At 43.2% G+C, this 55,452-nt stretch carries 71 protein-coding genes, 1 rRNA gene and 2 other annotated features (1 of these 74 only partly in view); of the genes, 5 read left to right on the top strand and 67 right to left on the bottom strand.

Annotated elements, in window-relative coordinates; genetic code table 11:
• From QY97_RS11015 to QY97_RS10985, 5 genes are all read left to right on the top strand, one after another.
• Window positions 1-504, top strand: partial view of a helicase HerA domain-containing protein gene (locus tag QY97_RS11015; protein WP_039234508.1) — the end only. 798 nt of this gene lie to the left of the window's left edge; the window shows 504 of its 1,302 coding nt (coding positions 799-1,302); its start codon lies beyond the left edge, outside the window; its stop codon occupies window positions 502-504.
• Between the two features lie 227 nt (window positions 505-731).
• Window positions 732-1,223 (top strand): hypothetical protein, encoded by a 492-nt coding sequence (locus QY97_RS11010; RefSeq protein ID WP_039234506.1) that lies wholly within the window; start codon window positions 732-734, stop codon window positions 1,221-1,223.
• 177 nt (window positions 1,224-1,400) lie between these two features.
• Window positions 1,401-1,889, top strand: a complete 489-nt coding sequence (locus tag QY97_RS11000) for a hypothetical protein (RefSeq protein WP_039234500.1) — start codon at window positions 1,401-1,403, stop codon at window positions 1,887-1,889.
• 7 nt (window positions 1,890-1,896) lie between these two features.
• Window positions 1,897-2,091 carry a hypothetical protein gene (locus QY97_RS10995; RefSeq protein ID WP_039234497.1) on the top strand — a complete coding sequence of 65 codons (195 nt, stop codon included), beginning with the start codon at window positions 1,897-1,899 and terminating at the stop codon, window positions 2,089-2,091.
• Between the two features lie 316 nt (window positions 2,092-2,407).
• A complete protein-coding gene (locus QY97_RS10985) occupies window positions 2,408-3,448 on the top strand; it encodes a site-specific integrase (RefSeq protein ID WP_039234490.1) in 1,041 nt (346 codons plus the stop codon).
• A gap of 69 nt (window positions 3,449-3,517) precedes the next feature.
• Here the strand turns inward: QY97_RS10985 and rpsI are convergent, their stop codons facing one another.
• From rpsI to rrf, 67 genes are all read right to left on the bottom strand, one after another.
• Window positions 3,518-3,910 (bottom strand): 30S ribosomal protein S9, encoded by a 393-nt coding sequence (rpsI, locus tag QY97_RS10980; RefSeq protein ID WP_039234487.1) that lies wholly within the window; start codon window positions 3,908-3,910, stop codon window positions 3,518-3,520.
• A gap of 22 nt (window positions 3,911-3,932) precedes the next feature.
• Window positions 3,933-4,367, bottom strand: a complete 435-nt coding sequence (rplM, locus tag QY97_RS10975; RefSeq protein WP_039234483.1) for a 50S ribosomal protein L13 — start codon at window positions 4,365-4,367, stop codon at window positions 3,933-3,935.
• Between the two features lie 165 nt (window positions 4,368-4,532).
• Window positions 4,533-5,282, bottom strand: coding sequence for a tRNA pseudouridine(38-40) synthase TruA (gene truA, locus QY97_RS10970; protein ID WP_039234481.1), 750 nt, complete (start codon window positions 5,280-5,282; stop codon window positions 4,533-4,535).
• Window positions 5,282-6,079 (bottom strand): energy-coupling factor transporter transmembrane component T family protein, encoded by a 798-nt coding sequence (locus QY97_RS10965; protein WP_039234478.1) that lies wholly within the window; start codon window positions 6,077-6,079, stop codon window positions 5,282-5,284. The genes truA and QY97_RS10965 overlap by 1 nt, the downstream gene beginning before the upstream one ends.
• Entirely contained in the window at window positions 6,076-6,945 is an 870-nt protein-coding gene (locus QY97_RS10960; protein WP_039234475.1) for an energy-coupling factor ABC transporter ATP-binding protein, read from the bottom strand. The genes QY97_RS10965 and QY97_RS10960 overlap by 4 nt, the downstream gene beginning before the upstream one ends.
• On the bottom strand, window positions 6,921-7,760 hold the full coding sequence (locus QY97_RS10955; RefSeq protein ID WP_039234472.1) for an energy-coupling factor ABC transporter ATP-binding protein: 840 nt from the start codon (window positions 7,758-7,760) through the stop codon (window positions 6,921-6,923). Before QY97_RS10955 ends, QY97_RS10960 begins: the two co-directional genes overlap by 25 nt.
• Window positions 7,761-8,049: 289 nt before the next feature.
• Entirely contained in the window at window positions 8,050-8,445 is a 396-nt protein-coding gene (rplQ, locus tag QY97_RS10950; protein WP_039234469.1) for a 50S ribosomal protein L17, read from the bottom strand.
• 40 nt (window positions 8,446-8,485) lie between these two features.
• Window positions 8,486-9,430, bottom strand: coding sequence for a DNA-directed RNA polymerase subunit alpha (locus QY97_RS10945; protein WP_039234466.1), 945 nt, complete (start codon window positions 9,428-9,430; stop codon window positions 8,486-8,488).
• 172 nt (window positions 9,431-9,602) lie between these two features.
• The gene (rpsK, locus tag QY97_RS10940) at window positions 9,603-9,992 is read right to left on the bottom strand and encodes a 30S ribosomal protein S11 (RefSeq protein ID WP_039234514.1); all 390 of its coding nucleotides are present in this window, start codon (window positions 9,990-9,992) and stop codon (window positions 9,603-9,605) included.
• A gap of 25 nt (window positions 9,993-10,017) precedes the next feature.
• On the bottom strand, window positions 10,018-10,383 hold the full coding sequence (rpsM, locus tag QY97_RS10935; protein WP_039234463.1) for a 30S ribosomal protein S13: 366 nt from the start codon (window positions 10,381-10,383) through the stop codon (window positions 10,018-10,020).
• 23 nt (window positions 10,384-10,406) lie between these two features.
• Window positions 10,407-10,520, bottom strand: a complete 114-nt coding sequence (gene rpmJ, locus QY97_RS10930; protein ID WP_000868344.1) for a 50S ribosomal protein L36 — start codon at window positions 10,518-10,520, stop codon at window positions 10,407-10,409.
• A gap of 35 nt (window positions 10,521-10,555) precedes the next feature.
• Window positions 10,556-10,774: a translation initiation factor IF-1 gene (infA, locus tag QY97_RS10925; protein ID WP_039234460.1), complete on the bottom strand. Its 219-nt coding sequence runs from the start codon at window positions 10,772-10,774 to the stop codon at window positions 10,556-10,558.
• Between the two features lie 101 nt (window positions 10,775-10,875).
• On the bottom strand, window positions 10,876-11,622 hold the full coding sequence (gene map / locus QY97_RS10920; RefSeq protein ID WP_039234457.1) for a type I methionyl aminopeptidase: 747 nt from the start codon (window positions 11,620-11,622) through the stop codon (window positions 10,876-10,878).
• A complete protein-coding gene (locus tag QY97_RS10915; RefSeq protein WP_039234454.1) occupies window positions 11,619-12,272 on the bottom strand; it encodes an adenylate kinase in 654 nt (217 codons plus the stop codon). Before QY97_RS10915 ends, map begins: the two co-directional genes overlap by 4 nt.
• A 45-nt stretch (window positions 12,273-12,317) precedes the next feature.
• Window positions 12,318-13,619, bottom strand: coding sequence for a preprotein translocase subunit SecY (gene secY, locus QY97_RS10910; protein ID WP_039234451.1), 1,302 nt, complete (start codon window positions 13,617-13,619; stop codon window positions 12,318-12,320).
• Window positions 13,619-14,059, bottom strand: coding sequence for a 50S ribosomal protein L15 (gene rplO / locus QY97_RS10905; RefSeq protein ID WP_039234448.1), 441 nt, complete (start codon window positions 14,057-14,059; stop codon window positions 13,619-13,621). Before rplO ends, secY begins: the two co-directional genes overlap by 1 nt.
• Window positions 14,060-14,090: 31 nt before the next feature.
• Complete coding sequence (rpmD, locus tag QY97_RS10900; protein WP_039234445.1) at window positions 14,091-14,273, bottom strand: 50S ribosomal protein L30; 183 nt, start codon at window positions 14,271-14,273, stop codon at window positions 14,091-14,093.
• A gap of 13 nt (window positions 14,274-14,286) precedes the next feature.
• Window positions 14,287-14,787 (bottom strand): 30S ribosomal protein S5, encoded by a 501-nt coding sequence (gene rpsE / locus QY97_RS10895; protein ID WP_040037426.1) that lies wholly within the window; start codon window positions 14,785-14,787, stop codon window positions 14,287-14,289.
• Window positions 14,788-14,808: 21 nt separating this feature from the next.
• Window positions 14,809-15,171: a 50S ribosomal protein L18 gene (gene rplR, locus QY97_RS10890; RefSeq protein WP_039234442.1), complete on the bottom strand. Its 363-nt coding sequence runs from the start codon at window positions 15,169-15,171 to the stop codon at window positions 14,809-14,811.
• Window positions 15,172-15,203: 32 nt separating this feature from the next.
• Window positions 15,204-15,740 carry a 50S ribosomal protein L6 gene (gene rplF, locus QY97_RS10885; protein WP_039234440.1) on the bottom strand — a complete coding sequence of 179 codons (537 nt, stop codon included), beginning with the start codon at window positions 15,738-15,740 and terminating at the stop codon, window positions 15,204-15,206.
• Window positions 15,741-15,772: 32 nt separating this feature from the next.
• Window positions 15,773-16,171 (bottom strand): 30S ribosomal protein S8, encoded by a 399-nt coding sequence (gene rpsH, locus QY97_RS10880; RefSeq protein WP_039234438.1) that lies wholly within the window; start codon window positions 16,169-16,171, stop codon window positions 15,773-15,775.
• 29 nt (window positions 16,172-16,200) lie between these two features.
• A complete protein-coding gene (rpsN, locus tag QY97_RS10875) occupies window positions 16,201-16,386 on the bottom strand; it encodes a 30S ribosomal protein S14 (protein ID WP_001085700.1) in 186 nt (61 codons plus the stop codon).
• Window positions 16,387-16,410: 24 nt separating this feature from the next.
• Window positions 16,411-16,950, bottom strand: coding sequence for a 50S ribosomal protein L5 (gene rplE, locus QY97_RS10870; RefSeq protein ID WP_039234432.1), 540 nt, complete (start codon window positions 16,948-16,950; stop codon window positions 16,411-16,413).
• Window positions 16,951-16,980: 30 nt separating this feature from the next.
• Window positions 16,981-17,292 carry a 50S ribosomal protein L24 gene (rplX, locus tag QY97_RS10865; RefSeq protein ID WP_039234429.1) on the bottom strand — a complete coding sequence of 104 codons (312 nt, stop codon included), beginning with the start codon at window positions 17,290-17,292 and terminating at the stop codon, window positions 16,981-16,983.
• Window positions 17,293-17,337: 45 nt separating this feature from the next.
• A complete protein-coding gene (gene rplN, locus QY97_RS10860; RefSeq protein WP_039234427.1) occupies window positions 17,338-17,706 on the bottom strand; it encodes a 50S ribosomal protein L14 in 369 nt (122 codons plus the stop codon).
• Between the two features lie 47 nt (window positions 17,707-17,753).
• Window positions 17,754-18,020 (bottom strand): 30S ribosomal protein S17, encoded by a 267-nt coding sequence (rpsQ, locus tag QY97_RS10855; protein WP_039234424.1) that lies wholly within the window; start codon window positions 18,018-18,020, stop codon window positions 17,754-17,756.
• Between the two features lie 19 nt (window positions 18,021-18,039).
• Window positions 18,040-18,243: a 50S ribosomal protein L29 gene (rpmC, locus tag QY97_RS10850; RefSeq protein ID WP_039234421.1), complete on the bottom strand. Its 204-nt coding sequence runs from the start codon at window positions 18,241-18,243 to the stop codon at window positions 18,040-18,042.
• A complete protein-coding gene (gene rplP, locus QY97_RS10845) occupies window positions 18,233-18,667 on the bottom strand; it encodes a 50S ribosomal protein L16 (protein ID WP_039234418.1) in 435 nt (144 codons plus the stop codon). The genes rpmC and rplP overlap by 11 nt, the downstream gene beginning before the upstream one ends.
• Before the next feature lies 1 nt (window position 18,668).
• The gene (gene rpsC / locus QY97_RS10840; RefSeq protein WP_039234415.1) at window positions 18,669-19,325 is read right to left on the bottom strand and encodes a 30S ribosomal protein S3; all 657 of its coding nucleotides are present in this window, start codon (window positions 19,323-19,325) and stop codon (window positions 18,669-18,671) included.
• A gap of 3 nt (window positions 19,326-19,328) precedes the next feature.
• Window positions 19,329-19,670, bottom strand: a complete 342-nt coding sequence (gene rplV / locus QY97_RS10835; protein WP_039234412.1) for a 50S ribosomal protein L22 — start codon at window positions 19,668-19,670, stop codon at window positions 19,329-19,331.
• Window positions 19,671-19,689: 19 nt separating this feature from the next.
• On the bottom strand, window positions 19,690-19,968 hold the full coding sequence (rpsS, locus tag QY97_RS10830; RefSeq protein ID WP_039234409.1) for a 30S ribosomal protein S19: 279 nt from the start codon (window positions 19,966-19,968) through the stop codon (window positions 19,690-19,692).
• Window positions 19,969-20,028: 60 nt separating this feature from the next.
• Window positions 20,029-20,859: a 50S ribosomal protein L2 gene (gene rplB, locus QY97_RS10825; protein ID WP_039234407.1), complete on the bottom strand. Its 831-nt coding sequence runs from the start codon at window positions 20,857-20,859 to the stop codon at window positions 20,029-20,031.
• Window positions 20,860-20,890: 31 nt separating this feature from the next.
• The gene (gene rplW, locus QY97_RS10820) at window positions 20,891-21,175 is read right to left on the bottom strand and encodes a 50S ribosomal protein L23 (RefSeq protein WP_039234404.1); all 285 of its coding nucleotides are present in this window, start codon (window positions 21,173-21,175) and stop codon (window positions 20,891-20,893) included.
• Window positions 21,175-21,798 (bottom strand): 50S ribosomal protein L4, encoded by a 624-nt coding sequence (gene rplD / locus QY97_RS10815; RefSeq protein WP_039234401.1) that lies wholly within the window; start codon window positions 21,796-21,798, stop codon window positions 21,175-21,177. Before rplD ends, rplW begins: the two co-directional genes overlap by 1 nt.
• 30 nt (window positions 21,799-21,828) lie before the next feature.
• Window positions 21,829-22,455, bottom strand: a complete 627-nt coding sequence (rplC, locus tag QY97_RS10810) for a 50S ribosomal protein L3 (RefSeq protein ID WP_039234398.1) — start codon at window positions 22,453-22,455, stop codon at window positions 21,829-21,831.
• A gap of 37 nt (window positions 22,456-22,492) precedes the next feature.
• Entirely contained in the window at window positions 22,493-22,801 is a 309-nt protein-coding gene (gene rpsJ / locus QY97_RS10805) for a 30S ribosomal protein S10 (RefSeq protein WP_019394071.1), read from the bottom strand.
• A 331-nt stretch (window positions 22,802-23,132) separates the two neighbouring features.
• Complete coding sequence (gene tuf / locus QY97_RS10800; RefSeq protein WP_039234395.1) at window positions 23,133-24,320, bottom strand: elongation factor Tu; 1,188 nt, start codon at window positions 24,318-24,320, stop codon at window positions 23,133-23,135.
• Window positions 24,321-24,447: 127 nt separating this feature from the next.
• Complete coding sequence (gene fusA / locus QY97_RS10795; RefSeq protein ID WP_039234393.1) at window positions 24,448-26,526, bottom strand: elongation factor G; 2,079 nt, start codon at window positions 26,524-26,526, stop codon at window positions 24,448-24,450.
• A gap of 48 nt (window positions 26,527-26,574) precedes the next feature.
• Entirely contained in the window at window positions 26,575-27,045 is a 471-nt protein-coding gene (gene rpsG / locus QY97_RS10790) for a 30S ribosomal protein S7 (protein ID WP_039234392.1), read from the bottom strand.
• Between the two features lie 58 nt (window positions 27,046-27,103).
• Complete coding sequence (gene rpsL, locus QY97_RS10785; protein WP_039234389.1) at window positions 27,104-27,523, bottom strand: 30S ribosomal protein S12; 420 nt, start codon at window positions 27,521-27,523, stop codon at window positions 27,104-27,106.
• A gap of 92 nt (window positions 27,524-27,615) precedes the next feature.
• Window positions 27,616-27,867, bottom strand: a complete 252-nt coding sequence (locus QY97_RS10780) for a ribosomal L7Ae/L30e/S12e/Gadd45 family protein (protein ID WP_039234387.1) — start codon at window positions 27,865-27,867, stop codon at window positions 27,616-27,618.
• Window positions 27,868-27,995: 128 nt separating this feature from the next.
• A complete protein-coding gene (rpoC, locus tag QY97_RS10775; protein WP_039234385.1) occupies window positions 27,996-31,592 on the bottom strand; it encodes a DNA-directed RNA polymerase subunit beta' in 3,597 nt (1,198 codons plus the stop codon).
• Between the two features lie 110 nt (window positions 31,593-31,702).
• Complete coding sequence (gene rpoB / locus QY97_RS10770) at window positions 31,703-35,257, bottom strand: DNA-directed RNA polymerase subunit beta (protein ID WP_039234382.1); 3,555 nt, start codon at window positions 35,255-35,257, stop codon at window positions 31,703-31,705.
• A 246-nt stretch (window positions 35,258-35,503) separates the two neighbouring features.
• A complete protein-coding gene (locus QY97_RS10765) occupies window positions 35,504-36,109 on the bottom strand; it encodes a class I SAM-dependent methyltransferase (protein WP_039234380.1) in 606 nt (201 codons plus the stop codon).
• A gap of 87 nt (window positions 36,110-36,196) precedes the next feature.
• Complete coding sequence (rplL, locus tag QY97_RS10760) at window positions 36,197-36,562, bottom strand: 50S ribosomal protein L7/L12 (protein ID WP_039234378.1); 366 nt, start codon at window positions 36,560-36,562, stop codon at window positions 36,197-36,199.
• A gap of 69 nt (window positions 36,563-36,631) precedes the next feature.
• Window positions 36,632-37,132 carry a 50S ribosomal protein L10 gene (gene rplJ / locus QY97_RS10755; protein ID WP_039234376.1) on the bottom strand — a complete coding sequence of 167 codons (501 nt, stop codon included), beginning with the start codon at window positions 37,130-37,132 and terminating at the stop codon, window positions 36,632-36,634.
• A gap of 67 nt (window positions 37,133-37,199) precedes the next feature.
• Window positions 37,200-37,339 (bottom strand) — a sequence feature (ribosomal protein L10 leader region).
• Between the two features lie 45 nt (window positions 37,340-37,384).
• The gene (gene rplA, locus QY97_RS10750) at window positions 37,385-38,086 is read right to left on the bottom strand and encodes a 50S ribosomal protein L1 (protein WP_039234374.1); all 702 of its coding nucleotides are present in this window, start codon (window positions 38,084-38,086) and stop codon (window positions 37,385-37,387) included.
• A 116-nt stretch (window positions 38,087-38,202) separates the two neighbouring features.
• Window positions 38,203-38,628 (bottom strand): 50S ribosomal protein L11, encoded by a 426-nt coding sequence (gene rplK / locus QY97_RS10745; protein ID WP_039234373.1) that lies wholly within the window; start codon window positions 38,626-38,628, stop codon window positions 38,203-38,205.
• 164 nt (window positions 38,629-38,792) lie between these two features.
• The gene (gene nusG, locus QY97_RS10740) at window positions 38,793-39,326 is read right to left on the bottom strand and encodes a transcription termination/antitermination protein NusG (protein ID WP_039234371.1); all 534 of its coding nucleotides are present in this window, start codon (window positions 39,324-39,326) and stop codon (window positions 38,793-38,795) included.
• Between the two features lie 148 nt (window positions 39,327-39,474).
• On the bottom strand, window positions 39,475-39,660 hold the full coding sequence (gene secE / locus QY97_RS10735) for a preprotein translocase subunit SecE (protein WP_039234369.1): 186 nt from the start codon (window positions 39,658-39,660) through the stop codon (window positions 39,475-39,477).
• 101 nt (window positions 39,661-39,761) lie between these two features.
• Window positions 39,762-39,905, bottom strand: a complete 144-nt coding sequence (gene rpmG / locus QY97_RS19950; protein WP_082090266.1) for a 50S ribosomal protein L33 — start codon at window positions 39,903-39,905, stop codon at window positions 39,762-39,764.
• 71 nt (window positions 39,906-39,976) lie between these two features.
• Window positions 39,977-40,621, bottom strand: a complete 645-nt coding sequence (sigH, locus tag QY97_RS10730) for an RNA polymerase sporulation sigma factor SigH (protein ID WP_046128554.1) — start codon at window positions 40,619-40,621, stop codon at window positions 39,977-39,979.
• A 71-nt stretch (window positions 40,622-40,692) separates the two neighbouring features.
• Window positions 40,693-41,202 carry an NYN domain-containing protein gene (locus QY97_RS10725; RefSeq protein ID WP_039234364.1) on the bottom strand — a complete coding sequence of 170 codons (510 nt, stop codon included), beginning with the start codon at window positions 41,200-41,202 and terminating at the stop codon, window positions 40,693-40,695.
• A 2-nt stretch (window positions 41,203-41,204) separates the two neighbouring features.
• Complete coding sequence (gene rlmB / locus QY97_RS10720; RefSeq protein WP_039234361.1) at window positions 41,205-41,948, bottom strand: 23S rRNA (guanosine(2251)-2'-O)-methyltransferase RlmB; 744 nt, start codon at window positions 41,946-41,948, stop codon at window positions 41,205-41,207.
• Between the two features lie 2 nt (window positions 41,949-41,950).
• Window positions 41,951-42,373, bottom strand: a complete 423-nt coding sequence (locus tag QY97_RS10715; protein ID WP_039234360.1) for a Mini-ribonuclease 3 — start codon at window positions 42,371-42,373, stop codon at window positions 41,951-41,953.
• Window positions 42,373-43,773, bottom strand: coding sequence for a cysteine--tRNA ligase (gene cysS, locus QY97_RS10710; RefSeq protein WP_039234358.1), 1,401 nt, complete (start codon window positions 43,771-43,773; stop codon window positions 42,373-42,375). Before cysS ends, QY97_RS10715 begins: the two co-directional genes overlap by 1 nt.
• Window positions 43,754-44,419: a serine O-acetyltransferase EpsC gene (epsC, locus tag QY97_RS10705; protein WP_039234356.1), complete on the bottom strand. Its 666-nt coding sequence runs from the start codon at window positions 44,417-44,419 to the stop codon at window positions 43,754-43,756. The genes cysS and epsC overlap by 20 nt, the downstream gene beginning before the upstream one ends.
• A gap of 56 nt (window positions 44,420-44,475) precedes the next feature.
• Window positions 44,476-44,704, bottom strand: a binding site (T-box leader).
• A gap of 55 nt (window positions 44,705-44,759) precedes the next feature.
• On the bottom strand, window positions 44,760-46,220 hold the full coding sequence (gene gltX, locus QY97_RS10700; protein WP_039234353.1) for a glutamate--tRNA ligase: 1,461 nt from the start codon (window positions 46,218-46,220) through the stop codon (window positions 44,760-44,762).
• A gap of 71 nt (window positions 46,221-46,291) precedes the next feature.
• Window positions 46,292-46,774 carry a 2-C-methyl-D-erythritol 2,4-cyclodiphosphate synthase gene (gene ispF / locus QY97_RS10695; RefSeq protein WP_039234351.1) on the bottom strand — a complete coding sequence of 161 codons (483 nt, stop codon included), beginning with the start codon at window positions 46,772-46,774 and terminating at the stop codon, window positions 46,292-46,294.
• A 20-nt stretch (window positions 46,775-46,794) separates the two neighbouring features.
• Window positions 46,795-47,481 carry a 2-C-methyl-D-erythritol 4-phosphate cytidylyltransferase gene (gene ispD, locus QY97_RS10690; protein ID WP_039234348.1) on the bottom strand — a complete coding sequence of 229 codons (687 nt, stop codon included), beginning with the start codon at window positions 47,479-47,481 and terminating at the stop codon, window positions 46,795-46,797.
• 13 nt (window positions 47,482-47,494) lie between these two features.
• Window positions 47,495-48,589 carry a PIN/TRAM domain-containing protein gene (locus QY97_RS10685; protein ID WP_039234346.1) on the bottom strand — a complete coding sequence of 365 codons (1,095 nt, stop codon included), beginning with the start codon at window positions 48,587-48,589 and terminating at the stop codon, window positions 47,495-47,497.
• A gap of 90 nt (window positions 48,590-48,679) precedes the next feature.
• Window positions 48,680-50,053 (bottom strand): DNA repair protein RadA, encoded by a 1,374-nt coding sequence (gene radA, locus QY97_RS10680; protein WP_039234345.1) that lies wholly within the window; start codon window positions 50,051-50,053, stop codon window positions 48,680-48,682.
• Window positions 50,054-50,132: 79 nt separating this feature from the next.
• The gene (gene clpC, locus QY97_RS10675; RefSeq protein ID WP_039234344.1) at window positions 50,133-52,574 is read right to left on the bottom strand and encodes an ATP-dependent protease ATP-binding subunit ClpC; all 2,442 of its coding nucleotides are present in this window, start codon (window positions 52,572-52,574) and stop codon (window positions 50,133-50,135) included.
• A gap of 20 nt (window positions 52,575-52,594) precedes the next feature.
• Window positions 52,595-53,650 carry a protein arginine kinase gene (locus QY97_RS10670; protein ID WP_039234342.1) on the bottom strand — a complete coding sequence of 352 codons (1,056 nt, stop codon included), beginning with the start codon at window positions 53,648-53,650 and terminating at the stop codon, window positions 52,595-52,597.
• On the bottom strand, window positions 53,650-54,192 hold the full coding sequence (locus QY97_RS10665) for a UvrB/UvrC motif-containing protein (RefSeq protein WP_039234340.1): 543 nt from the start codon (window positions 54,190-54,192) through the stop codon (window positions 53,650-53,652). Before QY97_RS10665 ends, QY97_RS10670 begins: the two co-directional genes overlap by 1 nt.
• Window positions 54,193-54,214: 22 nt before the next feature.
• Complete coding sequence (locus QY97_RS10660; protein WP_408606266.1) at window positions 54,215-54,679, bottom strand: CtsR family transcriptional regulator; 465 nt, start codon at window positions 54,677-54,679, stop codon at window positions 54,215-54,217.
• 402 nt (window positions 54,680-55,081) lie between these two features.
• Window positions 55,082-55,197 (bottom strand): 5S ribosomal RNA (rrf, locus tag QY97_RS10655).
• Window positions 55,198-55,452 lie beyond the last annotated feature (255 nt).

Below are 55,452 nucleotides of genomic sequence, written 5' to 3'. Positions count from 1 at the left end.
ACTGCCGATAAAACAAACGCGATTGAATTGATTAAACAATTTCATGAGCGTATGAAAAAACGACAAGATGAATTACAAGACTATTTCATATCAAATCGCAACAAAACGTATAGAGATGCTGGATTACCTGCTTTAATTTTGCTTATAGATGAATTCGGGGCATTAAGAGAGTCATGGAAGACTTTAGCAAAAAAAGATCGTGACGAAGTCGATAGCATACTATCCGATGTTGCTTTCATGGGTCGTCAACTAGGGTGTATTCTGTGGGTCGCTACGCAACAAATGAACGCACAGACGATGCCAACAGCGATTAGAGAACAGCTCGTTTTGAAGATTGCTTTAGGTGATAGTGATGAGCAAACCTATAGAACTCTGTTTTCTTCTAGTGTGGATATACCGCCAGTTCAATTTACTGCTGGTCAAGGGATTTACAGTTATCCAGGGCTAGCAAGTGCAGACAAGCCACGGTTGTTGACCGTTCCTTACTGTAGCTTTTTGAATTGAAGCACCTAGCTTTTCCTTAAGGAGCGACGGCACAAAGAGTGGAAGGGGACCCGCCGTTCAGGCGGGGAAGGTTCCGCTCCGTGCTTTACACCTTTAGGAGAGCTGGGGTGCAGGTAATCACCCCAGCTCCAGTCAGGAGCAAAACCCACACCAAAGCCTATTCTTACCGGCTTATACACCAAGAAAACTTTACCTAAAGTTTTCTTAGCAAAAGGAGTGAATAGAACATGATTAAACCAGATATTGACCAATTTACACTCGTATTACAAGCTACAGGCGTGTTTGACTTTGATGAATGGCGTGACTGGGTAGCAAAAAGTCTAATAAGTACTTTCTTGATTAAATCTAAGATGCATAAGCTATTTGACAACTTCGGTGAAGCTGACGTTAAGCTACCAGAAGGCTACACAATAGGTTACTCATTCATCAATGCACCTTTTTATTTCTGTATCGCTTATCATGAAGCATTTACGAAAATGGGTGTGATTGTCAAATATAGTGCATACGCATGGCATGAATATCGGAAACGATATGAAGAAGAATTTAATGAACCTATTCATTTACACACCTTTTTAAAAATGATTGATTCGGATGAATATAGTTTTAGACTTTCAAGAATTGATATCTGTTGTGACTTTATTAATGAAAATATTAACATTGCTAAATTAAAACGCTCGATAGAAGAAGGAAGGACTGAAATACGCTATGGGAAGTACTAATAAAAGTTATCTACAAAAAGTTATTGAAGATAACAAAAACAAGCCATATAAAAGAAACAACTCGAAAGTGTCCGACGTTTCCAAAGACTTTCAGGCACAAACATTGTATATCGGGGCAAAAAGCAGAAATACAAAAGTGCATTTACGCATTTATGACAAAAAAGAGGAACAACTATCATGAAGCACATGCGACATATCGCCAAAGAAGTGGATGACTGGACACGTGTTGAAGCAGAGTTTTCTGGTGATTATGCCCATCAATTAACAGATGCAATCAAAAAATGTAGTACAGATGAACAGCTTAAAAATGTGATTATTAGTGCTCTACTTGATCGATACATGCTCTTTTATGTTAATTCTAATCGACCTCATAAGATAACTAGATTAATGCTTGAACTATTAGATGAGAAGGACTTTCACTTTGAGTCACCATCTCCACGAAACAATTTGTTACAACAATCAATAGACCATTTAATTAAGGGATCTGGGCTACTCCCCACATTGTGGAAAGTTCAACAAATATGGGGAGGTGATGCAGCAAAAGAATTAATAGATTATTTATATAAACAGTACTATGAAGAATTCGAACCTAATGATGACCATATATCTTGGTTAAATAAATATAAGACACTTTACCAATTAGAAGGTAAGCCGTGGGAAGGATGATATTTAAATGAGTTTTCCAAAATTAAAAGAACATATACAACACATTGTTGAAATAGTAGACTTTTTCCAGAACGGTAAAGGAACGATTAATAAAACGGATAATCATTCTGATTACCAAAATAGCAACTATACACCAGAAGATATTTTAGGACAAATAAAATATGATGCTGAACAAGCACTAAAAGAACTAAATAAATTTTAGTATAAAGGAGATGATGCCATATGAGCTTAACCATGGCTACAAAGGACTATCCGTATCTTTTAACAAGGGAACAAGCATCTCGGTTCCTAGGCATAGACCCAAAGTCATTTGATAAATATATACGACCACACGAAGAACTAGACCGCTTTATGATAGGTCGTCATGAACGTTACACAATTAAATCTCTAATAGAATTTATCGAAAGACAATCTGTCTAACTGTTGTTTGATTAGTTGATAATATGCTAGGTTCAGAATACAATACAGATGTATTCAACTAGCATCTATCAACTATTTTTATGAAAGGAATTGATAGTATGGCTAGTATTGTAAAAAGAGGAAAATCATATAGAGCTCAAGTCTCTTTATACAAACATGGAAAACATAAAAAACTTACTAAAACTTTTCCAACAAAAAAGGAAGCTAAACTTTGGGCTTTAGAAATGGAATTAGCGAAAGGGGAAGGTAAAGAACTCGCTCACAGAACAACAACATTTGCAGATTTCTTCGAGAACTGGATATATCTTGTAAAGATTAATGATGTTAAAGAAACAACATTTCAAAATTATGTTCGTACTTTAGGAGTTATTAGAAACTTATTTCAAGATATCCAATTAAAAGATTTAAATGATATTGTTGTTCAGAAGAAGATTGATGAGTATGCCAAGACACATTCACGAAAAACAACACATGAGGTTCTTCTTAAAATTAAAACATCTTTACGTGATGCATATGCTCGTGGCTATATTGCAAATGATTTTGCTCGTTTAGTAAAAACACGTGGAGAGAATCCACCTAAACGTAATAAAGCATTATCTATCACCGATTTTAGAAAACTTCGTAATTACGTTTTACAGCATCCAGAAGACGAATTTAACTTGCTTGTATTACTTGCATTAGAAACGGGGATGCGACGTGGAGAACTGTTAGCAATACGCCCAGAGAGTCTTTATGAATACGGAATAAGGGTTAGACATTCGATCAGTCCTACTTCTGATGATACTTCATTAAAAACACAAAATGCAAAACGTGATGTTTCTATTAACAAAGAGGTATATGAACTCATTCGTAAAATTCCTGTTAAAGAGAACGGTTATATTTTCAGCTTTGGCGGTTTTAAACAGTCGGAACAATTAGCAGAGTTATTGAAGAAGTTAAACATTGAAAAAACAACATTTCACGGTTTGAGAGATACTCATGCATCATTTCTATTTTCTCAAGACATAGATATTGCATATGTATCTAAACGATTAGGACACATAAACATACAAACTACACAAAATTATTATCTGGAATTAATGCCAGAAAAAAAGCACCAGCAAGATGCCGATGCTTTAAATCTGTTAAGTGCTTTATAAGGGTTCAAGCTGATTTGAACCAACTTGAACCAAAAAAGCTCTGCAAACATTGATATACCAATGTTTCTATTAACGTTTTGAGAACTGAGGTGCACGACGAGCGCCTTTAAGACCGTATTTTTTACGTTCTTTCATACGAGCGTCACGAGTTAAGTAGCCAGCACTCTTTAGAGTTGGGCGATACTCAGGATCTGCTTGAAGAAGCGCACGTGCGATACCGTGGCGGATAGCACCTGCTTGACCAGTGTAGCCGCCTCCGTTTACGTTTACGTATACATCGTAGCTGCCAGCTGTTTCAGTTGCTACAAGCGGCTGCTTGATTACTGTACGTAGTGTTTCGAATGGGATGTAGCTTTCTACATCGCGTCCATTGATGATGACTTTTCCGTCTCCAGGTACTAAGCGCACGCGAGCAACAGAGCTCTTACGGCGACCAGTGCCAATATATTGAACTTGTGCCAAGATAATAACCTCCTCTTAATAATTAGCCGCGAAGTTCGTAAACTTCCGGTTGTTGTGCTTGATGTTTATGTTCAGGACCAGCATATACGTGCAATTTCTTCGCCATTTGACGACCTAAAGAACCTTTTGGAAGCATGCCTTTAATTGCAAGCTCAAGCATTCTTTCAGGGTATTTTGTACGCATTTCGTTAGCTGTACGTGTTTTTAAACCGCCTGGATACATGCTGTGACGGTAGTAAATTTTATCTTTTAATTTATTACCTGTTAATTCGATTTTCTCTGCATTGATGATGATCACATTGTCACCAGTGTCAACGTTTGGTGTGAATGTTGGTTTATGTTTACCGCGCAAAATAGACGCAACTTCGCTTGAAAGACGGCCTAGTGTTTGACCTTGAGCGTCGATTACGTACCATTTGCGTTGGATTTCGCCTGATTTAGCCATATACGTACGCATTGGTTTTTGCCCTCCTAAAATAGTTATAAGTTTGTTTCTTAATTTGTTCGTATTTTATTTAAATCACGAATAAGTGTACGGGGCTTATCGTGGGGGTAAATAACATACCATAGGATATGATATAACGTATGGAAGTCAATGTCAAGAAAAAATGTGACACCCGGATTAGTTGCCATAGTCTACAGACCAAAGGTATAACCCTTCAGCAGGTGCTGTTTTTCCAGCAAGTGCCCTGTTCCGCCCCTTTAGCGCCTGTTCTACGTCTCCCGGAGACATTCTTCCTCTTCCAGCTTCTATTAACGTGCCCGCAATAATACGGACCATATTATACAGAAAACCGCTCCCTGCTACCCGTAATTCAATTTCTTCTTCCTGCTTGATCACTTCTAGCTTAGTAAGTGTCCGCACTTTATCCTCCACCTCTGTTTTAGCAGAACAAAAGCTTGTAAAGTCGTGGGTGCCCATCAATCTTCTGCCCGCTTCCTGCATGGCCTCTGCATTCAATTCAAATGGGCAATGACAGGCATACGTGTGCTTAAAAGGGCTTCTGTGTGGTGATTGATAGATTCTATAGCGGTACTCCTTACCTAAAGCAGAAAAGCGCGCATGGAAAGAAGAAGACGCCTCTTCTGCCCGCAGCACAGCTATATCTGCAGGCAGCTGGCTATTTAAGGCTGCTGGCCAGCGCTCTTCCGGTATAGAGAACGGTGTATCAAAATGAATCACCTGCCCCATCGCGTGAACACCGGCATCCGTTCGCCCTGAAGCGGTGACCCTTATCTCTTCGCCCTTGTGCATCCGAGCCAGAGCCTTTTCCAGTTCTTGCTGGACCGTTCTTTCGTTTGGCTGTACTTGATAACCTGCAAACCGGGAACCGTCATAAGAAATTGTGCATTTGATTCTCTTTATATCCATCAGCTTCTCAGCCTCCAAAGTACCACAGCCAAGAGAAGAAGCAGACAAACAGCCACTGTATCCTTCCATCGCCAATGAAGAAGCCGGTATTTTGTGCGTCCTTCTCCGCCGCGGTAGCCCCTTGCTTCCATAGCAATCGCCAGCTCTTCTGCCCGTTTAAAGGCACTCACGAACAATGGAATAAGCAGCGGAACCACCGCTTTGACTCTTTCCTTGATAGGACCGCTTGAAAAGTCCGCTCCTCTGGCTGCCTGTGCTTTTATGATCTTATCGGTTTCATCCATCAGCGTGGGGATGAACCGAAGGGAAATAGACATCATTAAAGCCAGCTCATGTACGGGAAGCTTCAGCTTCTTAAATGGCTGCAGCAACGTCTCTAGGCCATCTGTAATTGATATTGGTGAGGTAGTCAGTGTTAATAAAGAGGTTACGAGAATGAGCAGTAAAAAGCGAAGAGAAATAAAAACCCCCTGCCTCAGACCGCCTTCATAGATTTCTAAAAACCCAACCTTTACTAATACATCCCCTTCCCTTGTGAGAAAGATATGAAGCAGGAACGTAAAAGCAATTAGCCAAATAACCGGCCTCAATCCTGACAGCAAAAAACGGAGGTTGATCTTGGACAAGTACACAAGCATAAGAGTAAAGGCCGCAAGTGTAGCATAGGTGACCACATTATTCGCCAAGAATACCACCACAACGAAGCCAAACGTAAAGAGAAGCTTAGCCCTTGGATCTAACTGATGTATAGGAGACTCCAGCGGCAAGTAGCGGCCGAAGATCATTTTTTCCATCATGATCCGCCACCCCAATCCCTTAAGCGCGACAGCTCCTCTGCCAGCTCCTCGATGGTTAAACAAGGCCTGGCCAGCTTCATGCCTGAGAGCTCTTCGAATTTCTGCTGGAAGCGAATCACTTCTGGTACACTGAGCCCATAAGAAGCCAGCTCCTCAGGCCGTGAAAAGAGCTCCCGTGGTGTTCCTTGCATGCATACGCTCCCCTTATGCATCACGACCATATCATCCGCATAGAAAGCCGCGTCTTCCATGCTATGTGTCACCAGGACAGTAGAGAGCCCTTTTTCTTTATGCAAGGCGTAAAACATGTCCATTATCTCTTTTCGGCCACGTGGATCTAATCCAGCTGTCGGCTCATCAAGGACCAGCACATCCGGCTCCATAGCCAATACACCGGCAATAGCCACACGCCGCATTTGTCCGCCTGAGAGGTCGAATGGAGACTTTTCTAGGACACTGTCCGGAAGACCAACCTTCTCAATTAATCCCCGAGCTCGGTCTCTTGCTTCCTCTTCTGACACTCCAAAGTTCATTGGACCATACATAATGTCTTTCTCTACTGTTTCTTCAAAGAGTTGATGTTCCGGGAACTGAAACACAATACCTACCTTTTTCCGAATCTCTTTTAAGTTTTTCTCTTTTTTATCTGCTGAAACTACCCGGCCGCCTATAACGACTTTGCCCTTTGTCGGACGAAGCAGTGCATTTAAATGCTGAATGATCGTCGACTTTCCCGAACCGGTATGGCCGATAATAGCGACAAAACGACCTTCTGGAATCGTGAAACTCACGTCTTTTAATGCTAGGCGCTCAAATGGTGTACCGGCTGCATAACGGTATTCTACTTCTTGAAGTTGGATGTCCATAACTCTCTCACCAGCTCTTCTTCTGTTAAATGGCCGCCCTGAATGTCAAACCCCTGCCGCCTAAGTGCCTCACCCAACTTAATTGGGAAAGGAACATCCAGGCCTAGTTGAATAAGCTCCTTATTCATTTGAAAAATATCATCCGGTGTTCCCTCATGGTACACGCTTCCCTGGTTCAGCACGATAATGCGATCAGCACGGGCAGCTTCCTCTAAATCATGTGTAATGGAAATCACCGTTAGCTTTTGTTCCTCCTTAAGCTCACGAACAGTTGAAAGCACTTCTTCTCTTCCAAGCGGGTCGAGCATGGAGGTTGCCTCGTCTAAAAGAATGATATCTGGCTGCAGTGCGATCACTCCTGCGATAGCCACGCGTTGTTTTTGCCCGCCAGATAGATGGTGCGGCTCTTGATTCAGAAAATCGAGCATTCCTACCCGCTGAAGTGATTCTTCGACTCGCCTCACCATAATGTCATGAGGCACTCCATTATTTTCTAACCCAAAAGCCACATCATCCTGAACAGTCGTACCAACAAATTGATTATCAGGATTTTGAAAGACCATACCAAGACGCCTGCGTATCTCCCATACATACTCCTCTTTTAAAGGAAAACCGCTGATCATTACTTCCCCTTCTCTCGGGTAATGTAGACCGTTCAGCATTTTGGCAAGGGTGGATTTACCTGAACCGTTATGACCAACAATAGCCAGCCACTCGCCTTGGGCGACGTCTAAAGAAATGTCATGCAGGGCATCGCTCTGCTGCTCTGGGTAACGGAAGTAAACATGGCGAATCGAAATGATAGGCTCTTTCATAAACTTCCCTCTCTCTTCATCTCTCAAAGTAATTCCTTCGCTTAAAGTTCCATATACAAAAAAAGCCCGCACCCCTGTCCAAAGAAGAAAAGCTCTTCTGCCGGCAATGCGGTCTCTTACATTTAATTAAGAGCGGAAGGGGTGCATGAGCTAGACGAGTCACCTATCTGACAGTGCTCATCGTAACACTCAAGCTTCAAATTATTCAGTCTTCAGCGAAAGTTAGTAAAAAAGGGCAAAACACAGCCGTACGAGGAAGGTTCTGCCCTTGTTGTGGTTTTACTGAAAATTAAACGAGTTCAATAATAACCATTGGTGCACCGTCACCACGACGAGGACCGATTTTCATGATGCGTGTGTAACCGCCTTGGCGCTCGCTGTAACGAGGAGCCACATCAGAGAAAAGCTTTTGCAGTGCATAAACTGGTTTCTCTTTTTTCTTTCCGTCTTCTGTTTCTACTTCAATAGTTGAAGCCACTTCGTTACGAAGGAATGCTGCAGCTTGACGGCGTGCATGCAAGTCACCACGTTTACCAAGTGTAATCATTTTTTCCACAACTGAGCGAAGCTCTTTCGCACGGGCTTCAGTTGTTTCAACACGCTCACTGATGATTAAATCAGTTGTTAAGTCACGCAACAAAGCTTTGCGCTGAGCGCTTGTACGTCCTAGCTTTCTGTAAGCCATGAAGATACCCTCCTTTGTTGAATTCTGCTTTTATTTGTAATTAATCTTCTTTTTTCAGGCCTAAACCAAGCTCATCCAGCTTTGCTTTCACTTCTTCAAGTGATTTACGGCCAAGGTTCCGGACCTTCATCATGTCTTCTTCTGACTTGTTAGCAAGCTCCTGCACTGTATTAATGCCGGCACGCTTCAAGCAGTTATAAGAACGGACAGATAGATCAAGCTCTTCGATTGTCATCTCTAAAACTTTCTCTTTTTGGTCTTCTTCCTTCTCAACCATAATTTCAGCATTTTGAGCTTCGTCTGTTAAACCAACGAAGATATTTAAGTGTTCAGTTAGAATCTTTGCCCCTAAAGAAACTGCTTCTTTCGGGCCGATACTGCCGTCAGTCCACACATCCAACGAGAGCTTGTCAAAATTTGAAACCTGCCCTACGCGTGTTTTTTCCACTTGATAGTTTACACGGGCAACCGGAGTGTAGATGGAGTCAACTGGAATGACACCAATTGGATGATCTTCCTTTTTGTTTTGATCAGCTGGATTGTAACCTCTTCCTCGCTGAGCAGTCAGGCGCATGCGGAAGTGTGCATTCTCTCCTAAAGTAGCAATATGCAAATCAGGGTTAAGAATTTCTACGTCACTGTCATGCGTAATATCCGCTGCTGTAACAGCACCACTTCCCTGTACATCTATCTCCATTGTCTTCTCTTCATCTGAGTAGATTTTAAGAGCAAGTTTTTTAATGTTTAAGATGATAGATGTTACGTCTTCTACGACACCCTCGACTGTTGAGAACTCATGCAGCACTCCGTCGATTTGGATAGAAGTAACAGCAGCACCTGGAAGTGAGGATAATAATATACGACGCAAGGAGTTACCCAAAGTTGTACCATACCCACGCTCAAGTGGTTCCACGACGAATTTTCCATAATTGGCCTCGTCGCTGATCTCAACCGTTTCAATTTTTGGCTTTTCAATTTCGATCATTCAACTATCCCTCCTTCAATACGTCGAAACTCCGTTTGAAGAAATCCTTCAACCGAAATTCCCCCATGTTTACGTTCCCGATTTTTACCACAACTGGTTTACTTTCCTGTAAATGAACGCAACATTCAATTATACCCATTATTGCCATAGATATAATGATTATACAGGAAAATTAAACGCGGCGACGTTTTGGAGGGCGGCAGCCGTTATGAGGGACAGGAGTAACATCTCTAATAGCAGTTACTTCAAGACCTGCAGCTTGAAGAGCACGAATAGCAGCTTCACGGCCAGAACCAGGACCTTTAACTGTTACTTCAAGAGTTTTCATCCCATGCTCCATAGATGCTTTTGCAGCTGTTTCAGCAGCCATTTGAGCAGCAAATGGAGTAGATTTACGAGAGCCTTTGAAGCCAAGTGCACCTGCACTAGACCAAGAAAGGGCATTACCATGAACGTCTGTAATAGTTACGATTGTATTGTTAAATGTTGAGCGAATGTGAGCAACACCTGATTCAATATTCTTTTTCACACGACGCTTACGAGATTGTTGTTTACGAGCCATGTCTAACATTGACCTCCTTTACCAATTATTTTTTCTTGTTAGCTACTGTTTTACGAGGACCTTTACGAGTACGAGCATTGTTCTTCGTATTTTGTCCGCGAACTGGTAAACCACGACGATGGCGGATACCACGGTAAGAACCAATTTCCATCAGACGCTTAATGTTAAGGGAAATTTCACGACGAAGATCCCCTTCAACTTTTAGTTTGTCGATGATATCACGAATTGTGTTTAATTCGTCTTCTGTTAAATCGCGTACACGAGTGTCTTCAGAAACACCAGCTTCCGCAAGAATTTTCTTAGCAGTTGAACTGCCGATTCCGTAGATATAAGTTAATGAAATAACAACGCGCTTGTCGCGTGGAATATCAACACCTGCTACACGTGCCATTTAAGCGTGCACCTCCTTTGAAATTATCCTTGTTTTTGTTTGTGTTTAGGGTTTTCACAAATAACCATGACCTTGCCACGTCTGCGTATTACTTTACATTTTTCGCAGATTGGTTTCACTGATGGTCTAACTTTCATTTTTCCAACCTCCTTAATAGTCCGGAGTGCATAAGTTATTTATAGCGGTAAGTAATTCGACCGCGAGTTAAGTCATATGGAGAAAGTTCTACAGTCACTTTATCTCCGGGCAGAATGCGAATAAAGTGCATGCGGATCTTTCCAGAAACATGCGCAAGGATTGTATGCCCATTTTCTAATTCAACCTTAAACATAGCGTTAGGTAAAGTTTCTACTACTGTACCTTCAATTTCAATTACATCGTCTTTCGCCATTCATTACTCTCCCTTCTCTTTTCATACAGAACTCCGTACAAAATCAGCAGGCTGGTCATCATTCTAGTCTCAGAATACCTTTGAAGAAACATCCTTCCAGGCTAGAGGGTGGTTAAAATCTCAAAACCTGCATTGGTGATCGCAATTGTGTGTTCGAAATGAGCACACATCTTTCCATCTTGCGTCACGACTGTCCAGTTATCCTCGAGCGTCCGGACATAACGGTAGCCGGCATTTACCATTGGCTCAATTGCAAGCACCATCCCTGGTTTCAGTACTGGTCCTTTGCCAGGAGGTCCAAAGTGAGGAATCTGAGGGCTCTCATGTAAGCTTTGACCAACCCCGTGCCCTACATACTCTCGTACGATCGAAAAGCCGTAAGATTCTACATACGTTTGAATCGCATGGGAGATATTTGAAAGGCGTGCACCTGGCTTTGCTTCTTCTAAACCGACAAAAAGTGAGTTCTCCGTCACTTCCAGCAGCTTCTGAGTGTCAGGAGAGATAGTGCCAATAGGATAAGTCCAAGCTGAGTCGCCATGGTATCCTTTGTAATTCGCACCTATATCCAGGCTGACGATATCCCCTTCTTTTAATACTCGATCGCCGGGAATACCGTGGACGAGCTCTTCGTTAACGGACACACAAATGCTGCCACGAAAACCATTATACCCTTTAAAAGAAGGAATTGCATCATGCTGTCTAATAAATTTGTCCGCAATTTCATCTAATTCTTTCGTGCTTATACCGGGTGAGAGATGCCGTTTTAATTCCTGGTGTGTTAAGGCAACAATCCGTCCTGCCTCTCTCATAATTTCTATCTCTCGAGGGGTCTTGCGAATGATCATCTATTTAAACCTTTCAAAAGCTCATCAATATCCTCGAACACTTTGTCGATTTCTTGCTGTCCTTGAATGTTTTTTAGATAACCTTTCTGTTGATAGAAATCTAGTAATGGTTCAGTTTGTTTCAAGTTAACATCCAAACGGTTTTGGACTGTCTCTTCATTATCATCTGCTCGCTGATAAAGCTCGCCGCCGCAACGGTCACACTTGCCTTCCTCAGCTGGCGGATTGAAGATGAGATGATAAGTAGCACCGCAGTCTTTGCAAATACGACGTCCAGTTAGACGCTCCATAAGGATGTCTTTATCTACATCGATATTAATTACGTAATCAATCTTCTTATCTAACTCTTCAAGGATATTTTCAAGCGCTTCTGCTTGAGCAACTGTTCTTGGAAAGCCATCAAGAAGAAATCCTTTTTCACAATCTACTTTGCTTAATCTTTCTCGAACAATCCCGATCGTTACTTCATCAGGAACTAAAGCGCCCTCATCCATATAAGATTTTGCCTTTAGTCCAAGTTCTGTGCCTTCCTTGATGGCCGCACGGAACATGTCTCCTGTAGAAATATGCGGAATGTTATATTTCTCAACAATTTGTTCAGCCTGCGTGCCCTTTCCGGCACCAGGCAGCCCCATTAATACTAGATTCATTTGTATACCCCCTCAGTCTGATTAGTGACATTCAGCAAGTTGTCATCATTTAATAAAGCCTTTGTAATGACGTTTAACAAGCTGAGCTTCCAGCTGTTTCATTGTTTCCAATGCCACTCCAACTACGATAAGCAAGCCAGTACCGCCAATTTGTGCAGCTGGTGGAAGACCTGCAAAGTTGATAAAGAAGACAGGAAGAATAGAGATAACAGACAGGAAGATGGCACCTACAAAAGTTAGGCGGTACAAAACACTAGTTAAATAATCCTGCGTGTTCTTCCCTGGACGAATCCCTGGAATATATCCTCCTTGTTTTTTCAAGTTATCGGCTAGCTGCTCCGGATTGACTTGAATAAACGCATAGAAATAAGTAAATGCAACAATCAGCGCTACATAAATGATCATACCTACTGGCTTAGTGTAATCGAAGATATTTTGAATCGTCGTTGTTACATCATTAGAACCAAAAAACGAAGCAATCGTTTGTGGTGTGATCAGAAATGCCACCGCAAAGATAACAGGGATAACGCCTGCAGCATTTACTTTTAAAGGCAAGTGAGTAGATTGTGCTCCACGTGCACCCATGCCGCCTTCTCCAGTTACCCGCTTAGCATACTGAATTGGAATTTTACGCAATGCCTGCTGAACAAAAATTACGCCCACAGTAATTGCGAGAGCTGCTAATACAATCAGTACAAGTACAACAATTCGCAGGAAGAGCTGGTCACCAGCACCCTCGATTTGCTGTGCATAAATCTGATTGATCGTGTTCGGAATAGCTGCAACAATCCCAGCAAGAATGATAATCGAGATTCCGTTACCGACACCTTTAGAGGTAATCAGTTCTCCAAGCCACATAAGAAAAGCCGTACCGGCTGTTAATACAAGTGCAATCAGCAGATATGCACCGATGCTGTTGTTTTCAACAAGCAACCCGCCGAAGAGACGGTTAAAGCCGTAAGACATTCCCAGCGCCTGGATGAAACCAAGAACTACTGTAAAATATCTTGTAAACTGTGACAGCTTGCGCCGCCCGACTTCCCCTTGCTTCGACCACTCTGTGAACTTAGGAACTACATCCATCTGCAAGAGCTGTACAATAATCGAAGCTGTAATGTAAGGCATAATCCCCATAGCAAATATAGAGAAGTTCTGGAGGGCTCCTCCGCCAAAGGTATTAAGAAAACCAATTAGTCCGCCCTGTTCCTGCATCTGCAGGACATTTGCATCCACATAAGGAACAGGAATAAATGTGCCGATACGGAAAACGATTAACATAAGGAGGGTGAATATAATTTTTTGTCTTATATCACCCACACGCATAAAATTGGAGATTGTGCGAAACATTAAATCACCTCAGTCTTACCGCCGGCAGCTTCGATAGCTTCTTTAGCAGCAGCTGAGAATTTATGAGCTTTTACAGTCAGCTTTTTCTCTACGTTGCCTTTAGCAAGAATTTTAATTCCTGCTTTTTCGCTGCTTACTACACCAGTTTCAATAAGAAGTTCTGGTGTAACTTCTGTGCCTTCATCGAAGCGATTTAACGCATCAAGGTTAACGACCGCATACTCTTTGCGGTTAATGTTAGTAAAGCCGCGTTTTGGTAGACGTCGGAATAAAGGAGTTTGACCACCCTCGAATCCAAGGCGTGTACCGCCGCCAGAACGAGCATTTTGTCCTTTATGACCTTTACCAGCAGTTTTACCGTTACCAGAAGCTGGTCCGCGTCCTACACGGTTGCGAGATTTACGAGCACCTTCAGCCGGTTTTAACTCATGAAGTTTCATGTTTGTGCACCTCCTTATTATTTAAGTGTTATTATTTTTCGTTTACTGTTACTAGGTGAGATACTTTATTGATCATACCTCTGATTGCTGCATTATCTTGATGCTCCACTGTTTGATGCATTTTGCGAAGTCCAAGAGCTTTAACTGTTTCACGCTGATCTTTCGGACGACCGATCAAGCTGCGAGTGAGGGTAATTGTTAATTTTTCAGCCATTGTAAATCCCTCCTTATCCTAACAGTTCTTCTACTGATTTTCCGCGTAGTTTAGCAACATCTTCCGCACGCTTCAGTTGTTTAATTCCTTCAATTGTAGCACGAACCATGTTAATTGGTGTGTTTGAACCATGTGATTTAGAAAGAATGTCTTCTACGCCACCAAGCTCAAGTACCGCACGAACTGGTCCTCCGGCGATTACTCCAGTACCCTCAGAAGCAGGCTTTAGGAGAATTTCACCGCCGCCAAAACGGCCGATTACTTCATGTGGAATAGATGTTCCAACGATCGGAATTGTAATCAAGTTTTTCTTCGCATCTTCAACAGCTTTACGGATAGCATCTGGTACCTCTTGTGCTTTACCAGTTCCAAAACCAACGTGTCCGTTCTTGTCACCGACAACTACAAGAGCAGTAAAACGGAAACGACGACCACCTTTTACTACTTTTGCTACACGATTGACCGTAACTACACGCTCTTCAAGTTCAAGTTTATTTGGATCAATACGACGCATGAATTTGTCCCTCCTTTTTTATTAGAATTGTAATCCATTTTCGCGAGCTGCATCTGCAAGTGCTTTTACGCGTCCATGGTATAAGTATCCTCCGCGGTCAAACACAACGGATGTGATGCCTTTTTCGCTCGCTCTTTTCGCAACTAATTCGCCTACTTTAGCAGCAGCGTCAACGTTGTTTGTTTGCTCTAAGCCGAAATCTTTTTCGACTGTAGAAGCGCTGGCAAGTGTTACACCGTTCATATCATCGATCACTTGAGCGTAAAGATGTTGATTTGAACGGTAAACATTTAAACGAGGACGTTCAGCTGTACCATTAAGCTTTGAACGAACACGGCCATGTCTCTTTTTACGAGTTTTGTTTTTATCAGCCTTCGTAATCATTCTGGTCACTCCTTTCGTTTACTTAAGCGACATTACTTACCTGTTTTACCTTCTTTACGGCGCACATATTCGCCTTCGTAACGAATTCCTTTGCCTTTATACGGCTCTGGAGGACGTACTGCGCGAATGTTAGCAGCAAGAGCACCTACACGCTCTTTATTGATGCCTTTAATAACCACTTTTGTGTTAGCAGGAACGTCAATCTCAATACCTTCTTCAGGCTCCATTTCAACTGGATGAGAATAACCAACGTTCAATACAAGTTTCTTTCCTTGTTTTTGGGCACGGTATCCGACACCAACTAATTCAAGAGTTCTTTCGAAGCCTTTAGATACACCTTCCACCATGTTCGCTAAAAGCGCACGAGTTGTACCGTGGATTGTACGGTGCTCTTTAGAATCAGAAGGACGAACAACTGTAAGAACGTTTCCTTCAACCTCAATTTTCATATCTTTGTTAAATGTATTAACGAGTTCACCTTTAGGGCCCTTTACAGTGACAGTGTTATTATCGTTTGTTACTGTTACGCCTTCAGGTAGCTCAATAGGTTTTTTTCCTACACGAGACATAATTTTTGCACCTCCGTTCTATTAGAAGAATATTACCAAACGTATGCTAATACTTCGCCGCCAACTTGTTTAGCGCGAGCTTCTTTATCAGTTAACACGCCTGCAGATGTTGATACAAGAGCAACACCTAGTCCATTAAGAACTCGTGGCATTTCGTCAGCTTTTGCGTATACACGTAAACCAGGTTTGCTGATACGTTTTAAACCAGTGATAACCCGTTCATTGTTTGCTCCATACTTTAAGAAAATACGGATTACGCCTTGCTTGTTGTCTTCGATATACTCAACGTCACGAACGAAACCTTCGCGCTTTAGAATTTCAGCGATTTCTTTCTTAATGTTAGAAGCAGGTACCTCTAATTTCTCGTGACGCACCATGTTTGCGTTACGGATGCGAGTAAGCAAATCTGCAATTGGATCTGTCATAACCATTCTATTTACCTCCTTCCCAAGCCGGGGTATTACCAGCTGGCTTTTTTGACACCAGGAATTTGTCCTTTATATGCAAGTTCACGGAAACAAATACGGCAAAGCTTAAATTTACGGTATACAGAGTGTGGACGTCCGCAACGTTCGCAGCGTGTGTACTCTTGTACTTTAAATTTAGGTGTGCGTTTTTGTTTCGCAATCATTGATTTTTTGGCCACGATTTCGCCTCCCTTTTATAGCGATTACTTTTGGAATGGCATTCCAAATTGAGTTAACAATTCGCGAGCTTCTTCATCAGTCTTCGCAGTTGTTACAATTACGATATCCATACCACGAACTTTGCTTACTTTGTCGTAATCAATCTCAGGGAAGATTAATTGCTCTCTTACACCTAATGTGTAGTTACCGCGTCCATCAAACGCTTTTGTGGAAACTCCACGGAAGTCACGTACACGTGGAAGTGATACAGAGATTAATTTATCAAGGAATTCATACATACGCTCACCGCGTAATGTTACTTTCGCTCCAATTGGCATACCTTCACGAAGGCGGAAGCCCGCGATTGATTTTTTAGCGCGTGTAACTAAAGGCTTCTGACCAGTGATAAGCGCTAACTCCTCAACAGCAGTATCTAAAGCTTTCGCATTTTGAACGGCATCGCCAATTCCCATGTTAACTACGATCTTCTCGATTTTTGGTACTTCCATAACTGATTGGTAATTGAATTTATTCATTAAAGCAGGTGTAATTTCTTCATTAAACTTTGCTTTAAGGCGGTTCATATAGTGTACCTCCCTTCTTTAACAGATGAATTATTTATCTAGAACTTCACCAGATTTTTTTGCTACACGAACTTTTTTACCGTCAACCACTTTGTGCCCTACGCGTGTAGGCTCGTTAGTTTTAGGATCTAAAAGCATTACGTTAGATACGTGAACAGGTGCCTCCTGGCTGATAATTCCACCTTGTGGATTTATCTGAGAAGGTTTTACATGCTTTTTAACAATGTTAATCCCTTCAACAAGCACACGGTCTTTTTTAGGAAATGCTGCAAGCACGATGCCTGTTTTTCCTTTGTCTTTACCTGTGATGACCATCACTTTGTCGCCTTTTTTTACGTTCATTCTATCGCACCTCCTTGAATGGCCAAGTTGATAACCTTGCTTTTCTTAGATAACTTCTGGAGCAAGAGAAATAATTTTCATAAAGTTGTTGTCACGCAATTCACGTGCAACTGGACCAAAGATACGAGTTCCGCGTGGGCTCTTGTCATCTTTAATGATCACACAAGCATTTTCATCAAAACGAATGTAAGAACCATCATTACGACGAGCACCGCTCTTTGTACGAACAATAACAGCCTTGACTACGTCGCCTTTTTTGACAACGCCACCTGGTGTTGCTTGTTTCACTGTGCAGACGATTACGTCACCAATGTTTGCAGTTTTACGGCCGGAGCCACCAAGAACTTTAATCGCTAATACTTCACGTGCACCTGAGTTATCAGCCACTTTTAAACGAGATTCTTGTTGGATCATGTATGTTACCTCCCTTCGGATTCACTTTCTATCCGAACAATTATTGATTAGATAATAACAGCTTTTTCTACAACTTCTACTAGACGGAAGCGTTTTGTAGCAGATAATGGGCGAGTTTCCATGATGCGAACGATATCGCCTACTTTTGCTTCGTTTAACTCATCATGAGCTTTAAACTTTTTAGAGTACTTAACGCGTTTGCCGTAAAGTGAGTGCTTTTTGTAAGTTTCTACAAGAACAGTGACAGTCTTATCCATTTTGTCAGACACAACACGTCCAGTATAAACTTTACGTTGGTTACGTTCTTCACTCATTGTGCAAACCTCCTCTCAATTATCGATTGTTAACATCGATCTCTCTTTGACGAATGACAGTTTTCATTCGAGCGATCGCTTTACGTACTTCACGAATACGAGCAGTATTTTCTAACTGTCCAGTAGCGAGCTGGAAACGAAGATTAAAAAGCTCTTCTTTTAATGATTTAAGCTTTTGTTCAATTTCGGCAGTGGTTAATTCAACAATTTCTTTAGCCTTCATTTGATTCACCACCAATTTCTTCACGTTTTACGACCTTGCATCTTACCGGCAGTTTATGTGCAGCAAGACGAAGTGCTTCACGAGCCACCTCTTCAGGAACTCCAGCAATTTCAAACATGATTTTCCCAGGTTTCACAACAGCTACCCAGCCTTCAGGCGCCCCTTTACCAGAACCCATCCGAACTTCAAGAGGTTTTGCTGTATAAGGCTTATGAGGGAAGATTTTAATCCAAACTTTACCGCCACGTTTCATATAACGAGTCATCGCGATACGCGCTGATTCGATTTGACGGTTTGTGATCCAAGAAGACTCAAGAGCTTGCAGGCCGTATTCGCCGAATGCTACCTGTGTGCCGCCTTTTGCTTGGCCACGCATTTTCCCGCGATGAACACGACGGTGTTTTACACGCTTAGGCAATAACATATTAGTTTCCTCCTTCCTCGGACTTCTTCTTAGTAGGAAGAACCTCTCCACGATAGATCCATACTTTTACGCCTAACTTACCATAAGTAGTGTCAGCTTCTACGTGTGCATAATCGATATCCGCACGTAAAGTATGAAGTGGAACAGTTCCTTCACTGTAATGTTCAGCACGAGCAATATCTGCACCGCCAAGACGACCAGAAACCTGTGTTTTGATTCCTTTCGCACCAGCGCGCATTGTACGTTGGATAGCTTGCTTTTGTGCACGACGGAAAGATACACGGTTTTCTAATTGACGAGCAATGTTTTCTGCTACAAGCTTAGCATCAAGATCTGCTCTCTTAACTTCAACGATGTTAATGTGAACGCGTTTGCTAGTAAGCTGATTTAAAGACTTACGAAGCGCCTCAACCTCAGATCCACCTTTACCGATAACCATACCTGGCTTCGCTGTATGAATAGTGATGTTAATGCGGTTAGCAGCACGTTCAATTTCAACGCGAGATACAGAAGCATCTTTCAAGCGAGCTTCAATGTACTCACGAACTTTAAGGTCTTCATGTAAAAGGCTTGCGTAATCTTTTCCTGCATACCATTTTGAATCCCAGTCACGAATAACGCCGACTCGTAAACCATGAGGATGTACTTTTTGACCCACTAATTATCCCTCCTTCTTTTCTGATACCACAACTGTAATGTGGCTAGTACGTTTGTTAATTGCGCTTGCGCGACCCATTGCACGCGGACGGAAACGTTTCAACGTTGGTCCTTCGTCAACAAAAACTTTTGATACGACTAAGTTATTTACGTCCATATCATAGTTATGCTCTGCGTTCGCCAAGGCAGATTTTAATAATTTTTCTACGACTGGAGATGCAGCCTTATGAGTGTGTTTTAAAATTGCTACCGCTTCTCCTACTTGCTTTCCTCGGATCAAGTCAACTACTAAGCGTACTTTGCGAGGAGCAATGCGTACTGTTCTAGCAACAGCTTTAGCTTCCATCAGGATAACCTCCCCTCATTTAGCGTCTTGTTTTCTTATCGTCACTAGCGTGACCTTTGTACGTACGTGTTGGTGCGAATTCACCAAGTTTATGTCCTACCATATCCTCTGTTACATAAACTGGAACATGTTTGCGGCCATCATACACTGCGATTGTGTGTCCGATGAAAGCCGGGAAGATTGTGGAACGGCGAGACCAAGTTTTGATTACTTGCTTCTTATTATCTTCATTTAGTTTTTCAACTTTATTGAATAAATGATCATCAACAAAAGGTCCTTTTTTTAAGCTGCGGCCCATTTTGGTACCTCCCTTCGTAATTGGTCTACGGTTCGCAAATGGAACCGTAGTGCCATCACGTTATTTTTTACGGCGACGAACGATGAACTTGTCGCTTTTGTTTGTTTTCTTACGAGTTTTGTAACCAAGAGTTGGTTTGCCCCAAGGTGTAACTGGAGATTTGCGTCCAATTGGAGAACGTCCTTCCCCACCACCGTGTGGATGATCGTTCGGGTTCATTACAGATCCGCGAACAGTAGGTTTCTTGCCTAACCAGCGAGAACGACCGGCTTTACCGATGTTCACTAGTTCATGCTGCTCGTTACCTACTTGACCGACAGTCGCACGGCAAGTAGCTAGGATCATACGTACTTCCCCTGAGTTTAAACGAACAAGAACGTATTTTCCTTCTTTACCTAGAACCTGAGCAGAAGTACCTGCAGAGCGAACTAATTGTCCACCTTTACCTGGTTTCAACTCAATGTTGTGGATAACTGTACCCACAGGAATGTTTACTAATGGAAGAGCATTACCTACTTTGATGTCTGCTTCTGAACCAGACATAACTTCCATTCCAACCTTAAGATTCTTCGGCGCTAAGATGTAGCGCTTTTCTCCATCAACATAGTTGATTAGAGCAATGTTTGCTGAACGGTTTGGATCATATTCGATTGTGGCAACGCGTCCAGGTATACCATCTTTATCACGTTTGAAGTCGATAATACGGTATTGACGCTTATGACCGCCACCTTGATGACGAACTGTAGTTCTACCTTGGTTGTTACGACCGCCTTTTTTCTTAAGAGGCGCCAACAATGATTTTTCCGGCTTGTCAGTTGTAAGCTCAGAGAAGTCAAGTGACGTCATGTTTCGACGGCCGTTTGACGTTGGTTTGTACTTTTTAATCGCCATGTCTTTTCCCTCCTCTTCTTAAATTCTTAGATTAAACCTCGAACAATTCGATTTCTTTGCTGTCTTCAGTTAATGTAACAATCGCTTTGCGGCGTTTGTTTGTATAACCTGCATAACGACCCATACGTTTGAATTTGCCTTTATAGTTCATGATGTTTACTTTCTCGACTTTCACATCAAAGATCTGCTCAACAGCATCTTTAACTTGAGTCTTATTAGCTCTAACATCAACTTCGAACGTATATTTCTTATCAGCCATAACGCTAGTTGATTGTTCTGTAATTACGGGGCGCTTAATGATATCGCGAGCTTCCATTATGCAAGCACCTCCTCTACTTTTTCAACAGCTGCTTTAGTGATGATAAGTTTATCATGACCTACCACATCTAAAACATTAATGCCGTCAGCCGCTACTACTGTTACTCCCGGAATGTTGCGGGCAGATAAGGCGACATTTTCGTTTAAAACGTCAGTAACGACCAACGCTTTGCTATCTACAGATAGATTTTTCAATACGCTTGCAAACTCTTTTGTTTTTGGCGTATCAAAAGATAATGATTCTAGTACTAGAATGTTTTGCTCTGCCACTTTAGAAGAAAGAGCAGATTTAATAGCTAAACGACGTACTTTCTTTGGCAGTTTGTAGCTGTAGCTGCGTGGAACTGGACCAAATACTGTACCGCCACCGCGCCATTGTGGAGAACGGATAGATCCTTGACGAGCACGTCCAGTACCTTTTTGACGCCACGGCTTACGGCCGCCGCCGCTAACTTCTGAGCGGTTTTTTACTTTGCTTGTTCCTTGACGTAAAGATGCACGCTGCATCATTACCGCTTCAAATACTACGTGTTGGTTAGGTTCAATACCAAAAACGGAATCGTTTAGTTCGATTTCACCAACTTGTGCTCCGCTTTGGTTTAATACTGTAACTTTCGGCATTCTTATTTCCTCCTTTCTGGAAAAAGTCGATTAGTTCGCTTTTAACGCGCTTTGGATTTTCACTAAAGATTTTTTAGGTCCAGGAACGTTACCTTTAACTAAAAGAACGTTGCGTTCTGCATCAACTTTTACTACTTGTAAGTTTTGGATTGTGATTTGTTCGCCACCCATACGGCCTGGCAACAATTTGTTTTTGAATACACGGTTAGGAGCAACTGGTCCCATTGAACCTGGGCGACGGTGATAACGAGAACCGTGGGACATTGGTCCGCGGCTTTGTCCGTGGCGCTTGATTGCACCCTGGAATCCTTTACCTTTTGAAACTCCTGTTACGTCAATGATATCTCCTTCAGAGAAAATATCTACCTTGACTTCTTGACCAACCTCTACTTCACCGTCATAGTTACGGAACTCACGAATGAAGCGCTTAGGTGCTGTTTCAGCTTTCGCAACGTGGCCTTGTTCTGGTTTGTTAGCAAGCTTTTCACGCTTGTTCTCAAAACCTAACTGTACAGCTTCATAGCCATCGTTTTCGATTGTTTTCTTTTGAAGTACAACGTTAGGTGCTGCTTCGATTACAGTAACTGGGATCAGTTCACCGTTTTCTGCAAACACTTGAGTCATACCTACTTTTCTTCCTAAGATTCCTTTGGTCATGAGTCACACCTCCTGAATAAATAATTTTTTATATTAATTAAAGTTTGATTTCAATGTCAACGCCAGATGGTAAATCTAAGCGCATAAGTGAATCCACAGTTTGTGGTGTTGGGTTCACAATATCGATCAGACGCTTATGTGTGCGCATTTCGAATTGCTCACGAGAGTCTTTATACTTGTGCACCGCACGAAGGATTGTGTAAACAGACTTCTCTGTTGGCAACGGGATTGGCCCCGATACGTTCGCACCAGAACGTTTTGCCGTTTCAACAATTTTCTCTGCTGATTGATCCAGAATTCTGTGATCATATGCTTTCAAACGAATACGAATTTTTTCTTTTGCCATTATTTTCCCTCCTTTTCCGCCTATTTGCTAATAGACATTCTCCGCAGAAATTATCCTGGCTACACTCGCCATGGCAAAGCGGCCGGGTGTGTCAGCAACCTTCTGCATCATCGCTGTTAAAAACCAACGCTGTTTATTATACATGATTTTACCTATGTATGCAACAGCTTTTTATATGTTTCCTTTGCAACACACTTTTATTATTATACATAGATTCTATCCCTATTTCAATAGCAGAAAATAATTATGTTGATTGAATTAAAAAAAGAAGGTTTTCATTTTAAGTGAATAAAAAAAGCAGACGGTTTTCCGTCTGCTTTTAAAAGAAGTCTTACGCTTCAATTGTAGATACAACACCAGCGCCTACTGTACGTCCACCTTCACGAATTGAGAACTTAGTTCCTTCTTCGATAGCGATAGGTGAGATCAGTTCAACTGTCATTTCGATGTTATCCCCAGGCATAACCATTTCAGTGCCTTCAGGAAGGTTAACGATACCAGTTACATCAGTTGTACGGAAGTAGAACTGTGGGCGGTAGTTTGAGAAGAATGGAGTGTGACGTCCACCTTCTTCTTTAGATAGAACGTAAACTTCAGCTTTGAATTTAGTGTGTGGTGTGATTGAACCTGGCTTTGCAAGTACTTGGCCACGTTGTACTTCTTCACGAGACACACCGCGAAGAAGAGCACCGATGTTGTCGCCAGCTTCTGCATAATCAAGAAGCTTACGGAACATTTCTACACCAGTTACAGTTGTTTTCTTAGCTTCTTCAGCAAGACCGATGATTTCGATTTCGTCACCGACTTTAACTTGTCCACGCTCAACGCGTCCAGTTGCAACTGTACCACGACCAGTAATAGAGAATACATCCTCAACTGGCATCATGAATGGCTTTTCAGTGTCACGCTCTGGAGTTGGAATGTACTCATCAACTGCGTTCATAAGCTCGATGATTTTTTCTTCCCACTCAGGCTCTCCTTCAAGAGCTTTAAGAGCAGAACCTTTAATTACTGGAACATCATCGCCAGGGAAGTCGTATTCAGAAAGAAGGTCACGTACTTCCATTTCTACAAGCTCAAGAAGCTCTTCATCGTCTACCATATCGCATTTGTTTAAGAATACTACTAGGTAAGGTACACCTACTTGACGAGAAAGAAGAATGTGCTCACGAGTTTGTGGCATCGGGCCATCAGCAGCAGATACTACTAGGATTCCGCCATCCATTTGAGCCGCACCAGTGATCATGTTCTTAACGTAGTCAGCATGTCCTGGGCAGTCAACGTGTGCATAGTGGCGAGTGTCAGTTTCGTACTCAACGTGTGAAGTTGAAATTGTGATACCACGATCACGCTCTTCTGGAGCCGCATCGATTTGATCGTATCCTCTTGCTTCACCGCCGCCTTTTTTTGAAAGAACAGTAGTGATAGCAGCTGTTAAAGTAGTTTTACCATGGTCAACGTGACCGATTGTACCGATGTTCGCATGTGTTTTGGAACGGTCGAATTTTTCCTTAGCCATTAGGAAATCCTCCTTTGAGTTATCAAGTTAATTAATATAGGAAACTTTGCAGGCAGGTGCATAGGCCTATCTGCAAAGAAGCTAAAGCTTACATTGTATTTATACTTCATTAAAAGGCATAAATCAATTATTCGCCTTTGTTTTTTTTGATAATTTCTTCAGAGATTGATTTAGGAACCTCTTCGTAATGATCAAAGTGCATAGAGTACGTTCCACGCCCTTGAGTGTTAGAACGTAGTGATGTAGCGTATCCGAACATTTCAGCAAGCGGTACAAATGCTCTTACTACCTGAGCATTACCACGTGCCTCCATACCTTCTACACGTCCGCGGCGTGAAGTAATGTCACCCATGATATCACCTAAGTATTCTTCAGGGATAACAACTTCTACCTTCATTACTGGTTCTAAAATTACTGGGTCACACTTAGAAGCAGCGTTCTTAAGCGCTAGAGAAGCAGCAACTTTAAAGGCCATCTCAGATGAGTCAACATCATGGTAAGAACCATCATAAAGCTTCGCTTTAATGTCAACTAATGGGAAGCCAGCAAGAACACCATTATCTAGTGCGTCTTCCAGACCTGCTTGAACAGCTGGGATGTATTCACGAGGAACAACACCACCAACAATTGCGTTTTCGAACTCAAAGCCTTTACCTTCTTCGTTCGGAGAGAACTCAATCCAAACGTGTCCGTATTGTCCACGTCCACCAGATTGGCGAGCAAACTTACCTTCAACTTGAGCGCTCTGACGGAACGTCTCACGGTAAGATACTTGTGGAGCACCTACGTTAGCTTCAACTTTAAATTCACGACGCATGCGGTCTACGATGATGTCTAAGTGCAATTCGCCCATTCCGCCGATGATAACCTGTCCAGTTTCCTGATCAGTATGCGCATGGAATGTTGGGTCTTCCTCTTGAAGTTTTTGAAGTGCAGTTGTCATCTTATCTTGGTCTGCTTTAGATTTTGGCTCAACAGACAAGTGGATAACAGGCTCTGGGAACTCCATAGATTCAAGAATAACTAGACTCTTCTCATCACAAAGAGTGTCACCTGTAGCTGTATCTTTCAATCCGACAGCAGCTGCAATGTCACCCGAGTATACTTCTGAAATCTCTTCACGAGAGTTTGCGTGCATTTGAAGGATACGTCCAACACGTTCACGCTTCCCTTTCGTGGAGTTTCGGATGTAGGAGCCAGATTGCAGTGTACCTGAGTACACACGGAAGAAAGTTAATTTACCAACGTAAGGGTCAGTCATAACTTTGAACGCAAGTGCCGCGAATGGTTCATCATCGCCTGCACGACGCTCAACTTCTTCTTCAGTATCAGGAATGATACCTTTAATAGCTGCAACATCTGTTGGAGCTGGCAAGTAGTCAATTACTGCATCTAGCATTAATTGAACACCTTTGTTTTTGAAAGCTGTACCGCAAAGAACTGGGTAGAACTCTACGTTACAAGTAGCTGTACGGATAGCAGCTTTTAATTCGTCAACAGAGATTTCCTCTCCTCCGAGGTATTTCTCCATCAGCTCTTCGTCAAGATCTGCTACCGCTTCGATTAACTTCTCGCGATATTCTTCTGCCTGCGCTTGATATTGTTCAGGAATATCTCCCTGTTCAATCTCTGTTCCCAGGTCATTACCGTAGAATGTCGCTTTCATTTCCACAAGGTCAATGATTGCTTCAAACTCATCTTCCGCGCCGATAGGAAGCTGGATTGGATGAGCATTCGCTTGTAAACGGTCATGGAGTGTTTTTACAGAGTACAAGAAGTCCGCACCTGTTTTATCCATTTTGTTTACGAATACGATTCTAGGTACGCCATAAGTTGTTGCCTGGCGCCAAACAGTTTCTGTTTGAGGCTCAACACCAGATTGCGCATCTAGTACTGTTACTGCACCATCAAGTACACGTAAAGAACGCTCAACTTCAACAGTGAAGTCTACGTGTCCTGGTGTATCGATAATGTTAACTCGATGGCCTTTCCATTGAGCAGTTGTAGCAGCTGACGTGATTGTAATACCACGTTCCTGCTCTTGCTCCATCCAGTCCATTTGGGAAGCACCTTCGTGAGTTTCACCAATTTTGTGGATACGGCCAGTGTAATAAAGAATACGCTCACTTGTCGTTGTTTTACCGGCATCGATGTGAGCCATGATGCCGATATTGCGAGTGTTTTCTAAGGAGAACTCTCTTGCCATGTATGTCTTTCTCCTTCCTTCAGTTAGGTTAATTTAAAAAAGTAAATCTTACCAGCGGTAATGAGCAAATGCTTTGTTTGCTTCCGCCATTTTGTGTGTATCTTCACGTTTCTTAACTGATGCACCAGTGTTATTAGCTGCATCAAGGATTTCAGCCGCAAGGCGTTCTTCCATTGTTTTTTCACCGCGAAGACGCGCATAGTTTACTAACCAGCGAAGACCAAGAGTTGTACGGCGCTCTGGGCGCACCTCAACTGGTACTTGGTAGTTAGCTCCACCTACACGGCGTGCTCTAACCTCTAATACTGGCATGATGTTTTTAATTGCTTGTTCAAATACTTCCATTGGGTCTTTACCCGTGCGCTCACGGATAATATCAAATGATGCGTAAAGAATAGCTTGCGCTTTACCTCTTTTACCATCAACCATGATTTTGTTGATGAGACGAGTAACTAGCTTAGAGTTGTACAATGGATCTGGCAGTACGTCTCTCTTCGCTACAGGACCTTTACGTGGCATGTGATTTCCTCCTTTCGTGTGATTCCTTGATTGTTGTTTTATTTATTAATTATCGATATTACTTAGCGTCTTTAGGGCGCTTCATTCCATACTTAGAACGGCCTTGGCGACGAGTTTCTACACCCGCAGTGTCAAGTGCACCACGAACGATATGATAACGTACACCCGGTAAGTCTTTTACTCTTCCTCCACGGATAAGAACAACGCTGTGCTCTTGAAGGTTATGACCAATACCAGGGATGTAAGCATTCACCTCAATACCATTGCTCAAACGAACACGCGCATATTTACGTAACGCTGAGTTAGGTTTTTTAGGAGTCATTGTACCAACACGTGTACATACTCCGCGCTTTTGTGGTGAGTTAAGATCCGTTTGCACTTTTTTAAAGCTGTTGTAGCCTTTGTTAAGTGCTGGTGACTTGGATTTAGTTGATTTAGATTTACGAGGTTTACGCACTAACTGGTTAATAGTAGGCATTGAAAATCCTCCCTTCCTTTTTCTTAAGTCCACATATCCAGGTGGACCATTTTAAAGTAAAAACAAAGTTTTTGCACATTCATGCAAAAACATTATTCATTAATAATCGCAACAGCGACTGCCTTGACGTCAATCCCACATGTTTTTCCTAATTCATACATAGAATCCACATAAGTAAGCGGCACTGCTTTCTGTTTAGCCAGTCTCTCCACTTTTTGGGCTATGAGAGGATTGGCGTCCGCAGCAATCGTTACTTCGAATGCTTGATTTCTTTCAAGAGCTTTCACTGTTTGTCTTGTTCCTATGGCTAGCTTACGCGCCTTCGCTACTTTTTCATAAGACATTTAAATATCCTCCAAAGTAACCAGGTTCATAGGAGCACCTTGATTATATTATCATCCCTATTTTTAAAAGTCAACTGCTAAAAAACATTATTTTAGAGCCGGTTGGTCCGGCTCTAAAATAATTATATTCATTCTACCGTCGTCGTTGACTCTTCCTGCTGAGGAAGAACCGGTTCAGCTTTACGGTAGCGCTGCATACCTGTTCCAGCTGGAACCAGCTTACCGATAATAACGTTTTCTTTCAGTCCAAGCAATTCATCGCGCTTTCCTTTGATCGCTGCATCTGTAAGAACACGTGTTGTTTCTTGGAAGGATGCTGCAGATAGGAAGGAATCTGTTTCAAGGGAAGCTTTCGTAATACCGAGCAAGACTGGTCGCCCTGTCGCCGGCATTTTCCCTTCAAGCAGTGCCTTTTCATTCGCGTCTTTAAATTGATGGATTTCAAGAAGGCTTCCTGGTAATACATCTGTATCCCCAGCATCCATCACACGCACTTTGCGAAGCATTTGACGTACCATTACTTCGATGTGCTTGTCGCCAATTTCTACCCCTTGCATTCGGTAAACCTTCTGTACTTCACGCAGCAGATACTGCTGAACAGAAGCCACATCCGTAATCTTGAGGTACTCTTTCGGATCGATAGAACCCTCGGTTAATTCTTGACCGCGTTCTACTCGATCGTTTACAGCTACTTTCAATCGAGCTGTGTAAGGGGCCGTATACGTCCGGCTCTCTACATCGCTTTGTATAATGATCTCCTGCTGGCGGTCACGGCCTTCATTAATAGCCGTAACGGTTCCGCTGATTTCTGAAATAACAGCCTGCCCCTTCGGATTGCGCGCCTCGAATAGCTCCTGAATACGCGGCAAACCTTGAGTGATATCGTCTCCTGCTACACCACCTGTATGGAACGTACGCATCGTTAACTGAGTACCTGGTTCACCAATTGACTGCGCAGCAATAATACCTACTGCTTCGCCCACTTCAACCTGCTCACCAGTCGCTAAGTTACGGCCGTAGCATTTCTTACATACTCCATGGCGGGTGTTACATGTAAACGCAGAACGAATCCAAACCTCTTCCAGTCCAGCGTCAATAATAGCTTTCGCTATGTCTTCGTTAATCAGCATATTCTCTCTAGCCAGAACTTCCCCAGTTTCCGGATGGGCAATGGTTTTTCGAGCATAACGGCCGACAAGACGCTCTTCCAATGGTTCAATGATTTCTGTTCCTTCTTTAATTGAACCAATAAGAAGGCCACGGTCTGTTCCACAGTCCTCTTCACGCACAATAACATCCTGTGCAACATCGACGAGACGGCGTGTTAAGTAACCTGAGTCTGCTGTTTTTAGAGCCGTATCGGCAAGTCCTTTACGCGCACCATGAGTCGAGATAAAGTATTCCAATACTGTTAATCCTTCACGGAAGCTGGACTTGATCGGTAACTCGATAATACGGCCGGCCGGGTTGGCCATCAGACCGCGCATACCTGCAAGCTGAGTGAAGTTTGAAGCATTACCACGGGCTCCAGAGTCACTCATCATGAAGATTGGATTTCGCTTATCCAGGGATGCCATCAGCTTGCCTTGAATGGTGTCTTTTGCCGCACTCCAGATAGAAATTACACGATCATAGCGTTCTTCCTCCGTGATTAAACCGCGGCGGAACTGCTTCATAACAGTATCTACTTTTGCTTGTGCCTCTTTTAGAATTTCTTCCTTCTCGCCTAACACGACGATATCTGCTACCCCTACGGTAATACCGGCTTTTGTAGAGTATTTGAATCCTAAATCCTTCATGCGGTCAAGCATTTTAGATGTCTCTGTAATTTTGAAGCGCTTGAATACTTCGGCAATGATATTTCCAAGAATTTTCTTCTTGAATGGAGCAATCGTTTCTTGCTTTTCAATATGCTCTTTTACATTTTCTGTTGGATCAACGAAGTATTTCTCTGGCGTTTTTACCACGAGGTTATCATTTGTCGGTTCATTAATATAAGGGAATGTATCCGGCAAAATTTCATTGAACACGAGCTTTCCGACTGTCGTAATTAACAGCTTTTTGTTTTGCTCTTCTGTAAATGTCTGGTTGTTTAGTGAACCAGCATCAACAGCTACTCTTGTATGAAGGTGTACATAACCGTTTTGGTAAGCTACTAGTGCTTCATTAGTATCTTTAAAGATCATGCCTTCACCGATTGCACCTTCGCGTTCCATCGTCAAGTAATAGTTACCTAACACCATGTCCTGGGATGGAGTAACAACCGGCTTCCCGTCTTTCGGGTTCAAGATGTTTTGAGCAGCCAGCATTAACAATCTTGCCTCTGCTTGCGCTTCCGCAGATAATGGTACGTGAACGGCCATTTGGTCACCGTCAAAGTCTGCGTTGTAAGCCGTACAAACGAGCGGGTGCAAACGAATAGCACGACCTTCTACAAGTGTAGGCTCGAATGCTTGGATACCAAGGCGGTGAAGTGTTGGTGCCCTGTTAAGAAGAACAGGGTGTTCTTTAATGACTTCTTCAAGTACATCCCATACTTCTGGCTGAACGCGTTCAATTTTACGCTTTGCACTCTTAATGTTGTGAGCTAACCCTTTTTCTACAAGCTCCTTCATTACGAACGGCTTGAATAGTTCCAATGCCATCTCCTTCGGAAGACCGCACTGGTACATTTTCAAGTTCGGTCCTACAACGATAACAGAACGGCCGGAATAGTCGACACGCTTACCTAACAAGTTTTGACGGAAGCGACCTTGTTTACCTTTCAGCATATGAGAAAGAGATTTCAATGGACGATTGCCTGGCCCTGTAACAGGACGACCGCGACGGCCATTATCAATCAAGGCATCTACCGCTTCTTGCAGCATGCGTTTTTCGTTCTGAACAATAATACTAGGAGCACCAAGGTCCAGCAAACGTTTCAGACGGTTGTTTCGGTTAATAACCCGGCGATATAAATCGTTCAAGTCAGAAGTTGCAAAGCGACCGCCGTCAAGCTGTACCATCGGGCGAAGCTCTGGCGGGATTACCGGCAGGACATCAAGAATCATCCATGACGGCTCGTTCCCTGAGTTGCGGAAGGCCTCAATAACTTCTAAGCGCTTGATTGCTCTTGTACGGCGCTGCCCTTGTGCGCTTTTCAACTCTTCTTTGAGGAAGTCTACTTCTTTCTCCAAATCGATATCTTGAAGAAGCTTTTTAATCGCTTCAGCGCCCATGGAGGCTTGAAACTTATTGCCGTATTTATCTCTGTATGCGCGATACTCTTTCTCAGAAAGCAGTTGTTTTTTCTCAAGTGCAGTGTCGCCAGCCTCCGTTACTACATAAGAAGCAAAATAGATTACTTCTTCTAAGGCACGCGGAGACATGTCCAGCACAAGACCCATGCGGCTTGGAATGCCTTTAAAGTACCAAATGTGTGAAACAGGAGCAGCTAGCTCGATGTGACCCATGCGCTCACGACGTACTTTTGCTTTTGTTACCTCTACGCCACAACGGTCACAAACGACACCTTTGTAACGAACTCTCTTGTACTTTCCGCAATGACACTCCCAGTCTTTTGTAGGGCCAAAAATGCGTTCGCAGAATAAGCCGTCCTTCTCTGGTTTCAATGTACGATAGTTGATTGTTTCTGGCTTTTTTACCTCACCGTATGACCAAGAACGAATCTTGTCAGGTGATGCCAGGCCAATTTTCATGTATTCGAAGTTGTTTACATCTAGCAAGGGGCCTACCTCCCTTTCAGTCTACAGGTTCTACCCAATGTACTTACACTGCTTGTATGAAAGATAGCCGGAGAAGTAACTCGGTATTCTCCGGCCTGTATTAGAATGTGTTAATCCGTTGAACTTACCTTCTCAGATGAATCTTCTTCAGGGGCAATGTTTAGTGTGTCAGCCTGTTGTAGATCATCCTCATCCTCTAAATCGCGCATTTCAATTTCCTGATCATCCTCAGACATAATCTTCACGTCTAAGCCTAAGCTTTGAAGTTCTTTGATCAATACTTTAAAGGATTCCGGTACACCTGGTTCAGGTACGTTTTCACCTTTAACAATTGCTTCATATGTCTTCACGCGACCAACGATATCATCAGACTTAACTGTAAGAATCTCTTGAAGAGTGTAAGCTGCGCCGTATGCTTCAAGCGCCCATACCTCCATCTCTCCAAAACGCTGTCCGCCAAACTGGGCTTTACCGCCAAGAGGCTGCTGCGTAACGAGTGAATAAGGGCCGGTCGAACGAGCGTGAAGCTTATCATCTACCATGTGTGCCAGCTTGATCATGTACATAATGCCGACAGATACACGATTATCAAATGGTTCACCAGTACGGCCATCATACAAGACCGTTTTCGCATCACGGGACATACCCGCCTCTTCAATTGTTTCCCATACGTCATCCTCTGTCGCTCCATCAAATACCGGAGTCGCTATATGAAGGCCTAAATAGCGTGCTGCCATGCCTAAATGCAGCTCCATAACCTGTCCGATATTCATACGAGATGGAACGCCTAGCGGGTTTAACATAATATCAATCGGAGTGCCGTCTGGAAGGTAAGGCATGTCTTCTTCCGGAAGAATCCGAGAGATAACACCTTTGTTTCCATGTCGTCCGGCCATTTTGTCCCCTTCAGAGATCTTACGCTTCTGAACGATGTACACGCGTACCAGCTGGTTAACCCCTGGCGGCAGTTCGTCACCATCTTCACGGTTAAATACTTTTACATCAAGGACAATTCCGCCTCCACCATGAGGTACACGTAAGGAAGTATCACGAACCTCGCGAGCTTTCTCACCGAAAATCGCATGCAGAAGGCGTTCTTCAGCTGTCAGCTCTGTTACCCCTTTAGGAGTAACTTTACCAACTAATAAATCGCCGTCATTCACTTCGGCACCTACACGGATAATACCGCGGTCATCAAGGTTACGAAGCGCATCTTCCCCTACGTTTGGAATGTCACGAGTAATTTCTTCAGGTCCAAGCTTTGTATCGCGGGACTCTGACTCATATTCTTCGATATGAATAGAGGTGTACACGTCATCTTTTACAAGTCTTTCACTCATGATAATGGCATCCTCATAGTTGTAGCCATCCCATGTCATAAAGCCGACCATGACGTTGCGTCCAAGAGCAAGCTCGCCTTTTTCCATAGACGGGCCGTCAGCAAGGATTTCTCCTTTTGTTACGCGGTCCCCTACACTTACAATAGGTCGCTGGTTATAGCATGTACCTTGGTTAGAGCGGATAAATTTAAGCAGGCGGTATTTATCTAAATCGCCTTTCACTTCATTTCCGTCTACCTCCTGGATACGGCGCACCCAAACTTCGCGAGCTTCTACGTGCTCAACGATACCTTCATGCTTACAAATCACCGCAGCTCCGGAGTCTTTACCAGAGACATACTCCATTCCCGTACCGACAATCGGTGCTTCCGGCTGCATAAGAGGCACTGCCTGGCGTTGCATGTTTGCTCCCATGAGCGCACGGTTTGAGTCGTCATTTTCCAAGAAAGGAATACAAGCTGTCGCAGCAGAAACAACCTGCTTTGGCGAAACGTCCATATAGTCAACTCGTTCACGCTTGACTACGGTGTTCTCGCTTCGGAAGCGGGCAACCACTTCTTCATCAGCAAATGAGCCATCTTCATTCAAGCGAGCATTTGCCTGGGCAACAACATAGTTATCTTCTTCATCAGCTGTCAGATAGTCAATCTGATCTGTAACCCGGCCAGTATCAGGGTCTACTTTCCGATACGGTGTTTCAATAAAGCCGAAACGGTTTACTTTCGCATATGTGGATAACGAGTTGATCAAGCCGATGTTCGGACCCTCAGGTGTCTCAATTGGACACATACGGCCATAGTGGGAATAATGGACGTCACGCACTTCAAAGCCAGCCCGTTCCCTTGTTAATCCACCTGGTCCAAGAGCTGAAAGTCGACGTTTATGTGTCAATTCTGCTAATGGATTCGTTTGGTCCATGAACTGGGAAAGCTGGGAGCTTCCAAAGAACTCTTTAATAGACGCAATAACCGGACGGATATTAATTAACTGCTGAGGTGTGATCGTATTCGTGTCTTGGATAGACATACGCTCACGCACTACACGCTCCATACGGGATAAACCAATTCTGAACTGGTTTTGAAGAAGCTCTCCAACAGAGCGCAGACGGCGGTTTCCTAAATGATCGATATCATCTGTTCCTCCAACGCCATAAAGCAAGTTGAAGAAATAGCCGATGGAAGCAATAATATCAGCAGGTGTAATATGCTTAACATCCATTTCAGGGAAGCCGTTGCCGATTACATTAATAACCTGCTCCTCTTCACTGTTTGGTGCATAAATTTTAATAGATTGGACAACGATGTCTTCCTCTACTACACCGCCTGACTGGCGGTACGTCTTAAATCCAACGCCATTCTCCAAATTAGGAATGATCTTATCAAGCGCACGTCGGTCAAGAAGCGTTCCCTTCTCCGCAATAATTTCCCCTGTTTCCGGGTCAGCCAGTGTTTCTGCTAAATACTGGCCAAATAAGCGGTTCTTCGTATGAAGCTTCTTATTCATTTTGTAGCGCCCAACGCTTGCAAGGTCATAACGCTTCGGATCAAAGAAGCGAGAAATCAGCAGGCTTTTTGCATTTTCTACTGTTGGAGGTTCACCCGGGCGAAGCCGTTCGTAAATCTCAATAAGAGCTTTTTCCGTATTCTCCGTGTTATCTTTCTCTAGTGTATTGCGAATGTACTCATTGTCACCGATTAGATCGATGATTTCTTGATCAGAGCCAAACCCGAGAGCACGAAGCAGCACGGTAATTGGCAGCTTGCGCGTACGGTCAATACGAACATATACAATATCTTTTGCATCTGTTTCATATTCAAGCCACGCTCCGCGGTTTGGAATAACAGTAGCAGTAAACCCTCGCTTTCCGTTCTTGTCTACTTTTCCGCTATAATACACACTCGGAGAACGGACAAGCTGAGAAACAATGACGCGTTCTGCCCCATTGATAACAAATGTGCCTGTTTCAGTCATAAGCGGGAAATCGCCCATGAATACTTCCTGGTCTTTCACTTCGCCAGTTTCTTTATTTAACAGGCGCACTTTCACTCGAAGCGGAGCTGAGTAAGTTACATCCCGCTCCTTCGACTCTTCCACTGGATACTTTGGTTCTCCAAGGCTGTAATCGATAAATTCCAATGCAAGATTACCAGTGAAATCTTCGATAGGAGAAATATCTTGGAACATTTCTCGCAAACCCTCATCAAGAAACCACTGATAAGAGGATGTTTGGATTTCAATGAGATTCGGTAATTCTAAAACTTCACTAATGCGCGCATAACTTCTGCGCTGGCGGTGTCGTCCGTACTGAACTAGTTGACCTACCAACTGATTCACCCCTCAAATCAAGCGTTTTAATTGCTTATATTCCTCTTATACCAGATGTTTAGTCTTGCATAAGACAAAAAGAAAAAGGTTTTGACAAAGAAAACCTCATTTTTGCACATAATGAACTATTATTTTACCATCGTAGCCATTTCAAGCAAGTTTTATACCAAAAAATTATTTCAGCGCAAAAATGGCCATAAGTATTATACTGGCATTTTATAATGCTAGCATAGTGCCAAAAGATAGTCAATATTTTTCAGCTTTGATTATATGATAGCCCTTCGAGCGGTCCACCCATTCGGCCTGGCCGAAAAGCGATTCAATCTTTTTAAAAGCAGAAGGAGCTCCTTGTTTCTTTTGAATGACTACCCATAAAGAACCGCCCGTCGCCAGCTTTTCATAGCTCTGTGTAAAAATATCGAATATGATATTCTTACCGGCACGAATCGGCGGATTGGTTAGCACTGCCGCAAAACCAGTCTCTTCTACTTGCTGAAGTCGGTCGCTTTCATAGATTTTCACATTCTCAATATGGTTTAAGGCCGCATTTTCTTCTGCTAGGGAAAGGGCCCGTTCATTTACATCAATCATATGAATGGTTCTATCAGGTGTAATTGATGCTACAGCCAGTCCAATTGGTCCATACCCGCAGCCAGCATCAAGAATAGGCCCTTCGATGGAAGGCACATCAAATGTATCAATCAATAGACGAGATCCAAAATCAACTTCATTTTTTGAAAAAACGCCTGAATCACTTTTGAAGCGGAAGGTTCTTCCCTTCAATGTGTAATCCCAGTATTTAGGATTGCTTTCACTTTCGGGTGTTTGTGAAAAATAATGATGATTGGTCACACTTATTCCTCCGTTCCATCTACTTGGTCAACAGACAAATAAAAGCCCGCTGGATCCAGCGGGCTTTTGGCCATACTTGTTACGTCATTACTTAACTTCTACGCCAGCGCCAACTTCTTCAAGTTTAGCTTTGATTTCTTCAGCTTCTTCTTTAGAAGCTCCTTCTTTAACTGGTTTAGGAGTGTTATCAACAAGCTCTTTCGCTTCTTTAAGGCCAAGACCTGTAATTTCGCGAACAACTTTAATAACTTTGATTTTTTGTCCACCTGCTTCAGTAAGGACAACATCAAATTCAGTTTGCTCTGCTGCTGCGTCTCCACCTGCAGCACCGCCAGCTACTGCTACAGGAGCAGCTGCAGTTACACCAAATTCTTCTTCGATTGCTTTTACTAGGTCGTTTAACTCAAGAACTGACATTTCTTTAATAGCATCAATAATTTGCTCTTTAGTCATTTTAAAGTTTCCTCCTTGTTTTTTGGAAAATGATATTTATTCGTTCAAGCGGCTACTGAAACGATCAGCTTACGCGCCTTCTTCTTCTTTTTGGTCGGCAACAGCTTTGGTAGCCAAAGCAAAGTTGCGCATTGGTGCTTGTAGCACACTAAGCAACATAGAAAGAAGTCCTTCGCGGGATGGAAGTTCGGCAAGAGCCTTTACTTCTTCTACTGTTACTACATTGCCTTCAAGAACGCCTGCTTTAATTTCTAATGCATCGTTCTCTTTAGCAAAGCTGTTAAGAATTTTCGCTGGTGCAATTGCATCTTCTTCACTGAAAGCAATCGCATTAGGACCAGTTAATACTTCTTCTAAACCAGCAATTCCAGCGGCTTCCGCTGCACGGCGAGTTAAAGTGTTTTTGTATACTTTGAACTCAATACCCGCTTCGCGAAGCTGCTTACGAAGTTCAGTTACTTGACCAACTGTTAATCCACGGTAGTCAACAACTACTGTAGAAGAACTAGTTTTGAACTTCTCAGCGATATCATTTACTAACTGTTTCTTTTGCTCGATTACAGCGCTCATCACACACACCTCCTGTAGATTTATAGAAAAAACGATGTTCTTCACTTTCGTTGCCATTCATACCTTATACACAAGTAAAAAACCTCCATGCCAGTAGACATGGAGGTTCCGTTAAACAGCAAACGACCTGCTGTTTATATAGGATTACCTCGGCGGGAAATTAAGCCTGTCGGCACCTGCTGTCTACGGTATAAATGCTATTTTTATTTCACAACAAAAAGTATTATATCAAGTATACAATCTATTGTCAACTTAATTTGCAACAACTACAGAAGAAGCGTCAACTTTTACACCAGGTCCCATTGTAGAAGTAAGAGTAACATTCTTCATGTATGTGCCTTTTGCTGCAGATGGCTTAGCCTTCATCATTGCATCAAAGATCGCACGGAAGTTTTCAACTAACTTGTCGTTGTCGAAAGATACTTTACCGATTGGCACATGAACGTTTCCTGCTTTATCTACACGGTACTCTACTTTACCTGCTTTGATTTCTTCAACTGCTTTTGTCACATCGAATGTAACAGTACCAGTTTTAGGGTTTGGCATTAAGCCTTTAGGTCCAAGAACGCGGCCAAGCTTACCAACTTCACCCATCATATCAGGTGTCGCTACGATTACATCAAAATCAAACCAGCCTTGCTGGATTTTGTTGATGTAGTCGCTCTCGCCTACATAATCAGCGCCTGCTGATTCTGCTTCTTTTGCTTTTTCCCCTTTAGCAAACACTAATACTTTTTGTGTTTTACCTGTACCGTTCGGAAGCACTAAAGCTCCACGGATTTGCTGGTCAGCTTTCTTTGGGTCTACGCCAAGACGAAAAGCTGCTTCTACTGTTGCATCAAACTTAGCAAAGCTTGTTTTCTTTACTAGTTCAACCGCTTCAGTTAGCTCGTAAGCTACAGAACGGTCAACAAGCTTAGCTGCTTCTTGAAATTTCTTTCCTTTTTTAGCCATTCTAATTTCCTCCTTATGTGGTTTTAGCGGAATAACCTCCCACGAATAAAGGTTGCGCGTGAAGTAATAAGATATACATTCACAGCGCAACCCCGAACAATGCCTTCATTCAGCAATTAGTCTTCAATCACGATTCCCATGCTGCGGGCAGTACCTTCCACCATACGCATAGCTGATTCAACGTTTGCTGCATTCAGGTCAGGCATTTTTGTTTCAGCAATTTCACGCACTTTATCGCGCTTTACTGTTGCAACTTTGTTGCGGTTTGGCTCACCAGAACCAGACTCAATACCTGCTGCTTTCTTAAGAAGAACAGCTGCCGGCGGAGTTTTTGTAATGAATGTAAATGAACGATCTTCAAAAACCGTAATTTCAACCGGAATAATTAAACCAGCCTGGTCGGCTGTACGCGCGTTGAACTCCTTACAGAATCCCATGATGTTTACACCAGCTTGACCAAGTGCAGGACCTACTGGCGGCGCTGGATTCGCTTTACCTGCAGGGATTTGCAATTTAACAACTTTAATAACTTTTTTAGCCACGAGACACACCTCCTTAAGTCCGTGATGTGGTATTTGGGGATTTACCCCTCCCACTCAGTAACACCTTTTCTAGAAAGGTGATCAATTAAAATTAGTCTATCTAATAGACATACTGACTTAAAAATATTATCATTATCCTTCTAATATTTCAAGTCCGTTTTTCATTATAATTTATCTACCTGGTTAAAATCAAGCTCTACTGGAGTTTCACGGCCAAACATATCCACTAACACCCTCAGCTTTGCTTTATCATAATCAACCTCTTCCACCGTTCCTTCAAAGTTGGCAAACGGGCCTTCTTTAACAATGACTGTTTCATTTAGTTCAAAGTCAATATCCCGGCGCTTATCATCCATGCCCATTTGCTTCAGAATGGAAGTTACTTCTTCCGGCAGGAGCGGTGTAGGCTTTGAACCATGGCCAGAAGAGCCGACAAACCCTGTTACGCCTGGTGTATTACGGACAACATACCAGGAATCGTCTGTCATCACCAGCTCTACTAGTACGTAACCAGGAAAGGTTTTTCGCATAGTAACTTTCTTCTTGCCATTTTTAAAATCGGTTTCTTCTTCCTGGGGGACGAGAACCCGAAAGATCTTATCTTGCATGCCCATGGATTCAACGCGCTTTTCCAAGTTGGCTTTTACCTTATTCTCATATCCTGAATATGTGTGTACAACGTACCAATTCTTCTCCATCGAAAGGGACTGAACGTCCTTCCCTCCTTCACTTTTGAAAAGCAAATGAAAAAACCCGTTAAATCGGGCTTTTCTTCTTCTCTATCGTATTTCTAAGTATACCATATAAAAAAGCAGTATATTCAAACCAACAAAGTGAATCAATATTCTATAAAGATAAAACCCATCTTACTACCGATGAGATTCCCAAGTCAACTACCGCAAAGAAAATAGTTAGAAAGATCACAGTCGTTACAACCGTGATTGTATACCTTGTCAGCTCTTTCTTCTTTGGCCAGCTGACTTTCCTCACTTCCGAACTTACATTGCGGAAGAACTGTGTTATGCTTGACATTCTGAACCCTCCAAAAGGTAAAATCATTTCCTGGTGTATGGTTGAAAGCTCCGCACCCTGCAAGCTCTCTAAGTCAGCTGACCCAAACAGAGCTTCCCTTCTTACTTTGTCTGTCTGTGAACAGTGTGACTGTTGCACGTGCGGCAAAACTTCTTAATTTCCAGCCGTTCGTTATTGTTCGCTTTGCCGGGAGTGGAATAGTTTCTGGAACCACACTTTGAGCAGGAGAGTATAATCTTATTCATCGCTGTAAAGTCACCTTCTCTACCTCAATTGTAAAACTTAGCACTCTTAGGAGAACTAGTCAAGCGTCCTCTTACATTGTAATTTCCTTAAATTCCAAATAGCGCTCCAGCTTTCTCTTCACTCGTTGCAAGGCATTATCGATCGATTTCACGTGGCGGTTAAGTTCAACAGAAATCTCCTGGTAGGACTGTCCATCTAAATATAAAGCTAGGACTTTCCGTTCTAAATCACTTAATAACTCATTCATCTTATCTTCAATACTGCTGAATTGCTCCCTGCTGATAATCAGCTCCTCAGGGCTCAGCATTTTCGCCTCTGTAATAACGTCCATAAGCGTACGATCTGACTCCTCATCATAAATCGGCTTATCAAGCGAGATATAAGAATTTAACGGTATGTGCTTCTGTCTAGTGGCAGTTTTAATCGCCGTAATAATCTGACGTGTGATACAAAGCTCAGCAAAAGCCTTAAATGTGGTTAGCTTGTCCTCTTTGTAATCGCGGATTGCCTTGTACAGACCAATCATGCCTTCCTGTACGATATCCTCCCTGTCAGCCCCAATTAAAAAATAAGAACGCGCTTTTGCCCGGACAAAATTTTTGTATTTATGGATTAAGAAGTCCAAAGCGTCGCTATCCCCTTTATGCATCAGTTCTATAAGCTGTTCATCTTGAAGCGTTTCCAATGATGTATTCGTTGAACGATTCAAACTCACACACACCCCCTCCGCCGGCAAAACCATAGATAGAAATATTATACAGCACGATTTTTTTAAACGTCAATGCTTCATTTCTTCCCCCGGCGCCATTTTTCAAAAACTTCTGCCATTTCTTTTGTAAGCGGAATTTTTGAGTAGACCTTCTTTTCCTGGTAATGCTTAACGCTATGATGAATACTTTGGGTGATGATCTCTACCTCGGTCAGCAGCTCTCTGGCAGAGAGCCTTAAAGCTCCCTGGCCAAAGACCGCCCATTGCTCGGTGAAATCAGAAGTAGCAACAGAGACCTGATTCTGTATATTATTTAATTCAATAGCCAGCTTTTCAATCCGCTCATCTGCCGATTCGTTTTCCTTCGTAAAAATAACCTCTACCTTCGAATTCTTGTATTTCTTTTCCGTGCCTTTCACGTAATGGGCATCGAAGACGACAATGACCCGTGAACCGGTAAAGCCCTGGTATTCCGCCATCAGCTCAATCAGCCGGTCACGGGCAGAGGCAAGGTCCTTCTTTTTTAATTCAATCAGCTCAGGCCAGGCGCCAATGATGTTATAGCCATCAACGAGGAGAATATCCATAGCTACTCACCTAGCGGATGGCGCCTTCTGTATACCTCGTACATAAGCAAGCTGGCTGCAACTGAAGCATTTAAAGATGTAACCTGCCCAGCCATCGGCAGCTTGATTAAGAAATCACACTTCTCCCTTATTAAGCGCCCCATTCCTTTTCCTTCACTGCCAATGACCAATCCAAGCGGCAGCGTACCATCAAGCCTCCGGTAGTCTTCTGCTCCCTTAGCATCCGTGCCAGCAATCCAAACGCCACGCTCCTTCAACTCATCAATCGCCCTCGCCAGGTTTGTTACCCTGACAACCGGGATGTATTCAATCGCTCCTGTGGAAGCTTTCGCTACGGTTGCGGTCAGCCCCACCGAACGGCGTTTCGGAATGATAATCCCATGGGCGCCAGAGGCATCCGCCGTTCTCATAATGGAGCCGAGGTTATGAGGGTCTTCAATCTCATCGAGAAGCAGAAAGAACGGCTCTTCTCCGCTTTCCTCAGCTTTTTTGAATAAGTCATCAAGATCGGCATAGCGGTAAGCAGCAACAGAGGCTACTACCCCTTGATGGTTCTCATCTGTCATCTGGTCTACTTTTTGTCTAGGAACAAACTGAACGAGTACATTTTTCTCTTTGGCCAATTTAATTACTTGCTGCATCGACCCCTTTTGCGCTCCCTCTGCGATCCAAATCTTATTGATTTCCCTCTCTGAACGAAGTGCTTCCAACACGGGATTTCGCCCAGCAATGAATTCTTTCGACATGGCTAGTTCCCTCCTTCCTGTTGATTATTTTGCTCTAGACAGAAGTGAATGATCTCCTGGAGTCTCGCTTCTTCTCCTGTCAAGAATAGTAAGCCCACCAGAGCTTCGAAGCCAGTGCTGTGCCTGTAAGTCTGTACATCCGTGTTTTTTGGAACAGTGGCCGATTTCGCATTTCGTCCCCGCCTGACAACAGCAAGCTCACTTTCGGATAGAAGTTCTTCCTCTATCATTTCATGTAAAAACCGGGCTTGCGCCTTGGCAGACACATAGCGGGTCGCTTCTCTGTGAAGTTCATTGGGTTTTACCTTTCCACTTTCCAATAAAAACCGGCGGACATATACTTCATAGATGGCATCTCCCATATAAGCAAGCGCCAGACCGTTCATTTGCCTGGCGTCTTTTAAAGGTTCAAATTCCACACTCATCACCCTCGCTTCCAACGAGTGCCTTGCGGTGTGTCTTCCAAAATGATATTCATGCCCTTAAGCTTGTCACGGATCTCATCCGCTAGCTGGAAGTTTCGGTCTTTTCTTGCTTGAATACGCTGCTCGATCAGCGCTTCAATTTCTTCATCTACAATCTCTTCTTCCTCTTTGAGCTGAAGTCCAAGCACGAAGAATAAATCTTCAAACTCCTTCAAGAAAGCATCAATGACGATTTCAGACGTACTTTTCTCCATCAAATAGTAATTGGCTTGCTTTGAAAGCTCAAATAAGAGGGAGATAGCATTTGCTGTATTAAAGTCATCATCCATCTCTTTAATAAATTCTTCCTGTATCTCTTTAATTTTCCCTAACCATTCATCATTGTTATCCGCCAGATTCGTACTGGAAGCCTTACGATGATTCAAATTATTGTACGTTGTCTTTAATCGATCCAGCGCAGACTTGGCATTTTCCAGCAGTTCATCGTTATAGTTAATTGGATGTCTATAGTGAACCATCAGCATAAAGAAACGAAGAACTTGCGGATCGATTTTCTGAATAATGTCGTGTACAAGCACGAAATTGCCAAGTGATTTAGACATCTTCTCGTTATCAATGTTGATGTACCCGTTATGCAGCCAATAGCGGGCAAATGGTTTTTCTGTCAGTGCTTCTGACTGGGCAATTTCATTTTCGTGATGAGGGAAGGTTAAGTCCTGGCCGCCTGCATGGATATCAATCGTGTCACCTAAATACTTCCTAGCCATGGCAGAGCATTCAATGTGCCATCCTGGACGCCCCGCGCCCCACGGACTTTCCCAGGAAATTTCCCCTTCCTTTGCCGCTTTCCATAAAACAAAGTCCAATTCATCTTCCTTCTTTTCCCCTACACCGATTCTCGCGCCAACCTTCAGTTCATCAATGGATTGATGAGAAAGCTTCCCATAGTCCTTGAATTTCCTTGTGCGGTAATATACATCTCCCTCGGACTCGTAAGCATATCCTTTGTCAATGAGAGTTTCGATAAATGTAATAATGGTGTCAATATTCTCCGTTACACGCGGGTGTACATCTGCTTTTTGGCAGCCTAATGCACCTGTGTCTTCGAAATAGGCATTGATGAACCGCTCTGCAATTTCCGGAACTTCCTCACCCAGCTCATTAGCCGTACGGATCAGTTTATCATCTACATCGGTAAAGTTAGATACGAATGTTACATCATAGCCTTTATACTGGAAATAACGGCGTACTGTATCAAACACAATGGCAGGTCGCGCATTACCTATGTGTATATAGTTATATACCGTTGGACCGCACACATACATCTTCACTTTTCCCTCTTCTAAAGGGACAAACTCTTCTTTCTTTCGTGTCAGTGTATTATAAACGCGAATGGTCATGTTGGTATTCTCCTTTTTTTACTTCCTCAAGCTCTTGCTTTAATCTCATAATTTCCCTTGACATCGCTTCTAGACGGTCAGCAACCGGATCTGGGAGATCACGATGGTTAAAATCCTTCTGTACTTTCTTGCCGTCCCGCATCACGATACGTCCCGGAATACCGACAACGGTGGAGTTGTCTGGCACATCTTTCAAAACAACCGAACCGGCGCCGATTTTAGAATTTTCTCCAATGGTAATAGATCCTAAAACCTTTGCTCCTGAGGCAATCAAAGCGTTGTCCTTAACGGTCGGATGCCTCTTGCCCGACTCTTTCCCTGTTCCTCCAAGTGTGACCCCCTGGTATAAGGTGACATTATCTCCAATCTCACACGTCTCTCCAATAACAACACCCATTCCATGGTCGATAAACAGACGGCGCCCGATTTTGGCCCCCGGATGAATTTCTATTCCTGTGAAGAAGCGGCTGACTTGCGATACGACACGAGCAAGGAATAGAAACTTCTTTTTGTGAAGGGCATGGGCGACACGGTGAGCCCATATAGCATGAAGCCCCGAATACGTAAGTGCTACTTCTATATAACTGCGTGCTGCTGGATCCTGCTCCAGCACCGTCTCAATATCTTCCTTAAACGATTTAAACATGATCAATTCCCTCCCTTTATCCCTTTATAAAAAAATAAAAAAAACGCCTCTGTCTAAACAGAGACGTATGATATACGCGGTTCCACTCTGATTGAAAAACAGCACAAGGCTGTCTTTCCAGCTTAACCTGATAACGGGGCGGACCCGCTGCCGCTTACTCGGCAACCTTTCAACGGCAGGCTCAGAGGGGCATTTCAATAATCGAGAGGCCTAAACCGTTTGCAGCCGGGGACGGTTCTCTCTGTAAGGCTTCGATTACCTACTTCTCCTCATCAACGCGAACATATTCATCACTCATCAGTAAATAGTACTCTTACTATATTACATTTTTATTGAAATGTTAACCGTTAACTTTTCTCAACCGCTCAATTACTTTTTCTTTGCCAAGAAGTTCAATCGCTTTTGGTAAATCGGGACCGTGCGTTTGTCCCGTCACTGCTGACCGTATTGGCATAAATAGCTTTTTCCCTTTATGGCCCGTTTCTTTCTGTACAGCCTTCATCGCTTTCTTAATTGCGTCTGCTTCGAACTCATCAAGCGCTTCGACCTTCTCAAGGAAAGAAGCCATGACTTCCGGCACCTGCTCTTCAGCCAGCACTTCTTTCGCTTCTTCTTCGTAGCTGATTTCCTCTTTAAAGAATAATGAGGACATGTCTACGATTTCCGCTCCATAGCTTAGCTTCTCTTGATATAGTCCAATTAATTCACGAACCCATGCCTCTTGCTCAGGCGTTCGGTTCTCTTCTACACGGCCCGCCTTCACTAGATGAGGAAGTGTAAGCTCCACGACCCGATCAAGCTCTACCTTCTTCATGTACTGATTATTCATCCAAAGAAGCTTCTGGCTATCAAACACAGCCGGGGATTTAGACAAACGTTTCACATCAAATTGTTCGATAAACTCCTCTTTAGAGAAGATTTCTTCTTCTCCAGCCGGGGACCAGCCCAGCAAGGCAATGAAGTTAAACAGCGCCTCCGGCAAGTAGCCAAGCTCTTCATACTGCTCCATGAATTGAATGATAGACTCATCACGCTTGCTTAGTTTTTTGCGGTTCTCGTTCACAATAAGCGTCATATGGCCAAACACAGGAGGCTCCCAGCCTAAAGCTTTATAAATAACAAGCTGCTTCGGTGTATTGGAAATATGATCATCACCACGCAGAACGTGAGACATTTTCATTAAGTAATCATCAATGACGACCGCGAAATTGTAGGTTGGTGTACCGTCCTTCTTCACAATGACATAATCATTGATATCTTCTGACGTAAATGCAACTTCGCCCTTCACCATATCATTGAAGGTATAAGTTTCGCCTTCAGGCACTTTAATACGGATGCTTGGGACTCTTCCCTCTGCTTCTTTCGCTTTTCTTTCTTCCTCTGTCAGGTGGCGGCATTTGCCTGAGTAACCAGGCATGTCCTTCCCTGCTGCTGCCTGTGCTTCCCGCTCAGCCTCAAGCTCTTCTTCTGTGCAGTAGCATTTATATGCTTTGCCTTCTTCTAAAAGCTGTTCGAAATATTTTCTGTAAATGTCGTTTCGCTCGGATTGACGATAAGGGCCGTATTCTCCCTCTTTATCTACTCCCTCGTCCCAGTCGATGCCAAGCCATTTCAAATATTTTAATTGGCTTTCCTCGCCGCCTTCAATATTACGTTTCTTATCCGTATCTTCAATCCGGATAATAAATTCGCCGCCTTGGCTGCGGGCGAATAAATAATTAAAAAGAGCGGTACGCGCATTTCCTATATGCAGGTGGCCTGTCGGGCTCGGTGCGTAGCGCACGCGGATATCGTTTGCCATGTTCTGTTCCTCCTCAAGCGTTCATATGACTTTTTTTATTTTACCATCAGCTGTTTCAGGAAAAAAGAGAATTACTTTGCTTTTGCCTGCAGCAATACAACTGCCTGCGCAGCGATCCCCTCTTCTCTGCCCACAAACCCCAGCTTCTCTGTAGTAGTGGCTTTTACGTTGATTTGTGACGTATCAGCCTCAAGCAGCTCAGCGATTCTCTCTCTCATCTGGCTGATATATGGAGCCATCTTCGGCTTTTGAGCCATAATGGTACAGTCTACATTCCCAAGGGAAAATCCCTTCCCTTTCACGAGTTCCCAGACATGTTGCAGTAGAGCAGCTGAGTCCGCATCTTTGAAAGCAGGATCAGTGTCGGGAAAGTGACGGCCGATATCTCCCTCTCCAATAGCTCCAAGACATGCGTCTGCTATAGTATGAAGCAGCACATCTGCATCCGAGTGGCCAATCAGACCCTTTCCATGAGGGATGGTCACCCCTCCGATAATAAGCGGACGGTTTTCCGCAAACTCATGCACATCAAAGCCTTGTCCAATTCGAAACATTCTTCTTTCTCCTTTATCCTCTAGAGTAACCTTCGCTTTCGGATAATTGCTTCCGCAAAGAAAAGATCCTCGGGCGTTGTCAGTTTTATATTATCATAATCGCCTTCTACTACCTGCACTCCTTTTTTCATTCTCTCTACCAAGGAGGCATCATCCGTGCCTATGTATCCTTCCGCTCGAGCCTGCTCATGAGCGTCCAGAATCAAAGACATGCGAAAAGCTTGTGGTGTCTGAACAGACCACAAGCTTGAGCGCTCAACAGTTTCAATCACGTTCTTCTCTGTCACACGCTTAATCGTATCTTTCACCGGAACGGCTGCTATTGCTGCTCCGCTGCGCTCTGCTTCCTCAACAAGCTGCCGAATTAACGGAATGGTAATGAACGGCCGTGCTCCATCATGAATAAGTACAATAGCCGATTTGTCCGCTTCCTTCAACCCGTGATACACGCTCTCCTGACGCTCACTGCCGCCGTGGACCAGCTTTTGCACCTTCGTTATACCATGCTCACTCATTAAGTCAGAAAAAATCCCTGTTTCGTCGGGATGAACGACAAGGATAATCTCCTTGCAACTAGGATCCTCTTCGAAGATCTTTAACGTATGGATAATCACCGGACAGCTCTCTAGCTTAAGAAGCAGCTTATTCCTATCTGCCCTCATTCTTTTCCCTCTTCCAGCTGCCGGAATCACTACTTGATAATTCATTCACCTTACCCCTTCAAAGCGCTTTTTCTGCCAGTTTTGGCTTGGCGAAAATCATCCGGCCTGCCGAAGTCTGCAGCACGCTCGTTACTACTACGTTGATTTGCTTGCCTATATAATCGCGGCCCTCTTCCACGACGATCATTGTGCCGTCATCTAAATAAGCAATGCCCTGACGTTGTTCCTTCCCGTCTTTAATCACAAGTACATGCATTTCTTCACCTGGGACAACAAGAGGTTTCACGGCATTTGCCAGGTCATTTATATTAAGAACCTGCACCTTTTGAAGCTCGCATACTTTATTTAGATTAAAGTCGTTCGTCACGACGATGCCATTCATTTCTTTAGCGAGCTTTACAAGCTTGCTGTCCACTTCTTGAACATCCTCAAAATCCCGCTCCACAATTTCCACATCAACAGGAATATCTTTTTGAATGCGGTTCAGTATGTCTAACCCTCTTCGGCCTTTCGTCCGCTTTAGCGTATCCGAAGAATCCGCAATATGCTGAAGCTCCTCTAGTACAAACTGAGGGATGATGAGGCAGCCTTCTAAGAAGCCAGTCTGACAAATGTCAGCGATTCTCCCGTCTATAATTACGCTCGTATCTAAAATCTTACATGACTGCTTGGTCTCTACTGGCTGCTCGATAGCTTCAAGCTCCTTCTTCTTCCCGATCTTGCTGCTCGAAAACAGGCTAGTAATCTCATCTCTCTTCTTAAATCCCACTTGGAATCCTAAGTAACCAAGGAGAATCGTTAAAAAGATAGGAACCACCGTATTGACAATCGGTATTTCGATTGAATTAAGCGTGCTCCCTGCCAAAAAGGCAACGATCAACCCTAAGATTAATCCTAAACTTCCAGAAAGAATGTCAGTCAAAGGTGCATTCACAATGCGATCCTCCAGCCACTTCACAAAGTCTACAAGATAATCCACTGCCCAGAAGGTGAGCATGTAGAAAATGATGGCCCCTAGGAAAGCAGAAACATAGGGGTTATTAATTAGAGCGATATGGTCCAAGCGAATGAATGTCAATAAATCCGGAATAAGAATGATGCCTAAAGTTCCGCCTAATATAATAAACCCCGCTTGCACAAGACGTTTTAACATTCTGACTTCACCTCCTTAATTTTATTATAAACACTTTTCTTGGCTGGCAACCATTTTTTCACAAAACTTTACAGAAACAGTTCATACGGATTATTGACCAAATACAAGATCAAGAGCTTCATTTACCGTATTCACCCCAATTATTTCTACCCCAGCTGGTGCTTTCCAGCCGCCTATATTGTTGGCAGGAAGGATGATTCTTGTAAAGCCGAGCTTAGCTGCTTCTAGCACCCTTTGTTCCACTCTTGACACTCTGCGCACCTCTCCTGTTAATCCAACCTCTCCAATCAAGCAGTCTGCCGCGTTTGTCGGCTGATCGCGGAAGCTTGAAGCAATGCTTACGGCAATTGCAAGGTCAATAGCAGGTTCATCCAGCTTCACCCCGCCGGCGACCTTTAAATAAGCATCCTGATTTTGAAGTAAGAGTCCTACGCGCTTCTCTAGGACAGCCATTAATAAAGTGACACGATTATGATCAATGCCTGTAGCCATCCGGCGTGGATTCCCAAAGACCGATGGGGAAATCAATGCTTGGATTTCAACAAGGACTGGCCGTGTCCCTTCCATCGAGGCAACAACGGTTGAGCCTGAAGAGCCTTGTGAACGTTCTTCTAGAAAGATCTCTGATGGGTTTTCCACCTCAGTGAGCCCTTCTTCCTTCATTTCGAAGATACCCATTTCATTCGTCGAGCCAAAGCGATTTTTCACTGCTCTTAAAATACGGTAAGTGTGATGCCGCTCTCCTTCAAAATATAACACGGTATCCACCATATGTTCCAATAATCGAGGTCCGGCAATGGAACCTTCTTTCGTTACATGGCCAACAATGAAGATGGCAATGCCGTTCATTTTTGCTATTCTCATTAACTCTGCTGTGCATTCTCTTACTTGTGAGACGCTTCCTGGAGCGGAAGTCGCTTCGGGATGGTAGATCGTTTGAATGGAATCAATAACCACAAAGGAAGGTGACAGTTGTTCAATAGCTGTATGGATAAGCTGAAGGTTGGTCTCTGAATAAATAAAAAGCTCCTCTTCCTTTACTGCCAGCCGCTCTGCCCTTAATTTTGTCTGCTTGACCGATTCTTCTCCAGAAATGTACAAAACTTTACTTTTATTCGCGGACAGCTGAGCAGACACCTGCAGCAGTAAAGTAGACTTTCCAATACCCGGATCCCCGCCAATTAGCACGAGCGAGCCTGGAACGACTCCTCCTCCCAGCACTCTGTTAAACTCTTTTAATTGTGTTTTGACACGCGGCTCCTGAATGGTATCAATGGTAGCCAGCTTAGCCGGCTTTGAAATGGTTGCCGGATCCGAATGCATAAAGCTGCGTTTCTGTTTTCCGGTGATCTCCACTTCCTCCACCATTTTGTTCCACTCTCCACACCCTGGACACTTCCCCATCCATTTAGCTGATTCATAACCACAAGACTGGCAAATAAACTTTGTTTTCTTCTTCGCCATTGATTGTTAACTCTCCTTTTTATGAAGTACAACTATGAAAGAAAGATGCACACGCGATAAACGTGTGCACCGTTTTTCTTTATGATTGCGTAGCAGACGGTTCCTTTGTTTTCACTACGAAGTTTCCATCCTCTACATCTATCACTACACTCTGTCCTGCTAGTACTTTGCCTTTTAACAGCTCCTCGGATAACCGGTCTTCGACTTGTTTCTGAAGGGCCCGGCGCAGCGGGCGAGCCCCGTATTCCGGATCGTAGCCTTCTTCGGCAATTTTATCTTTTGCTTGTTCAGTCAGCTCTACGCTGATGTCCTGTTCTCTTAAACGCTTCGTTAATTCATCAGACATAAGCGTCACAATTTCCTTGAGGTGTTTCTTCTCTAAAGCATGGAAGACAATAATTTCATCGATCCGGTTCAAGAACTCTGGACGGAATGCCCGTTTCAGTTCATCCATCACTTTGCCCTTCATGTCTTTAAAGTCCTGCTCACCATCCTGGATGTTAAACCCTACATACTTGTTGCGCTGCAGAGATTCCGCTCCAACGTTGGATGTCATAATTAATACAGTATTGCGGAAGTCCACCGTGCGGCCTTTTGAATCAGTTAGTCGGCCATCCTCTAGTACTTGCAATAAGATATTGAATACATCCGGATGAGCTTTCTCAATCTCATCAAGGAGAATAACTGAGTAAGGCTTGCGGCGTACTTTCTCTGTTAGCTGGCCGCCTTCATCATAGCCGACATACCCTGGAGGTGACCCAACAAGACGGGAAGTAGAGTGCTTCTCCATGTACTCAGACATGTCGATGCGGATCATCGCATCTTCATCACCGAACATAGATTCGGCCAATGCTTTTGCCAGCTCTGTTTTACCTACACCAGTCGGGCCTAGGAAAATGAACGAGCCGATCGGGCGCTTAGGATCCTTTAAGCCTGCTCTTGCCCGGCGGACTGCTTTCGAAACAGCTTTAACCGCTTCTTCTTGGCCAATCAGGCGGGAGTGAAGAATTTCCTCCAGCTTCAATAGCCGCTCTGTTTCAGTTTCTGCCAGCTTAGAAACCGGCACTCCTGTCCAGCTGGATACGACTTTCGCAATATCCTCTACTGTTACTTCGCTGTTTTCTTTTCCTTGCTTCTCTTTCCAGCTGTTCTTTGTTTTCTCTACTTCCTCACGAAGCTTTTGCTCTGCATCACGTAAGGAAGCGGCTTTTTCAAACTCTTGACTTTGAACAGCAGCATCCTTTTCATTTCTAATGCTTTCCAGCTTCGCTTCCAATTCTTTTAGATTTGGAGGAGTAGTGAAGGAACGCAGACGCACTTTTGAACCTGCTTCGTCAATTAAGTCGATTGCTTTGTCCGGCAGGAAGCGATCGGAAATGTAACGATCAGACATCTTAACTGCCGCTTCAATCGCTTCGTCTGTAATAGAGACGCGATGGTGCGCTTCATAACGGTCTCTCAATCCTTTAAGAATCTGAATGGATTCATCCGTTGTCGGTTCATCTACTTGAATCGGCTGGAAGCGACGTTCAAGCGCTGCATCTTTTTCAATGTATTTTCTGTACTCATCCAGTGTAGTTGCTCCGATACACTGCAGCTCACCACGGGCAAGAGACGGTTTTAAAATATTAGATGCATCGATGGCACCCTCTGCTCCCCCTGCTCCGATTAATGTATGCAGCTCGTCAATGAATAGAATAACATTCCCAGCCTGACGAATTTCATCCATTACTTTTTTCAGGCGGTCTTCAAACTCACCACGATACTTTGTTCCTGCCACAACTGTTCCCATGTCTAAAGTCATAACGCGCTTGTTGCGAAGAGTCTCTGGCACTTCATTATTAATGATTTGCTGAGCAAGACCTTCTGCAATAGCTGTTTTACCTACCCCTGGTTCACCAATTAATACAGGGTTATTCTTTGTTCTTCGGCTTAATACTTCGATTACCCGCTGGATCTCTTTGCTGCGGCCAATAACAGGGTCCAGGCTTCCTTCTCTTGCGATAGCTGTTAAGTCACGAGCTAGGCTATCGAGCGTAGGTGTGTTTGCGTTAGAAGAAGGACCTCCTTGATGTCCGTTGGTTTCATTGTTTCCTAAAAGCTGCAATACTTGCTGGCGCGCTTTGTTTAAGCTGATGCCTAAGTTGCTAAGTACACGGGCAGCTACCCCTTCTCCTTCTCGGATCAATCCAAGCAGGATATGTTCAGTACCAACGTAGGAATGACCTAATTTTCTAGCTTCATCCATGGAAAGTTCCGTTACTTTCTTTGCACGCGGTGTGTAATGAACCGTTTGGGTCGTTCCTTCGCCTCTCCCAATCAAGTTCTCTACTTCTTCCTGGATTTTCTCTGAGCTAAGCCCTAGACCGTATAGCGCCTTTGCCGCGATCCCTTCTCCTTCACGCACAAGACCTAACAAAATATGTTCTGTACCGATATTGCTATGTCCTAAACGAAGTGCTTCTTCCTGTGCCAGCGCCAATACCTTCTGTGCTCTTTCCGTGAAACGACCAAACATCATATCCATCCCTCTCCTTTACTTCAACAATTTTCTTCTAGCTTTAATCGCTCTCGAATTAAGGCAGCTCTTCTAATATCCCGCTCTTCGGGCCGGAGTGTGCCGCCTGCATACTGCTGCAGAAAACCTGGCTGAGTTAAAATCATTAATTCATTTAAAATACACCTTGAAACATTTTGGATATAACCCATATCAATTCCCAGTCTTACATCTGATAAACATTGAGCAGCTTCTTTTGATTCGATAATCCGGCTGTTTGTAAGTACACCATAAGAGCGGAATACTTTATCTTCTAGGTGGATGGAAGACATATTGCTTAAAGATTCTCTGGCTGACTCTTCGTGATTGATAATTTGATGAACTATACTTAATAAGTCCTCTACTATATCTTCCTCTGATTTACCGAGCGTTAGCTGGTTGGAAATCTGAAAGATATTCCCTAGTGCTTCACTGCCCTCTCCATATATACCCCTGACGACAAAACCGAGCTGGTTAATCGCGGGGATAATGCGGTTCATTTGCTGAGTTAGCACTAATCCTGGCAAGTGAATCATCACCGATGCCCTCAAGCCAGTTCCTACGTTTGTCGGACAGCTTGTTAAATAGCCTCTTTGCTCATCAAATGCGTACTTCAGCTTTGCTTCAATTACATCATCAATTTCACTTGCCTTTTTCAGTGTTTCTTTCAGCTGAAGCCCTGGAGAAAGACATTGAATGCGTATATGATCTTCTTCATTGATCATAATGCTGATATCTTCTGTATCCGAGAGAAGCACTGCCCCGTAGGAAGAGGCATCCGATAAATAAGGACTAATTAAATGTTTCTCTACAAGGACCCGCTTTTGAAGCGTTGACAGCTTCTCCATTGTCAGCAGCTCTAGATCATATTTCTCTTGCATGCTTTCATTAATTTTAGCCGTCAGTTCTGCCGCTTTCTCTGGTTGCAACAGTGAAGGAAACTTATAATCTGCTAGATTTCTTGCAAGGCGTATCCTTGAACTTAATACGATTTCAGAGTGAGGTCCTTCATTACTCATCCATGAGCTGACAGCCTGGTTAATAAATCTTTCTAGAGACATCACAACTCTCCTCCTTTAGAAAGCAAACTTTTTTCAAGAGAGCGGATTTGGTCCCGAATACTTGCTGCCGACTCAAACTCTTCATGCGCAATGGCTTGCTGTAATTTCACTCTTAGCTCCTCAATCTCTTTCTTCACGTGCAACGTGCCGCCCATCCGTTTTGGAATTTTTCCTTTGTGTACGTTATTTCCATTTTGAAGCCTTTTTAGTATAGGAGTAAGCTGCTCCTGAAAAGTTTCATAGCAGTGCGGACATCCAAACTTCCCTCTGTTTACAAACTCTTGAAAAGTCGTTTGACAGTGCTCACATTTCAGTGCGTGCTGTTGGGGATACTGAGCAGGCTTAGATAAAAACGGTGATTCTATATTAAATAATCCGCCAAGCAAATTGCCGATAGAAAAATCGGGATGATAGCTAAACATGTACTCTTCCCCTTGTTCCTTCGCACACTTTTCACATAAGTAAATTTCAGATTTCTCTCCATTTATTGTTTTGGTAAAATGCAAGGTTGCAGGTCTTTCATTACATCTTTGACATTTCAACGTAAAACACCCCCTTTTACGTTTATTTGTATTTCAAAGCCATGAGCATAGAGGTAATCATTCTCGCTCGCAGTTCATCTCTTTGTGGAAGATCAATATGGAGTACAGAGCGATCCATGACACTTAACATAATTTTGGCTTCTCGGTTTGAAATAATTTCTTCTTCAACTAAACGGTAAATTAAATTTTCGGCTGTGGTCTGAGAGATTCGATCCCCTACTAAAGAAACAAGCTGATCAATCAAATCATACTGATCATGTACTTTCACTTTTGTAATTCGGATATAACCACCTCCGCCTCTTTTGCTCTCTACCACATAGCCTCTCTCAATCGTAAAGCGGGTATTGATTACATAATTAATCTGCGAGGGAACGCATTGGAATTTTTGAGCTATCTCATTTCGCTTGATCTCTACGATCTCGCTCCCGCTTGTTTCAAGGACTTTTTTTAAATAGTCCTCGATCACATCAGATATATTACGCATCAAACCTCCTCCATTTCTGACTTTGACTATATTTGACATAAATTATACATGAAATCTTAGGCATTTGGCAATTAGGAGGTCTGACCCTCTTACTAATAATCGTTGACAAATTTTTTAAGATCTAACCTGTCAAAAAACATATTTCTATATTCCACTTGCTTGAAATAATTAAACCTAAAAAGGCTGCTCGATCACGAAAATCATTTTTTCTCTTTATTGTAGGCAGTTTTTATGTATAGGTGCATGTCCCTTTTAATACATAGGGGAAGGATCCGGCTTTTATATTATATGATTGGAATAAGGGTGGTAGAAGACGTGAAAAAGAGAGAACAGAGAAAACAATACGGAGAGGATTAATAAATCTGGGTATAAAAAAGAACAGTCCTAAGACTGTTCTTGTCAGATGCCTGGCAGCGTCCTACTCTCACAGGGGGAAGCCCCCAACTACCATCGGCGCTGAAGAGCTTAACTTCCGTGTTCGGGATGGGAACGGGTGTGGCCTCTTCGCTATAGCCGCCAGACTGTATAAGGTTGAAAGAACGTTGTTCTTTCAAAACTGGATAATATGCTTGGGAAGTAACCGGCAATACCTTGCCATTTTGTTGTGTGTTGTCCAGCTCCGGCTCCTCGACACTCGAGTCAAATAACCGTCCGCTTCCAAGGCTTAGCGCCTCTCCAGCGTCCAAACATTTGCTTGTCGTGTCTATGCAGTCGCCTCTGCTTTTCTGATTAGGATAAGTCCTCGATCGATTAGTATTCGTCAGCTCCACGTGTCG

This window comes from Bacillus thermotolerans, assembly GCF_000812025.2.
Taxonomy (GTDB): Bacteria; Bacillota; Bacilli; order Bacillales; family Domibacillaceae; genus Quasibacillus; species Quasibacillus thermotolerans.
This window is presented reverse-complemented; position numbering and strand designations above follow the sequence as displayed.

Bases quoted from the DNA above. Each gene is read 5' to 3' on its own strand.
- radA (WP_039234345.1), bottom strand. From the start codon at position 50,053: ATGGCGAAGAAGAAAACAAAGTTTATTTGCCAGTCTTGTGGTTATGAA.
- rplF (WP_039234440.1), bottom strand. From the start codon at position 15,740: ATGTCTCGTGTAGGAAAAAAACCTATTGAGCTACCTGAAGGCGTAACA.
- QY97_RS10915 (WP_039234454.1), bottom strand. From the start codon at position 12,272: ATGAATCTAGTATTAATGGGGCTGCCTGGTGCCGGAAAGGGCACGCAG.
- rplO (WP_039234448.1), bottom strand. From the start codon at position 14,059: ATGAAACTTCATGAGTTAAAACCGGCTGAAGGTGCTCGTAAATCTCGC.
- QY97_RS10780 (WP_039234387.1), bottom strand. From the start codon at position 27,867: ATGTCTTATGAAAAAGTAGCGAAGGCGCGTAAGCTAGCCATAGGAACA.
- rplD (WP_039234401.1), bottom strand. From the start codon at position 21,798: ATGCCGAAAGTTACAGTATTAAACCAAAGCGGAGCACAAGTTGGTGAA.
- infA (WP_039234460.1), bottom strand. From the start codon at position 10,774: ATGGCGAAAGACGATGTAATTGAAATTGAAGGTACAGTAGTAGAAACT.
- rpsQ (WP_039234424.1), bottom strand. From the start codon at position 18,020: ATGAGTGAAGAACGTAACCAACGTAAAGTTTATACTGGACGTGTTGTG.
- rplJ (WP_039234376.1), bottom strand. From the start codon at position 37,132: ATGAGCGCTGTAATCGAGCAAAAGAAACAGTTAGTAAATGATATCGCT.
- epsC (WP_039234356.1), bottom strand. From the start codon at position 44,419: ATGTTTAAATCGTTTAAGGAAGATATTGAGACGGTGCTGGAGCAGGAT.
- rpsG (WP_039234392.1), bottom strand. From the start codon at position 27,045: ATGCCACGTAAAGGTCCTGTAGCGAAGAGAGACGTACTGCCAGATCCA.
- QY97_RS10995 (WP_039234497.1), top strand. From the start codon at position 1,897: ATGAGTTTTCCAAAATTAAAAGAACATATACAACACATTGTTGAAATA.
- rplX (WP_039234429.1), bottom strand. From the start codon at position 17,292: ATGAACGTAAAAAAAGGCGACAAAGTGATGGTCATCACAGGTAAAGAC.
- rpsS (WP_039234409.1), bottom strand. From the start codon at position 19,968: ATGGGCCGCAGCTTAAAAAAAGGACCTTTTGTTGATGATCATTTATTC.
- QY97_RS11000 (WP_039234500.1), top strand. From the start codon at position 1,401: ATGAAGCACATGCGACATATCGCCAAAGAAGTGGATGACTGGACACGT.
- rpmJ (WP_000868344.1), bottom strand. From the start codon at position 10,520: ATGAAAGTTAGACCATCAGTGAAACCAATCTGCGAAAAATGTAAAGTA.
- QY97_RS10945 (WP_039234466.1), bottom strand. From the start codon at position 9,430: ATGATCGAAATTGAAAAGCCAAAAATTGAAACGGTTGAGATCAGCGAC.
- QY97_RS10965 (WP_039234478.1), bottom strand. From the start codon at position 6,079: ATGATGGAAAAAATGATCTTCGGCCGCTACTTGCCGCTGGAGTCTCCT.
- rplM (WP_039234483.1), bottom strand. From the start codon at position 4,367: ATGCGTACGTATATGGCTAAATCAGGCGAAATCCAACGCAAATGGTAC.
- gltX (WP_039234353.1), bottom strand. From the start codon at position 46,220: ATGGCAAACGATATCCGCGTGCGCTACGCACCGAGCCCGACAGGCCAC.
- rpsH (WP_039234438.1), bottom strand. From the start codon at position 16,171: ATGGTTATGACAGATCCAATTGCAGATTTGCTTACTCGCATCCGTAAC.
- rpmC (WP_039234421.1), bottom strand. From the start codon at position 18,243: ATGAAGGCTAAAGAAATTGTTGAATTAACCACTGCCGAAATTGAACAA.
- secE (WP_039234369.1), bottom strand. From the start codon at position 39,660: ATGTCAAGCATAACACAGTTCTTCCGCAATGTAAGTTCGGAAGTGAGG.
- clpC (WP_039234344.1), bottom strand. From the start codon at position 52,574: ATGATGTTTGGTCGTTTCACGGAAAGAGCACAGAAGGTATTGGCGCTG.
- rplP (WP_039234418.1), bottom strand. From the start codon at position 18,667: ATGTTATTGCCTAAGCGTGTAAAACACCGTCGTGTTCATCGCGGGAAA.
- rplE (WP_039234432.1), bottom strand. From the start codon at position 16,950: ATGAACCGCCTTAAAGCAAAGTTTAATGAAGAAATTACACCTGCTTTA.
- rpsK (WP_039234514.1), bottom strand. From the start codon at position 9,992: ATGGCTCGTAAACAACAATCTCGTAAGCGTCGTGTGAAAAAGAATATT.
- rplN (WP_039234427.1), bottom strand. From the start codon at position 17,706: ATGATCCAACAAGAATCTCGTTTAAAAGTGGCTGATAACTCAGGTGCA.
- QY97_RS10960 (WP_039234475.1), bottom strand. From the start codon at position 6,945: ATGGACATCCAACTTCAAGAAGTAGAATACCGTTATGCAGCCGGTACA.
- rplC (WP_039234398.1), bottom strand. From the start codon at position 22,455: ATGACCAAAGGAATCTTAGGAAGAAAAGTAGGTATGACTCAAGTGTTT.
- QY97_RS10685 (WP_039234346.1), bottom strand. From the start codon at position 48,589: ATGTTAAAACGTCTTGTGCAAGCGGGGTTTATTATATTAGGCGGAACT.
- rplW (WP_039234404.1), bottom strand. From the start codon at position 21,175: ATGGAAGCTCGCGATATCATTAAGCGCCCCGTAATTACAGAACAATCA.
- QY97_RS11010 (WP_039234506.1), top strand. From the start codon at position 732: ATGATTAAACCAGATATTGACCAATTTACACTCGTATTACAAGCTACA.
- rpsL (WP_039234389.1), bottom strand. From the start codon at position 27,523: ATGCCTACTATTAACCAGTTAGTGCGTAAACCTCGTAAATCTAAATCA.
- fusA (WP_039234393.1), bottom strand. From the start codon at position 26,526: ATGGCAAGAGAGTTCTCCTTAGAAAACACTCGCAATATCGGCATCATG.
- rpsE (WP_040037426.1), bottom strand. From the start codon at position 14,787: ATGCGTCGTATTGATCCAAATAAACTTGAACTTGAAGAGCGTGTAGTT.
- rpmD (WP_039234445.1), bottom strand. From the start codon at position 14,273: ATGGCTGAAAAATTAACAATTACCCTCACTCGCAGCTTGATCGGTCGT.
- cysS (WP_039234358.1), bottom strand. From the start codon at position 43,773: ATGACCATTCGCGTTTATAATACACTGACACGAAAGAAAGAAGAGTTT.
- ispD (WP_039234348.1), bottom strand. From the start codon at position 47,481: ATGAATTATCAAGTAGTGATTCCGGCAGCTGGAAGAGGGAAAAGAATG.
- rpsM (WP_039234463.1), bottom strand. From the start codon at position 10,383: ATGGCACGTGTAGCAGGTGTTGATATTCCACGCGACAAGCGCGTTGTT.
- rplA (WP_039234374.1), bottom strand. From the start codon at position 38,086: ATGGCTAAAAAAGGAAAGAAATTTCAAGAAGCAGCTAAGCTTGTTGAC.
- rlmB (WP_039234361.1), bottom strand. From the start codon at position 41,948: ATGTCGAAAGAATTCATTGCTGGGCGAAATCCCGTGTTGGAAGCACTT.
- tuf (WP_039234395.1), bottom strand. From the start codon at position 24,320: ATGGCTAAGGAAAAATTCGACCGTTCCAAAACACATGCGAACATCGGT.
- rplQ (WP_039234469.1), bottom strand. From the start codon at position 8,445: ATGGCTTACAGAAAGCTAGGACGTACAAGCGCTCAGCGCAAAGCTTTG.
- rplV (WP_039234412.1), bottom strand. From the start codon at position 19,670: ATGGAAGCTAAAGCTGTTGCTAGAACAGTACGCATTGCTCCTCGCAAA.
- QY97_RS10985 (WP_039234490.1), top strand. From the start codon at position 2,408: ATGGCTAGTATTGTAAAAAGAGGAAAATCATATAGAGCTCAAGTCTCT.
- rplL (WP_039234378.1), bottom strand. From the start codon at position 36,562: ATGACTAAAGAGCAAATTATTGATGCTATTAAAGAAATGTCAGTTCTT.
- secY (WP_039234451.1), bottom strand. From the start codon at position 13,619: ATGTTTCGCACAATCTCCAATTTTATGCGTGTGGGTGATATAAGACAA.
- truA (WP_039234481.1), bottom strand. From the start codon at position 5,282: ATGGATATAAAGAGAATCAAATGCACAATTTCTTATGACGGTTCCCGG.
- rplB (WP_039234407.1), bottom strand. From the start codon at position 20,859: ATGGCGATTAAAAAGTACAAACCAACGTCAAACGGCCGTCGAAACATG.
- rpmG (WP_082090266.1), bottom strand. From the start codon at position 39,905: ATGAATAAGATTATACTCTCCTGCTCAAAGTGTGGTTCCAGAAACTAT.
- nusG (WP_039234371.1), bottom strand. From the start codon at position 39,326: ATGGAGAAGAATTGGTACGTTGTACACACATATTCAGGATATGAGAAT.
- map (WP_039234457.1), bottom strand. From the start codon at position 11,622: ATGATCATTCGCAAGACCCCTCGAGAGATAGAAATTATGAGAGAGGCA.
- QY97_RS10725 (WP_039234364.1), bottom strand. From the start codon at position 41,202: ATGGATATTCTCCTCGTTGATGGCTATAACATCATTGGCGCCTGGCCT.
- ispF (WP_039234351.1), bottom strand. From the start codon at position 46,774: ATGTTTCGAATTGGACAAGGCTTTGATGTGCATGAGTTTGCGGAAAAC.
- QY97_RS10955 (WP_039234472.1), bottom strand. From the start codon at position 7,760: ATGAAAGAGCCTATCATTTCGATTCGCCATGTTTACTTCCGTTACCCA.
- rplR (WP_039234442.1), bottom strand. From the start codon at position 15,171: ATGATTACGAAGGCTGATAAAAACAAAACTCGTAAAAAGAGACATGGC.
- QY97_RS10670 (WP_039234342.1), bottom strand. From the start codon at position 53,650: ATGTCTCTAGAAAGATTTATTAACCAGGCTGTCAGCTCATGGATGAGT.
- rpsJ (WP_019394071.1), bottom strand. From the start codon at position 22,801: ATGGCAAAAGAAAAAATTCGTATTCGTTTGAAAGCATATGATCACAGA.
- QY97_RS10715 (WP_039234360.1), bottom strand. From the start codon at position 42,373: ATGAGTGTGGAATTTGAACCTTTAAAAGACGCCAGGCAAATGAACGGT.